This is a genomic window from Streptacidiphilus sp. PAMC 29251 (assembly GCF_054208735.2).
On sequence record NZ_CM135725.2, the window covers coordinates 2495231 to 2551041 of the forward strand.

General features: G+C 70.6%; 47 protein-coding genes, 2 rRNA genes and 3 pseudogenes (2 of these 52 running past the window's edge). 14 read left to right on the forward strand and 38 right to left on the reverse strand.

The features are described 5' to 3' along the window. From ACXKR8_RS11660 to ACXKR8_RS11685, 6 genes are all read right to left on the reverse strand, one after another. Positions 1-819 (reverse strand): 23S ribosomal RNA (locus ACXKR8_RS11660) (it extends 2306 nt beyond the left edge of the window). 292 nt (positions 820-1111) lie between these two features. Further along, positions 1112-2637, reverse strand: a 16S ribosomal RNA gene (locus ACXKR8_RS11665). The 16S and 23S rRNA genes sit together here, the layout of an rRNA operon. A 427-nt stretch (positions 2638-3064) precedes the next feature. Continuing rightward, positions 3065-3640, reverse strand: a complete 576-nt coding sequence (mug, locus tag ACXKR8_RS11670; RefSeq protein ID WP_458272830.1) for a G/U mismatch-specific DNA glycosylase — start codon at positions 3638-3640, stop codon at positions 3065-3067. 41 nt (positions 3641-3681) lie between these two features. Further along, entirely contained in the window at positions 3682-4776 is a 1095-nt protein-coding gene (locus tag ACXKR8_RS11675) for a threonine aldolase family protein (RefSeq protein ID WP_458274954.1), read from the reverse strand. Next, positions 4773-5516 (reverse strand): SDR family NAD(P)-dependent oxidoreductase, encoded by a 744-nt coding sequence (locus ACXKR8_RS11680; protein WP_458272831.1) that lies wholly within the window; start codon positions 5514-5516, stop codon positions 4773-4775. The genes ACXKR8_RS11675 and ACXKR8_RS11680 overlap by 4 nt, the downstream gene beginning before the upstream one ends. Continuing rightward, a complete protein-coding gene (locus ACXKR8_RS11685; protein ID WP_458272832.1) occupies positions 5513-6901 on the reverse strand; it encodes a DUF6421 family protein in 1389 nt (462 codons plus the stop codon). The genes ACXKR8_RS11680 and ACXKR8_RS11685 overlap by 4 nt, the downstream gene beginning before the upstream one ends. A 256-nt stretch (positions 6902-7157) precedes the next feature. Between ACXKR8_RS11685 and ACXKR8_RS11690 the strand changes: the two genes are divergently transcribed. The 3 genes from ACXKR8_RS11690 (at position 7158) to ACXKR8_RS11700 (ending at position 9774) form a co-directional block, all read left to right on the forward strand. Next, positions 7158-8057 carry an ABC transporter substrate-binding protein gene (locus tag ACXKR8_RS11690; protein WP_458272833.1) on the forward strand — a complete coding sequence of 300 codons (900 nt, stop codon included), beginning with the start codon at positions 7158-7160 and terminating at the stop codon, positions 8055-8057. A 77-nt stretch (positions 8058-8134) separates the two neighbouring features. Next, positions 8135-8995, forward strand: a complete 861-nt coding sequence (locus tag ACXKR8_RS11695; RefSeq protein WP_458274955.1) for an amino acid ABC transporter permease — start codon at positions 8135-8137, stop codon at positions 8993-8995. Continuing rightward, the gene (locus ACXKR8_RS11700) at positions 8992-9774 is read left to right on the forward strand and encodes an amino acid ABC transporter ATP-binding protein (RefSeq protein ID WP_458272834.1); all 783 of its coding nucleotides are present in this window, start codon (positions 8992-8994) and stop codon (positions 9772-9774) included. The genes ACXKR8_RS11695 and ACXKR8_RS11700 overlap by 4 nt, the downstream gene beginning before the upstream one ends. Positions 9775-9789: 15 nt before the next feature. On the opposite strand, the gene ACXKR8_RS11705 is transcribed toward ACXKR8_RS11700, so the two are convergent. From ACXKR8_RS11705 to ACXKR8_RS11715, 3 genes are read right to left on the reverse strand one after another with little or no spacing between them, the layout of a single operon-like run. Beyond that, positions 9790-10515, reverse strand: coding sequence for a polysaccharide deacetylase family protein (locus tag ACXKR8_RS11705; protein WP_458272835.1), 726 nt, complete (start codon positions 10513-10515; stop codon positions 9790-9792). Beyond that, a complete protein-coding gene (locus ACXKR8_RS11710; protein ID WP_462100462.1) occupies positions 10512-11072 on the reverse strand; it encodes a glycosyltransferase in 561 nt (186 codons plus the stop codon). Before ACXKR8_RS11710 ends, ACXKR8_RS11705 begins: the two co-directional genes overlap by 4 nt. Positions 11073-11080: 8 nt before the next feature. Then, complete coding sequence (locus tag ACXKR8_RS11715; RefSeq protein WP_462100463.1) at positions 11081-11827, reverse strand: MGDG synthase family glycosyltransferase; 747 nt, start codon at positions 11825-11827, stop codon at positions 11081-11083. A 378-nt stretch (positions 11828-12205) separates the two neighbouring features. Here ACXKR8_RS11715 and ACXKR8_RS11720 point away from each other — a divergent pair, with 378 nt between their 5' ends. The 3 genes from ACXKR8_RS11720 to ACXKR8_RS11730 all read left to right on the forward strand — a co-directional run bounded on the left by ACXKR8_RS11720 (position 12206) and on the right by ACXKR8_RS11730 (position 15035). Then, positions 12206-12802 (forward strand): DUF5134 domain-containing protein, encoded by a 597-nt coding sequence (locus ACXKR8_RS11720; RefSeq protein ID WP_458272837.1) that lies wholly within the window; start codon positions 12206-12208, stop codon positions 12800-12802. A gap of 155 nt (positions 12803-12957) precedes the next feature. Further along, a complete protein-coding gene (locus ACXKR8_RS11725) occupies positions 12958-13920 on the forward strand; it encodes a M56 family metallopeptidase (RefSeq protein WP_458272838.1) in 963 nt (320 codons plus the stop codon). A gap of 176 nt (positions 13921-14096) precedes the next feature. Further along, positions 14097-15035: a DMT family transporter gene (locus tag ACXKR8_RS11730; protein WP_458272839.1), complete on the forward strand. Its 939-nt coding sequence runs from the start codon at positions 14097-14099 to the stop codon at positions 15033-15035. 24 nt (positions 15036-15059) lie between these two features. Here ACXKR8_RS11730 and ACXKR8_RS11735 read toward each other — a convergent pair whose 3' ends face one another. Then, the gene (locus ACXKR8_RS11735; protein WP_458272840.1) at positions 15060-15470 is read right to left on the reverse strand and encodes a MarR family transcriptional regulator; all 411 of its coding nucleotides are present in this window, start codon (positions 15468-15470) and stop codon (positions 15060-15062) included. An 87-nt stretch (positions 15471-15557) separates the two neighbouring features. Between ACXKR8_RS11735 and ACXKR8_RS11740 the strand changes: the two genes are divergently transcribed. Both ACXKR8_RS11740 and ACXKR8_RS11745 read left to right on the forward strand, forming a co-directional pair. Next, complete coding sequence (locus tag ACXKR8_RS11740) at positions 15558-17066, forward strand: MFS transporter (RefSeq protein ID WP_458272841.1); 1509 nt, start codon at positions 15558-15560, stop codon at positions 17064-17066. Between the two features lie 181 nt (positions 17067-17247). Next, a complete protein-coding gene (locus tag ACXKR8_RS11745; protein WP_458272842.1) occupies positions 17248-17853 on the forward strand; it encodes a TetR/AcrR family transcriptional regulator in 606 nt (201 codons plus the stop codon). A gap of 1 nt (position 17854) precedes the next feature. Here ACXKR8_RS11745 and ACXKR8_RS11750 read toward each other — a convergent pair whose 3' ends face one another. After that, positions 17855-18721: a helix-turn-helix domain-containing protein gene (locus ACXKR8_RS11750; RefSeq protein ID WP_458272843.1), complete on the reverse strand. Its 867-nt coding sequence runs from the start codon at positions 18719-18721 to the stop codon at positions 17855-17857. A gap of 414 nt (positions 18722-19135) precedes the next feature. Here ACXKR8_RS11750 and ACXKR8_RS11755 point away from each other — a divergent pair, with 414 nt between their 5' ends. After that, positions 19136-19687, forward strand: coding sequence for an ATP-binding protein (locus tag ACXKR8_RS11755; RefSeq protein WP_458272844.1), 552 nt, complete (start codon positions 19136-19138; stop codon positions 19685-19687). A gap of 101 nt (positions 19688-19788) precedes the next feature. Here ACXKR8_RS11755 and ACXKR8_RS11760 read toward each other — a convergent pair whose 3' ends face one another. Then, positions 19789-20031 (reverse strand): DUF397 domain-containing protein, encoded by a 243-nt coding sequence (locus ACXKR8_RS11760; RefSeq protein ID WP_458272845.1) that lies wholly within the window; start codon positions 20029-20031, stop codon positions 19789-19791. Between the two features lie 505 nt (positions 20032-20536). On the opposite strand from ACXKR8_RS11760, the gene ACXKR8_RS11765 reads away from it, so the two are divergent. Continuing rightward, positions 20537-21394 (forward strand): sirohydrochlorin chelatase, encoded by an 858-nt coding sequence (locus tag ACXKR8_RS11765; protein ID WP_458272846.1) that lies wholly within the window; start codon positions 20537-20539, stop codon positions 21392-21394. A 60-nt stretch (positions 21395-21454) separates the two neighbouring features. Here ACXKR8_RS11765 and ACXKR8_RS11770 read toward each other — a convergent pair whose 3' ends face one another. From ACXKR8_RS11770 to ACXKR8_RS11795, 6 genes and pseudogenes are all read right to left on the reverse strand, one after another. After that, on the reverse strand, positions 21455-22480 hold the full coding sequence (locus ACXKR8_RS11770) for a LacI family DNA-binding transcriptional regulator (RefSeq protein ID WP_458272847.1): 1026 nt from the start codon (positions 22478-22480) through the stop codon (positions 21455-21457). A 225-nt stretch (positions 22481-22705) separates the two neighbouring features. Further along, positions 22706-23705: pseudogene (locus tag ACXKR8_RS11775) on the reverse strand (LacI family DNA-binding transcriptional regulator). A 140-nt stretch (positions 23706-23845) separates the two neighbouring features. After that, complete coding sequence (locus ACXKR8_RS11780) at positions 23846-25606, reverse strand: glycoside hydrolase family 13 protein (RefSeq protein WP_458272849.1); 1761 nt, start codon at positions 25604-25606, stop codon at positions 23846-23848. A gap of 49 nt (positions 25607-25655) precedes the next feature. Further along, positions 25656-26516, reverse strand: coding sequence for a sugar ABC transporter permease (locus tag ACXKR8_RS11785; protein ID WP_458272850.1), 861 nt, complete (start codon positions 26514-26516; stop codon positions 25656-25658). Next, a pseudogene (locus ACXKR8_RS11790) lies at positions 26513-27519 on the reverse strand (carbohydrate ABC transporter permease). The gene ACXKR8_RS11785 and the pseudogene ACXKR8_RS11790 overlap by 4 nt, the downstream one beginning before the upstream one ends. A 121-nt stretch (positions 27520-27640) precedes the next feature. Then, positions 27641-28930: an extracellular solute-binding protein gene (locus ACXKR8_RS11795; protein ID WP_458272852.1), complete on the reverse strand. Its 1290-nt coding sequence runs from the start codon at positions 28928-28930 to the stop codon at positions 27641-27643. A gap of 344 nt (positions 28931-29274) precedes the next feature. On the opposite strand from ACXKR8_RS11795, the gene ACXKR8_RS11800 reads away from it, so the two are divergent. Together ACXKR8_RS11800 and fahA are read left to right on the forward strand one after the other, a co-directional pair. Next, entirely contained in the window at positions 29275-30543 is a 1269-nt protein-coding gene (locus ACXKR8_RS11800) for a homogentisate 1,2-dioxygenase (protein WP_458272853.1), read from the forward strand. Further along, on the forward strand, positions 30540-31748 hold the full coding sequence (gene fahA, locus ACXKR8_RS11805) for a fumarylacetoacetase (RefSeq protein ID WP_458272854.1): 1209 nt from the start codon (positions 30540-30542) through the stop codon (positions 31746-31748). The genes ACXKR8_RS11800 and fahA overlap by 4 nt, the downstream gene beginning before the upstream one ends. Before the next feature lie 399 nt (positions 31749-32147). Here fahA and ACXKR8_RS11810 read toward each other — a convergent pair whose 3' ends face one another. The 8 genes from ACXKR8_RS11810 to ACXKR8_RS11845 form a co-directional block, all read right to left on the reverse strand. Continuing rightward, the gene (locus ACXKR8_RS11810) at positions 32148-33107 is read right to left on the reverse strand and encodes a carbohydrate kinase family protein (RefSeq protein ID WP_458272855.1); all 960 of its coding nucleotides are present in this window, start codon (positions 33105-33107) and stop codon (positions 32148-32150) included. Between the two features lie 111 nt (positions 33108-33218). Next, the gene (locus tag ACXKR8_RS11815; protein ID WP_462100464.1) at positions 33219-36116 is read right to left on the reverse strand and encodes a discoidin domain-containing protein; all 2898 of its coding nucleotides are present in this window, start codon (positions 36114-36116) and stop codon (positions 33219-33221) included. A gap of 146 nt (positions 36117-36262) precedes the next feature. Continuing rightward, complete coding sequence (locus ACXKR8_RS11820) at positions 36263-37939, reverse strand: glycoside hydrolase family 13 protein (RefSeq protein ID WP_458272857.1); 1677 nt, start codon at positions 37937-37939, stop codon at positions 36263-36265. Between the two features lie 67 nt (positions 37940-38006). Then, a complete protein-coding gene (locus ACXKR8_RS11825) occupies positions 38007-38882 on the reverse strand; it encodes a carbohydrate ABC transporter permease (protein ID WP_458274956.1) in 876 nt (291 codons plus the stop codon). Between the two features lie 25 nt (positions 38883-38907). After that, a complete protein-coding gene (locus ACXKR8_RS11830; RefSeq protein ID WP_458272858.1) occupies positions 38908-39864 on the reverse strand; it encodes a carbohydrate ABC transporter permease in 957 nt (318 codons plus the stop codon). An 80-nt stretch (positions 39865-39944) separates the two neighbouring features. After that, a complete protein-coding gene (locus tag ACXKR8_RS11835; protein ID WP_458272859.1) occupies positions 39945-41279 on the reverse strand; it encodes an extracellular solute-binding protein in 1335 nt (444 codons plus the stop codon). A gap of 276 nt (positions 41280-41555) precedes the next feature. Beyond that, on the reverse strand, positions 41556-42569 hold the full coding sequence (locus ACXKR8_RS11840) for a LacI family DNA-binding transcriptional regulator (RefSeq protein WP_458272860.1): 1014 nt from the start codon (positions 42567-42569) through the stop codon (positions 41556-41558). Positions 42570-42662: 93 nt separating this feature from the next. Continuing rightward, entirely contained in the window at positions 42663-43529 is an 867-nt protein-coding gene (locus tag ACXKR8_RS11845; protein ID WP_458272861.1) for a hypothetical protein, read from the reverse strand. A 119-nt stretch (positions 43530-43648) separates the two neighbouring features. On the opposite strand from ACXKR8_RS11845, the gene ACXKR8_RS11850 reads away from it, so the two are divergent. After that, positions 43649-44557, forward strand: a complete 909-nt coding sequence (locus tag ACXKR8_RS11850) for an SMP-30/gluconolactonase/LRE family protein (RefSeq protein WP_458272862.1) — start codon at positions 43649-43651, stop codon at positions 44555-44557. A gap of 22 nt (positions 44558-44579) precedes the next feature. Here ACXKR8_RS11850 and ACXKR8_RS11855 read toward each other — a convergent pair whose 3' ends face one another. The 7 genes and pseudogenes from ACXKR8_RS11855 to ACXKR8_RS11885 all read right to left on the reverse strand — a co-directional run bounded on the left by ACXKR8_RS11855 (position 44580) and on the right by ACXKR8_RS11885 (position 51580). Next, on the reverse strand, positions 44580-45164 hold the full coding sequence (locus ACXKR8_RS11855; protein WP_458274957.1) for a GTP-binding protein: 585 nt from the start codon (positions 45162-45164) through the stop codon (positions 44580-44582). Positions 45165-45226: 62 nt separating this feature from the next. Further along, positions 45227-45832: a bestrophin-like domain gene (locus ACXKR8_RS11860; protein WP_462100671.1), complete on the reverse strand. Its 606-nt coding sequence runs from the start codon at positions 45830-45832 to the stop codon at positions 45227-45229. Between the two features lie 118 nt (positions 45833-45950). Continuing rightward, positions 45951-46550: a hypothetical protein gene (locus ACXKR8_RS11865; RefSeq protein WP_458272864.1), complete on the reverse strand. Its 600-nt coding sequence runs from the start codon at positions 46548-46550 to the stop codon at positions 45951-45953. A 102-nt stretch (positions 46551-46652) separates the two neighbouring features. Further along, a pseudogene (locus tag ACXKR8_RS11870) lies at positions 46653-47011 on the reverse strand (DUF742 domain-containing protein). A 160-nt stretch (positions 47012-47171) separates the two neighbouring features. Continuing rightward, positions 47172-47588: a roadblock/LC7 domain-containing protein gene (locus ACXKR8_RS11875; protein WP_458272866.1), complete on the reverse strand. Its 417-nt coding sequence runs from the start codon at positions 47586-47588 to the stop codon at positions 47172-47174. Positions 47589-48636: 1048 nt separating this feature from the next. Next, a complete protein-coding gene (locus ACXKR8_RS11880) occupies positions 48637-50430 on the reverse strand; it encodes a sensor histidine kinase (RefSeq protein ID WP_462100465.1) in 1794 nt (597 codons plus the stop codon). Between the two features lie 211 nt (positions 50431-50641). After that, positions 50642-51580 carry an alpha/beta fold hydrolase gene (locus tag ACXKR8_RS11885; RefSeq protein WP_458272868.1) on the reverse strand — a complete coding sequence of 313 codons (939 nt, stop codon included), beginning with the start codon at positions 51578-51580 and terminating at the stop codon, positions 50642-50644. A 249-nt stretch (positions 51581-51829) separates the two neighbouring features. Between ACXKR8_RS11885 and ACXKR8_RS11890 the strand changes: the two genes are divergently transcribed. Beyond that, a complete protein-coding gene (locus tag ACXKR8_RS11890) occupies positions 51830-53689 on the forward strand; it encodes an AMP-dependent synthetase/ligase (RefSeq protein WP_458272869.1) in 1860 nt (619 codons plus the stop codon). A 12-nt stretch (positions 53690-53701) separates the two neighbouring features. Here ACXKR8_RS11890 and ACXKR8_RS11895 read toward each other — a convergent pair whose 3' ends face one another. The 5 genes from ACXKR8_RS11895 to ACXKR8_RS11915 all read right to left on the reverse strand — a co-directional run. Further along, on the reverse strand, positions 53702-54049 hold the full coding sequence (locus tag ACXKR8_RS11895) for a VOC family protein (RefSeq protein WP_462100466.1): 348 nt from the start codon (positions 54047-54049) through the stop codon (positions 53702-53704). A gap of 25 nt (positions 54050-54074) precedes the next feature. After that, the gene (locus ACXKR8_RS11900) at positions 54075-54674 is read right to left on the reverse strand and encodes an SGNH/GDSL hydrolase family protein (RefSeq protein WP_462100672.1); all 600 of its coding nucleotides are present in this window, start codon (positions 54672-54674) and stop codon (positions 54075-54077) included. Next, positions 54578-54898: a hypothetical protein gene (locus ACXKR8_RS11905; RefSeq protein ID WP_462100780.1), complete on the reverse strand. Its 321-nt coding sequence runs from the start codon at positions 54896-54898 to the stop codon at positions 54578-54580. Before ACXKR8_RS11905 ends, ACXKR8_RS11900 begins: the two co-directional genes overlap by 97 nt. 145 nt (positions 54899-55043) lie before the next feature. Further along, positions 55044-55460: a YjbQ family protein gene (locus ACXKR8_RS11910; protein WP_458272872.1), complete on the reverse strand. Its 417-nt coding sequence runs from the start codon at positions 55458-55460 to the stop codon at positions 55044-55046. 60 nt (positions 55461-55520) lie between these two features. Then, positions 55521-55811 carry the 3' portion of a M48 family metalloprotease gene (locus ACXKR8_RS11915; protein ID WP_462100673.1) on the reverse strand. It continues 225 nt past the right edge of the window, so the window shows 291 of its 516 coding nt (coding positions 226-516); its start codon lies off the right edge, out of view — the gene reads right to left on this strand; it ends in the stop codon at positions 55521-55523.

Sequence of the window (55811 nt, forward strand, 5' to 3'; positions counted from 1 at the left end):
CCCGCGCTTCAACCTGCCCATGGCTAGATCACTCCGCTTCGGGTCTTGGGCGCGCTACTCAATCGCCCTATTCGGACTCGCTTTCGCTACGGCTACCCCACACGGGTTAACCTCGCAACACACCGCAAACTCGCAGGCTCATTCTTCAAAAGGCACGCAGTCACGATCAGTAAGGGCAAGCCCTCCTGACGACGCTCCCACGGCTTGTAGGCACACGGTTTCAGGTACTATTTCACTCCGCTCCCGCGGTACTTTTCACCATTCCCTCACGGTACTGTCCGCTATCGGTCACTAGGGAATATTTAGGCTTAGCGGGTGGTCCCGCCAGATTCACACGGAATTTCTCGGGCTCCGTGCTACTTGGGAGTTGCACAAGCAAGCCGTACAGGTTTCGTCTACGGGGGTCTTACCCTCTACGCCGGACCTTTCGCATGTCCTTCGACTACCCATACGGTTTCTGACTCGCCCAGAAGTCGGCAGACAACTGAAGTGCAATCCCACGACCCCAACCACGCAACCCCTGCCGGGTATCACACGTGACTGGTTTAGCCTCATCCGATTTCGCTCGCCACTACTCTCGGAATCACGGTTGTTTTCTCTTCCTGCGGGTACTGAGATGTTTCACTTCCCCGCGTTCCCTCCACACCGCCTATGTGTTCAGCGGCGGGTGACAGCCCATGACGACTGCCGGGTTTCCCCATTCGGACACCCCCGGATCAAAGCTCGGTTGACAGCTCCCCGGGGCCTATCGTGGCCTCCCACGTCCTTCATCGGTTCCTAGTGCCAAGGCATCCACCGTGCGCCCTTAAAAACTTGGCCACAGATGCTCGCGTCCACTGTGCAGTTCTCAAGCAACGACCAACCACCCATCACCCCCACACACACGGTGCGAAGTTCACTGGGGCCGGCGTTCAAAGGACACAGACCTTCCGGCCGTACCCTCAGGACCCAACAGCGCGCCCGACACCACCCACCCCACCAGACCTCGTTCCACGCGCCGAAGCGCAGTACCAGAGACCCGAAGGACCGTGCGGTGCCGAATAGTCAACGTTCCACCCATGAGCTGGCCACCGTCAGACAGATGCTGACGCAGTGGCACTGTGCTCCTTAGAAAGGAGGTGATCCAGCCGCACCTTCCGGTACGGCTACCTTGTTACGACTTCGTCCCAATCGCTGGTCCCACCTTCGACAGCTCCTTCCCTTACGGGTTAGGCCACCGGCTTCGGGTGTTACCGACTTTCGTGACGTGACGGGCGGTGTGTACAAGGCCCGGGAACGTATTCACCGCAGCAATGCTGATCTGCGATTACTAGCAACTCCGACTTCATGGGGTCGAGTTGCAGACCCCAATCCGAACTGAGACCGGCTTTTTGAGATTCGCTCCACCTCGCGGTATCGCAGCTCATTGTACCGGCCATTGTAGCACGTGTGCAGCCCAAGACATAAGGGGCATGATGATTTGACGTCGTCCCCACCTTCCTCCGAGTTGACCCCGGCAGTCTCCTGTGAGTCCCCATCACCCCGAAAGGCATGCTGGCAACACAGAACGAGGGTTGCGCTCGTTGCGGGACTTAACCCAACATCTCACGACACGAGCTGACGACAACCATGCACCACCTGTATACCGACCACAAGGGGGCGTACATCTCTGCACGTTTCCGGTATATGTCAAGCCTTGGTAAGGTTCTTCGCGTTGCGTCGAATTAAGCCACATGCTCCGCTGCTTGTGCGGGCCCCCGTCAATTCCTTTGAGTTTTAGCCTTGCGGCCGTACTCCCCAGGCGGGGAACTTAATGCGTTAGCTGCGGCGCGGACCACGTGGAATGTGACCCACACCTAGTTCCCAACGTTTACGGCGTGGACTACCAGGGTATCTAATCCTGTTCGCTCCCCACGCTTTCGCTCCTCAGCGTCAGTAATGGCCCAGAGATCCGCCTTCGCCACCGGTGTTCCTCCTGATATCTGCGCATTTCACCGCTACACCAGGAATTCCGATCTCCCCTACCACACTCTAGCCTGCCCGTATCGAATGCAGACCCGGAGTTAAGCCCCGGGCTTTCACATCCGACGCGACAAGCCGCCTACGAGCTCTTTACGCCCAATAAATCCGGACAACGCTCGCACCCTACGTATTACCGCGGCTGCTGGCACGTAGTTAGCCGGTGCTTCTTCTGCAGGTACCGTCACTTGCGCTTCTTCCCTGCTGAAAGAGGTTTACAACCCGAAGGCCGTCATCCCTCACGCGGCGTCGCTGCATCAGGCTTTCGCCCATTGTGCAATATTCCCCACTGCTGCCTCCCGTAGGAGTCTGGGCCGTGTCTCAGTCCCAGTGTGGCCGGTCGCCCTCTCAGGCCGGCTACCCGTCGTCGCCTTGGTAGGCCATTACCCCACCAACAAGCTGATAGGCCGCGGGCTCATCCTGCATCGCCGGAGCTTTCCACGCACACCCCATGCGGAGATGCGTCGTATCCGGTATTAGACCTCGTTTCCAAGGCTTGTCCCAGAATGCAGGGCAGATTGCCCACGTGTTACTCACCCGTTCGCCACTGATCCACCCAGAAGGGCTTCACCGTTCGACTTGCATGTGTTAAGCACGCCGCCAGCGTTCGTCCTGAGCCAGGATCAAACTCTCCGTGAATGTCATCAGGTAATCCTGATAGCACCCGCGAAAGAGCGGCACGACGATCAGCGGAATAGCCGACCCCGTGCACTGCGTCCTCGCTAGTGTTTACTGCATTATCTTGCCAAATGAAACTTGGCGTTGACTTTTGGCACGCTGTTGAGTTCTCAAGGAACGGACACTTCCTTCAAGACCGTCTCACCGGTCTCTCCGGGCGCTTCGTTCGTACTGCTTACTTCGTTTCCCACCGTACCAGACCGTTTCCGGCCCGTTCCGACGAGTGAAACTCTAGCGGAATTTCTCGATGCAAGCCAATTCCGCGCTTTTCTGATAATCGGCACGCCAAAGAAGGCCATGCTATCTCATCAGGGGTTTTGTCGCCGCCGCTGTTCACAGGGCAACTCGAAGGACACTACGCGCCCGATCGACCAGGGTCAAACCGAGGTCAGAGCGGCCCGTCGTCGCCCTCGCCGGACACCGCCGCACGGAGCCGGCGGAATTCCGCGGCGATGCCGTCCAGCGTGTAGTGGGCGTTCAGTCCGCTCGGGTTGGGCAGGACCCATACCTCGGTGTCACCGATGCGCTCGGCCTGCGGGCCGACCGTCGTCCGGGGTCGTCCGAACGCGGTGCGGTAGGCGCCGATGCCGAGCACCGCCAGGGCCCGGGGGCGCAGCCGCTCCACCCGTGCGACCAGGGCTGCTCCGCCCTCGCGGTACTCCGCCGCGGTCAGTTCGTCGGCCTTGGCGGTGGTCCTGGCCACCACGTTGGTGATGCCCAGGCCGAGCGCGACCAGTTCGTCCTGTTCCTCCGGGGCGAACTGCCGGGGCGTGAACCCGGAGCGGTGGAGCGCGGGCCAGAACCGGTTGCCCGGCCGGGCGAAGTGCCGACCGGTCGCCCCGGACCAGAGGCCCGGGTTGATGCCGCAGAACAACACCCGCAGCCCGGGCCCGGCCACGTCCGGGATCGTCGCGCTCTTGGCCGCTTCCAACTGCGCCGCCGTGGGCGCCGTGCTCTTCCGCATCGGCCCAGTGTTCACCTCGGGAACAGCGACCGCACAATCGGCTACTGCTTGGCCATCTCCTCGGCGATCGCCGCCGCGAAGGCGTCGATGTCGGCCTCGGTCGTGTCGAAGGCGGCCATCCAGCGGACCTCGCCGGTGTGCTCGTTCCAGAAGTAGAAGCGGTAGCTCTTCTGCAGACGCTCGCTGACCTCCCGCGGCAGCAGCGCGAAGACCGCGTTCGCCTGCACCGGACGGACCAGGGTGACCCCGTCGATCCCGCGGACGGCCGCCTCGAGGCGCAGGGCCATGGCGTTGGCGTGGCCGGCGCTGCGGAGCCAGAGGTCCCCGCTGAGCAGGGCCTCGAACTGCACCGAGATGAAGCGCATCTTCGAGGCGAGCTGCATCGACATCTTGCGCAGGAAGAGGATGTTCCGCACCGCGTCCGGGTTGAGGACCACCACGGCCTCGCCGAACAGCAGGCCGTTCTTGGTGCCGCCGAAGGAGAGGACGTCCACGCCCACGTCGGTGGTGAAGGCCCGCAGCGGCAGGTCGAGCGACGCGGCGGCGTTGGCGATGCGCGAGCCGTCGACGTGCACCAGCATGCCGCGCTCATGGGCGTGGTCGCAGATCGCCCGGATCTCGTCGGCGGTGTAGAGGGTGCCCAGCTCGGTGCTCTGGGCGATGGACACCGCCAGCGGCTGGGCCCGGTGCTCGTCGCCCCAGCCCCAGGCCTGGCGGTCGATCAGCTCGGGGGTGAGCTTGCCGTCCGGGGTGGGGACGGTGAGCAGCTTGATCCCGGCGATCTTCTCCGGGGCCCCGCACTCGTCCACATTGATGTGAGCGGTCTCGGCGGCGATGACGGCGCCCCAGCGCGGCAGCAGGGCCTGCAGGGCGACCACGTTGGCGCCGGTGCCGTTGAACACCGGGAAGGCCTCGGCCCGCTCGCCGAAGTGGTGGCGGAAGACTTCCTGCAGGTGCGCGGTGTAGTCGTCCTCGCCGTAGGCGATCTGGTGGCCGCCGTTGGCGAGGGCCAACGCGGCCAGCACCTCCGGGTGAACCCCCGCGTAGTTGTCGCTGGCGAAGCCCCGTACAGAGGGGTCATGCCTGCGCACGGCGTCGGTCGTCGGCGCCTCGGTCGTCGTCGGGGCCTCGGTCATCGGGGCGTCAGCCACAGGTGCTGTCCGTTCAGGTCGGCTGCGGGTCGGTTCCACAGGTCGGTGATGGTGTCGGCCAGGTCGGCGACGTCGGTGAAGCCCGCGAACTTCGCCTGCGGCTTGGCCGCGCGCATCTCGAGCGTCACCAGGGCCTTGATGACCAGGATGGCAGCCGCCGCCCGCTCGGGGGCCTCCTCCGCGGCAGCCAGTGTGCGGAAGGAGTCGGCGAGGGAGAGGGTCCAGGTCTCGGCGGCGGCCTTGGCGGCGGCGTAGGCGGCGTTGCCCGCGGTGGGCTTGGCCGCACCCGCGGCGGAGACGATGGCGAAGCGCGCGCCGGGACTGCGCAGCAGCGCGTCGTGGAAGCCGAGGGTGGTGTGCTGCAGCGTGCGGACCAGCTGGTCGTGCAGGAAGTCCCAGTCCGACAGGTCGATATCGGTGAACTTCTTGCTGCCGCGCCAGCCGCCGACCAGGTGGATCAGGCCGTCGACGCTGCCGTGCTCGGCCTCGACGTGGTCGGACCAGTCGTGGGCGGCCTGCGGGTCGAGCAGGTCCAGCACCTGGCCGACCACGGCGGCGCCGGGGACGGCCCGGCGGGTGGCGTCGAGCAGGGTGTCCAGCCGGCGCGGGTCGGTGCCGGCGCAGGAGACGGTGGCGCCGGCGGCGGCGAGGGCGCGGACGGTGGCGTGTCCGGCCGGTCCGGTGGCGCCGGCGACGGCGACGACCCGGCCTTCCAGCGGCTTCACGCGGCGCTCCGCAGGTCGCTGCTGCTGCCGGTGATGCCGGCGGTGGCGGCGATGACGCCGGAGAGCTTCTTGGACAGGGCCTCGAAGAACATGCTGAGCGGGAACTCGTCCGGGAGGACGGCGTCGCACAGGGCCTTGTTGAGGGACTTGGCGTCGCTGTGCCCGGTCAGTGGCAGGGCCTCGGCGCCCTTGGCCCAGACCGAGGCCGGGTGGGGGGTGAGGTAGCGGGAGACCAACTCGTACGCGGCGATCCAGTGGGCGGTCTTGGGCCGGTCGATGCTGTCCCGGTAGAGCGTCTCGATCTCGGTGCAGAGGTCGGTGGTGACGGCGGCGACGCGGTCCCAGTCGATCCTCAGCCGGTTGTCGGTCCAGCGCAGCGCGTCGTGCTTGTGCAGGTAGGAGAAGAGCAACTGCCCGCCGAGGCCGTCGTAGTTGCGGACCCGGCCGCCGCTGACCGGGAAGCGGAACATCCGGTCGAACAGGATCGCGTACTGGACGTTGCGGCCCTGCTCGTGGCCCTCGGCCTCGAGCTGGACGGCGGCCTTGAAGGCGGTGAGGTCGCAGCGCAGCTCCTCGATGCCGTACATCCAGAACGGGCTGCGCTGTTTGATCATGAAGGGGTCGAACGGCAGGTCGCCGTGGCTGTGGGTGCGGTCGTGGACCAGGTCCCAGAGCACGAAGGTCTGCTCGGACAGCTTCTGGTCCTGGATCAGCGCCGCGGCGTCGTCCGGGACCTCCAGGCCGAGGGTCGCCACGGCGGCGGTGCTGACGGCGCGGAAGCGGGCGGCCTCGCGGTCGCAGAAGATGGCGCCCCAGGTGAAGCGCTCCGGGGCCTCCCGGACCGAGACGGTCTCCGGGAAGAGCACGGCGGAGTTGGTGTCGTAGCCGGAGGTGAAGTCGATGAAGGTGATCGGCACGAACATCGGGTTGTCGAAGCGGGTGCGCTCCAGCTCCGCGAGCCAGTCCGGCCAGACCACGGTCAGCAGCACAGCCTCCAGGTTGCGGTCCGGGTTGCCGTTCTGGGTGTACATCGGGAAGACCACCAGGTGCGGCAGGCCGTCCTCGCGCTGCGCGGCGGGCTGGAAGGCCAGCAGCGAGTCCAGGAAGTCGGGCACGGCGTAGCCGGAGGCGGCCCAGCGGCCCAGGTCGGCGACGACGGCGTCGAGGTAGGCGGCGTCGTGCTTGAAGTGGGGTGCGAGCTCCTCGACCGCGCCGGTGATCGTGGCGACCAGGGCGTCCGCCTGGTTCCGGGCGGCCGGGCCGCCGGTGTCGAGGTCGATGGAGCCGTCCTTGGACTGAAGCGGGCGCAGGGCCTCGACGGCCGCCTTGAGCTGCTTCCAGGCCGGGTCCGCTGCAATGGGGGGAGTGGGCGAGAGATTTTGCATATCAACCCTGCCTGTACCGAAGGAACTGTTGTTAAGACACCGTATATACAGAAGGTTCTTCTGTTCAAGGCGTGACCGGCCGACTGGATCACATCCCCTGGAATCCCAGCCTCTCCCGATTGCCCGCAGCCCGCTCGCTGCCCACGATGCGGGACAACGGCAGGGCGGCTGAACTGGGGCGCGTCCGCCCAGGTACGCTGCCGTCACCATGGCTCCGGGGCCCTCGCCGGAAGCCGTCGCCTCAGGAGCTGAACTGATGACCACCACCACCGGAAGAACTCGTTTCGCCGTCCTCTCGGCGGGTGCGGCGCTGCTCGCGCTGGCGGGTTGTGCTCCGCAGGCCACCAGCAGTAAGACGGAGCCCAGTGCCTCCGGCTCCAGCTCCGCGACGGCGGCGGCCTGTGCCAAGGGCGCCCTGCAGACCGCGACCGCCGGACGGCTGACGGTCGGCACCGACAACCCGGCCTACGACCCGTGGTTCCAGGACAACAAGCCCGCCAACGGCAAGGGCTTCGAGTCCGCCGTCGCCTATGCGGTCGCCGACCGTCTGGGCTACCCGCAGGCCAAGGTGTCCTGGGCGGTGGTGCCGTTCAACAACGCGGTCACCCCCGGAGTGAAGAAGTTCGACTTCGACATCAACCAGGTCTCGATCAGCGACGAGCGCAAGAAGGCCGTGGACTTCTCCTCGGGCTACTACGACGTGCGCCAGGCCGTGGTGACCCTCGCCAACTCCAAGTACGCGACCATCACCGACGCCGCCGGGCTCAAGGGCGCCAAGATCGGCGCCCAGGTCGGCACCACCGGCCTGACCGTCGCCACCGACGTGGTCAAGCCCAGCACCCACCCGGCCGTGTACGAGACCACCGACCTGGCCGTCGCCGCGCTGAAGAACCGCCAGGTCGACGCGATCATCGTGGACCTGCCCACCGCCTTCTACGTCACCTCGGTGCAGGTCACGACCGCCAAGGTGGTCGGGCAGTTCCCGGCCGACGCCGCCACCGGCAGCGCCGAGCAGTTCGGTCTGGTGCTCAGCAAGGGCAGCGCGCTGACCTCCTGCGTCTCCCAGGCGGTCGACTCGCTGCGGGCCGACGGCACCCTGGACAAGATCGCCAAGCAGTGGCTGCCCGCCGCCGACACGGCTCCGGTACTGAAGTGACCGCAGATTCCCCCAGCGCGGACTCCCCCGGCACCGACTCCACCACCGACTCCTCACCGGACTCCGCGGGCCCGGTCGTGGCGGACGCGGTCCCCTACGCCCCCTCGGCGCGGCGGATCGCGCGTGAGGAGTACCGCCGTTCGCGGGCCCGCCGCTCCTCGCTGATCGCCGGGACCAGCACCCTGGTCACGGCCGTGGTGCTGTACTTCGTGATCACCAGCTCCCCGGGCTGGCAGCGGACCAGGGAGACCTTCTTCTCCTGGAGCGACGCCAAGGCCTCGTTCCCCTCGATCATCCGCGGCCTGGTGCTCAACCTGGAGCTGCTGGCGGTCTGCAGCGTGTCGGTGCTGGTGCTCGGCCTGCTGATCGCCATGGCCAGGACGGTACGGGGCCCGGTGTTCCTGCCGCTGCGGCTGCTGGCCACCGCCTATGTCGACTTCTTCCGCGGCCTGCCGCTGATCATCCTGGTCCTGCTGACCATGTTCGGGGTGCCGGCCCTGCAGCTCACCGGGGTCACCATCGACCCGATCAAGCTCGGCGGCGCGGCCCTGGTGGTCAACTACTCGGCCTACGTGGCCGAGGTCTTCCGGGCCGGCATCGAGTCGGTGCACCCCAGCCAGCGCGCCGCCGCCCGCTCGATCGGGCTGACCAGCGGTCAGACCATGCGCTTCGTGGTGCTGCCGCAGGCGGTCCGGCGGGTGGTCCCGGCGCTGCTCAACGACATGGTGTCGCTGCAGAAGGACACCGGCCTGGTGTCGATCGGCGGGGCCATCGACGCGGTGGCCGCGTCCCGCGTCTACGAGGCGGAGACCTTCAACTTCACCTCCTACATCGTGGCCGGGCTGCTGTTCGTCGCCCTCACCATCCCGATGACCCGCTTCACCGACTGGGTCACCCGGCGGATGGACCGCCGCCGCAGCCAGGGAGGCCTCACATGAGCACGCCAGGGACCACCACCGGCGGCTCCGTCACCGGCCCCGTGCTGCGGCTGGAGTCGGTGCGCAAGTCCTTCGGCGAGAACGTCATCCTCCAGGACATCGATCTGGAGCTGCCGCAGCACACCGTCACCGCGCTGATCGGGGCGTCCGGATCGGGCAAGTCCACGCTGCTGCGCTGCGCCAACCTGCTGGAGCAGATCGACGACGGCGCGATCTTCCTGGACGGCGAGGAGATCACCGATCCCCGGGTCGACCCGGACACGGTGCGGCGCAGGATCGGCGTGGTGTTCCAGGCCTACAACCTGTTCCCGCACCTGACGGTGCTGCAGAACCTCACCCTGGCCCCGCGCCGGGTGCACGGGCTGAGCAAGGAGGCGGCGGACGCGCGGGCGATCGAACTGCTGGACCGGCTCGGACTGGCCGCCAAGGCCAAGGAGTACCCGGACCGGCTCTCCGGCGGCCAGCAGCAGCGGGTCGCCATCGTCCGGGCCATCGTCGGCGACCCCCGGCTGCTGCTGCTGGACGAGATCACCGCGGCGCTGGACCCGGAACTGGTGGCCGAGGTGCTGGAGGTCGTCCGCGACCTCAAGCAGCAGGGGCTGACCATGGTGCTGGCCACCCATGAGATGGCGTTCGCCCGGGACGTGGCCGACCACGTCTGCTTCCTCGCGGACGGCGTGATCCTGGAGCAGGGGCCGCCGGCCCAGGTGTTCGGCGACCCCCAGCACGAGCGCACCAAGCGCTTCCTCAGCCGGCTGCACGCCGCCGGCCGGATCTGACCCGAGCTCCGTCGGTCAGACCCCGTGCTCCGCGAGCGGGCCGACCTTCCAGCCCTGCTCCTCGCAGTGGTCCAGCAGCCGGGGCAGCGCGCTCAGGGTGGAGGTCCAGGAGGCCGGGGCCGCGGTGCAGTCGGAGTCGTGCAGCAGGATGGTGCCGCCTCCGCGCAGATTGCCGGTGACGGTGTCGAACACCGAGGTCCCGGTGGCGCCCGCGCGCCAGTCCTGGCCCCAGCTGGTCCACAGCACCGGCTGCATGCCGAGGGCGCGGGCGGTGCGCAGCGCCGAGGTGCTGGCGATGCCGTACGGGGGGCGGTACCAGCGCGGGGTGCTGCCGGTGGCGTCGGAGACCAGCCCGTGCGCCCGGCTCAGGTCGTCCCGGGTGGCCCGGGGGGTGCGCAGCGGCATCGGGCGGTGCAGATAGCCGTGGACCGCGACCTCGTGCCCGGCGGCGGTGATCTCCCGGCCGAGGCCGGGGTCGCGCTCCAGCATGAAGCCGAGCAGGAAGAAGGTGGCCCTGACCCCGCGGGCCTCCAGCAGCTTCAGGAAGCGCGGGGTGGAGAGCGGGTCCGGGCCGTCGTCGAAGGTCAGCGCGATGTGGCCGGGGTCGCCCAGGCCCGCGTAGCGGGGGAACAGCCGGGTGCGCAGCGGCTCCAGCGGCTGGATCGAGGTGACCGCGGGGGCGGCCTGGGCCAGGGCGAGGCCCCCGGCCAGGACGGCGGCGGCCTTGACGACGCGGCTCAACGGACGGACTCCATGACGGCGGGGGCGGGGGCGGGCGTGACCTGCGCCGGGATGCTCGCGGCAGCCACAGCGGGGGCCTGCGCCGGGACGGCGGCAGCGAGGTGGCCGAGGCCGGCGCCCTCCAGCAGCAGTCGGACCGGGTCCTTGGCCGGCAGCAGCAGCGGTGCCGCTTGCGCAGCATCAGACTGGGCGGTCGCACCCGGACCGGTACTGGAGGAGGCAGCCGGAGCCGTCGTAACCAGAGCCGCCGCGGCCGGGTCCGGCCGTACCGCCCCGGCGAGGGCCGCGGCCAGTTCGTTCGGGTGGCGGACCCAGCGGGCCACGCCGGCCTCGTCCAGGGCGGCGGCGTTGGTCAGGCCGTGCCCGGGGATGGACCGGTAGGTCACCACCGGCAGCCCGCTGGCGACGGCCTCCAGGACGGTGATCCCGCCCGCGTTCTGCACCAGCACGTCCGCGGCGTGCATCAGGCTGGGCATGTCCTCCACCCAGCCGAAGGCGTGCCTGACCCCGGCCGCGAGCAGCCGCTCGCGCAGCGGCTCATTGCGGCCGCAGACCACCAGGCAGGTCAGGTCGGGGTCGGCGGCCTCGATGTCGGCGACGGTGCGCCCGATCTCGCCGGCCCCCAGGAGCCGCCGACCAGCAGCGCCAGCCTGGCGTCCTGCGGCAGGCCCCAGCGGGCCCGCGCGGCATAGCGCAGCGAAGCGCTGACCGGGGTGAAGCGGCGGTCGACCAGCGGGGCTATCACCGACACCTGCTGGCAGCCGACGCCGCGGGCCTGCTCGGCCGGTATCTGATCCACCGCCAGGTGCGCGTCCACGTCGGGCGAGGCCCAGAGCCGGTGCACCGAGAAGTCGGTGAGGTAGGTGTGCACGGCCTTGGTGACCTTGCCGCGCCTGCGCAGCCGGCCGAGGACCTGGCTGGCGAGCGGGTAGGTGGAGACCACGATCCGGACGTCGTCGTCGGCGACGATCCGGCGCATCCGGCGTCCCGCGAGCGCGGTGAACAGGGTCGCCTGCATGCTCATCATCCGGTGGTTGTCCATACCGCCGTAGAGCAGCTTCCAGGTCCACGGGGCCCGGTCCAGCATCCGGTGGTACGAGCCGACCAGGATCCCCCCGGCCGGGCCCGGCAGCAGGTCGAGGAAGTCGTGCCGGTCCACCGCCACCCCGGCCTCCTCCAGCCGGGCGGCCAGCTCCGACGCCACGGCGTCGTGCCCCGCTCCCACACTGGCGGACACGATCACGGCGCGTGGCGGAGTCAGCGGCTCGGAGCCGGTGCGGCGCTGCGCCGGGAGGCGGATCAGTCGGCCCATGGTGAGGTCTCGTCCCTGCTGTGGTTGCTTGGTCGCCGGGGCAGGACGTTCACGGGCTCCCCCCTGGAGATTCGGGCCGCTCAAACGTAACGATCGCTTTCGGTCGGGAAGACAGACCCGGGGATGATTCAGCACCGCGAACCACGTAGTCCCGCAGGGGCACGCAAGCGGCGGCGTACTCCCCTGGGAGTACGCCGGGCCTCAGGGAACAGATCGACAACGACCCGGGGAAACCACCACCACGGGGTACGACCTGGGCGGATGCTGCCCTTGTGCGCCCCTGCTGCGCCCTGTGACAACCGGCCACCGGGAGTCATCGTGGTGCGCAGGCGTACCAGACGGCCCCGCCCCGGGTCCGACGCCGAAGGGAGCCCCCGGATGCATGGTCCCGCCGTGGTGGGATGGCTGCTGGCCGGCCTGATGGGGGCGACCGGGCTCTACTGCCTGGGGCGGACGCTGCGTCAGGGCGCGTCCCCGGCCGAACGGCAGCTCGACGGCTCGGAGACGCTCAAGGGGCTCGGGATGGCCGCGATGGCCCTCCCCTACGGGCTGGCCCGGGGGGTTCCCGTAGGGGTGTGGGCGGTGCTGTTCGGGGGCGCGGCGCTGTGGTCGCTGCGCGCCGGGGTACGGGAGGGCGCGGGGCACCGGGGGCACCACCTCTACCACGGGGTGGGGCACCTGGCCATGATCTACATGGCGGTGGGGACGGCCGGCGCGGTGGGCATGGAGGGGATGCCCGGCATGGCCGGCGGCGGCCTGGGGTCGCCGGCGCTGACCGGCGTGCTGCTGGTGTTCTTCGGCGGCTACGCGCTGCTGTCGGGGGTCCGCCTGATCACCGCGCCGGGGGCCGGATCGGTGCCGGGACCGGCGGTCAGCGGCTCGGTCGCGGTCCGGCTGCTCGGGGCGCCCGAGCTCCCGGACGCCTGCCGGATGGTGCTGGGTCTGGGCATGTTCACCATGCTGCTCGGCATGTAGGCCGACGGCAGTGCTTCGGCCGCGCACGTGGCGTCGGCCGCGCACGTGGCGTCGGTCACGCCGCCGCCGAAGCACTGCGGGCGGGCGCCGGCGCCGCATAGATTGGGGCGGTACGCAGTGTCGCGTATCCCTGCTCCTGTCAGCGGAGGGCCTTGTTGAACGCGCTTCCCGCACTGCTGCTGCTCGGTACGGTGCTGGCCACGGCCGGCCCGCGACTGCTGGCGCGGGCGCGTTGGACGGAGCGTGAACCGGTCCTCGCGCTGGCCGCGTGGCAGTGCCTGGTCCTCGCCGTGCTGCTCTGCTGCGGCCTCGCACTGGTGCTGACCGCCGCCGCGGCCTGGCCCGCCGCGCACCTGCTGCTCTTCTCCGGCGCGCCGCACGGCGTGGCCGCGGCCTACGGCTTCCCGCTCGGCCGCGCCTGGGCCGTCGCCGCCGCCTGCCTGTTCGCGGTGGGCGGCCTGCGCACGGCGCTGGCGCTGGCCAGCGAGATCCGCTCGGCCCGGGCGCTGCGCCGGCACCGCGGCCGCGAGCTGGCCCGGCAGGCGCCCGAGCTGCCGTACGGGCTGGTCCGCCGGAGCAGGCCCGGCCGCGGCTCCTCCGGCGAGCGGCTGGTGGTGCTGGAGAACACCCACCCCACCGCCTGGTCGCTGCCCGGGCACCGGTCCCGACTGGTGGTCACCACCGGGGCGCTGCACCGGCTCGGCCACCGCGAGCTGGCCGCCGTGCTGGCGCACGAACGGGGGCACGTCCGGGCCAGGCACCACTGGCTGCTGCAGTGCGCGGAGGCGCTGAGCAGCGGCTTCCCCGGGGCGGGGATCTTCCGGCTGTTCCGCGAACAGGTGGGCCGGCTGGTGGAACTGGCGGCGGACGACTCCGCGGCCCGGCAGCACGGACGGATGGCCACCGCGCTGGCCCTGGTCGAGCTGAACACGGCGGTGGGCCCGGACCCGGGCTGCCCGTCCCCCTTCGCCGAGGTGCCGGGACGGGTGGACCGGCTGCTCAACGGGGTCCCCCGGTTGCCCGTCATGCACCGCTTTCGGCTCACTGTGATGGCACTCACAGCACTGGGCGCTCCGCTGCTGCTGGCCTTTGTTCCAGGGCTTCGCGCGATCAGCTGATGCGCCCCGAAACCTATGGGTTTCGTCGGATTCTGGTTGACGCTCAGTCCTTTCTCAGTGGACCGCGCTACGCTTCCCCGGAGCGGGCCGAGCATGGAAAGGCCCGCTGAGGGCAGGCGGCACGCAGGCAGAATGCGTACGCATCCGGGCCGGTCGGGACATGGGGTGAACACTTCGTGACGGTATTTCTGCTCGGTGTGGGCGCGGCCTGTCTGCTGGGCCTGGGGTTCGTGCTCCAGCAGCACGCCGCCCAGCTCGCGCCCCGGTCGGAGATCCTGTCGTACCGGCTGCTGCTGACGCTGATGCGGCAGCGCGAATGGCTGCTCGGCATCCTCTTCATGATCGGCGGTCAGGTGCTGAGCGCGATGGCGCTCTCCGCCGGACGGATCTCGCTGGTCGAACCACTGCTGGCGACCAATCTGCTGTTCGCGATGGGCCTGGCCCGGCGGATCACCCGGCAGACGCTGGGACGCTCCGGCTGGGGCGGGGTGCTGCTGCTGGCCACCGGCGTGACCGTGTTCATCGTCAGCGGCGAACCGACCGGTGGCGGCACCGAGGCGGGGGCGCTGCGGCACTGGCTGGTGTTCGGCGTCGTGGCCGGGGCCGGTCTGCTGCTGGTCTCCATCGCCCGACGGCTCCCGCTGTTCGAGGAGGCCACCCTGCTGGCCCTCGCGGCCGGCCTGCTCTACGGCCTCCAGGACGCGCTGACCCGGACCACCGGACAGCGGTTCGAACGGGGTGGGATCGCCCTGGTGCTGCACAGCTGGCAGACCTATACGGTGATCGCCATCGGCGTGGTCGGCCTGATCCTGGTGCAGAGCGCGTTCGAGTCGGCCCCGCTGAAGATGTCGCTCCCCGCGCTGACCGCGGCCCAGCCGCTGGCCGGGATCGCCTGCGGCGTCGGCTTCCTCGGCGACCGGCTCCGGGTCACCCCGGGCGCGCTGGCCTGGGAGGCGGTGGCGATGGCCTGCATCGTGCTGGGCGTGATCGTGATCGGCCGCCATCCGGCGATGCCGGACGCCTGCCCCGACAGCGCCCGCTGCATAGAGGAGACCGTTCGCGCCGCCCAGCGGGCGGCAGCCCAGCAGCAGCGGGCCGGCGTCGGCCCGGCCTGAGCCCCCGAGCCCGCCTGAACCGCTCTAAGCCTTTTCGGTCAGCATCGAGGCCAGCACCGAGCGGTGCGTCGGCCGGGCGGCGGCATGGCGGTCGCGGCCGCCGGGGGTGAGCGAGACGCTGACGCCGCGGCGGTCCTCCGCGCACATGAAGCGCTCGACCAGGCCGCCCTTCTCCAGGCGGGCGATCAGCCGGGACAGCGCGCTCTGGCTGAGGTGCACCGAGTGGGCCAGCTCCTGGACCCGGAGCGAGGCGCTGCAGTCCCCCGCCGTGGCCTCGACCAGCCGCTCCAGTACCTCGAACTCGCTCATGCCCAGGCCGTGGTGCTCATTGAGCTCGCGGTCCAGCGCGCAGGCGGTATGGGCCTGGCGGGCGAGGAGCGCGCGCCAGGCGTCGACGAGCTCGGGCTCGCCTGCCGGTTCTGCTGGGACGGTCACGCCGCAAGAGTAGCAGATGCAGCAGAACTTTATGAGTTCACATTAAATTCACGCGCATTGAATGCACATGCATGTAGTGTCCCTCTCATGACCACAGCCACTCCCCCTGCCACCACGGACCATGCCCGCTGGAGCCCCCGTCTCTGGGGCACCCTCGTCGTCCTCTGCGCTGCCCTCTTCCTCGACGCCCTGGACGTGTCGATGGTCGGCGTGGCCCTCCCGTCCATCCGCACCGACCTGGACCTCAGCACCTCCGCCCTGCAGTGGGTGGTCAGCGGCTACGTGCTCGGCTACGGCGGGCTGCTGCTGCTCGGCGGCCGGGCCGCCGACCTGCTGGGACGCCGCCGGGTGTTCCTGGTCGCGCTGGCGGTCTTCGCGGTCGCCTCGCTGCTCGGCGGCCTGGTGGACGACGGCGGACTGCTGATCGCCACCCGCTTCGTCAAGGGCGTCGCCGCCGCCTTCACCGCGCCGGCCGGGCTCTCGATCATCACCACCACCTTCAAGGAGGGCCATGAGCGCAACCGGGCCCTCAGCATCTACACCACCTGCGGCGCCAGCGGCTTCTCGCTCGGCCTGGTGCTGAGCGGGCTGCTCACCGAGGCAGGATGGCGCTGGACCTTCCTGATGCCGTTCCCGCTGGCCCTGCTCGCCCTGTTCGCCGGCATCAAGCTGATCCCGCGCCAGCCCACCCCGCCCCGCGAGGGCCGCGGCTACGACCTGGCCGGCGCGATCACCGCCACCGGCGGACTGCTGCTGCTGGTCTTCACCGTCACCCAGGCCCAGAGCGTCGGCTGGGGCAGCCTGCGGACCGCGCTGTCCCTGATCGCGGTCGTCCTGCTGTTCACCGCGTTCATCCGGATCGAGCAGCGCACCGCGCACCCGCTGGTGCGGCTCGGCATCTTCCGCAACGGCCCGGTGGCCCGGGCCAACCTGGGCGGCGTGGCGCTGTTCGGCGCGTACGTCGGCTTCCAGTTCATCGCCACCCTCTACCTGCAGACCCTGCTGCACTGGTCCGCGCTGCACATGGCGATGGCCTTCCTGCCGGCCGGCGTGATCGTCGCGGCCTCGGCGACCAAGATGGGCGCCCTGGTGGACCGCTTCGGCACCACCAAGCTGATGCTGGTCGGCTTCCCGGCGGCGCTGCTCGCCTACGGCAACTTCCTCCGGATCGGCGAGCACAGCGACTACCTGACGGTGATCCTGCCGTCGATGATCCTGCTCGGGGTGCACTTCGCCCTGGTCTTCCCCTCGCTCAACATCCAGGCCACCTCCGGGGTGGCCGACGCCGAGCAGGGCCTGGCCTCCGGGCTGGTCAACACCTCGATCCAGATCGGCGGGGCGATCGTGCTCGCCGTCGTCACCGCCGTGGTGACCGCGGGGGCGGCCGGCAGCGGCAACGTCCACGCGCAGCTCGACGGCTACCGCAACGCGCTGGGCGTGGTGACCGGGGTGGCCCTGCTGGGCCTGCTGGTGACCGCGACCGGGGCGGTGCTGGACCGGCGCGGCAAGCGGGCCGTGGCCCATCCGGTGCCGGACTACGCGCTGCCGGGGGCGCAGACCGAGGCGGCGGAGCAGCCGGTCGGCGTCGAGCGGTAACCGCGTCGAGCGGTATCCACAGGGCAGCACAGCCCTCCCGCAGCAACCGCCCGTCCGGGCGGGGTTCGCCGACACCGGGGATCGGCGAACCCGGCCCGGACGGGCTCCGGCGTTCGGCGGTGGCCCTACGATGATGGGCCAGCGGCCCAGGAACGCGGCCGGTAAGCGCAGGAGAAGCACCATGTCACCCCGCCGCGCGGCAGTCAACGAGGCCATGCGGGCCCGTTCCAGGGTCCGCATCATGCAGGCCACCGTGGAGTTGGTGGACGAACGGGGCTTCGCCGGGACGACCCTCGGCGACATCGGGGAACGGGCCGGGCTGGCCCGGGGACTGGTGTCGTACTACTTCCCCGGCAAGCGCTACCTGCTGCAGTCCTCGGTGCACCACCTGATGCACCGCACCCTGGCCGCCGCGCTGGCCGGACTGGGGGACGCGGACGACCCGGACCGCCGGCTCGCGGTGTCCATCGACACGGTGCTCGGACTGGCCCTGGACCGGCGGACGCTGATGCGCACCCATCTGGCGCTGATCCTGGCCCCGAGCGCCGAGGGCTTCATCCAGGACGAGGAGCAGCGGCGCTTCGGAGCCCTGCTGCAGGACGTGCTGCGGCGGCGCGGGGCGGCCGACCCGGTATCGGAGCACGCGGTGCTCCGGAGCGCCCTGATGGGGGCCTGCATGGGCCTGCTGCTGCCGGGCGCGGAGGCGTCGCCCGCGCTGATCCGGGCGGACCTCTTCGCGCGCTACGGCCTCGACCCGGCCGACGGGCCGCCGGCTACATCTCCTTGACCTACATCTCCTTGAGCAGTGCCGACAGCAGCTCCACGCTGCTCTCCGGGGTGAGGCTGTCGACGCTGAGCCGCTCCATCACCTGGATGTACTGGTCCACGTCGTCCCGCTTGTCCAGGTAGAGCGCGCTGGTGAGCTGCTCCAGGTAGACGACGTCGGGGAGGTCCTGCTCCGGGAAGCGCAGGATGGTGAAGGCCCCGCTCTCGGCCGCGTGGCCGCCGAACCGGAACGGCATCACCTGGACCACCACATTGGGCATCTCGGCGGCGTCGATCAGCCGCTGGACCTGAGCCTTCATCACCGCGGGCCCGCCGACCGGACGGCGCAGCGCCGCCTCGTCCACGACCGCCCACAGCCGCGGCCCGTCGCCCTCGGCGAGCAGCTTCTGCCGGCGCGTCCTGACGTTGATCCGGCGGTCGACCTCGCCCGACTCCAGGTTGGGGCGGTTGAGCAGCATGATGGCGCGCGCGTAGTCCTCGGTCTGCAGCAGTCCTGGGATGAACTGCACCTGGTAGGTGCGGATCAGGGCAGCTGCCTCCTCCAAACCCACATAGGTCTGGAACCAGTTGGGCATGGCATCGCTGAAACTGTGCCACCAGCCCGCCTGGTTGGCCTCGCGGACCAGGCTCACCAGCGCGGCGCGCTCGGTCTCGTCATCTACTCCGTAGAGGCTGAGGAGGTCTGTCACGTCCCGCTCCTTGAAGCTGACGCGGCCGAGCTCCATGCGGCTGATCTTGGATTCTGAGGCCCGGATCGTGTACCCCGCGTCCTCACGGGTGATCGCCTTGGCCTCGCGGAGCCGGCGCAACTGGGAGCCGAGAAGGATCCGGCGCACCATTGAGCCGCTTCCCGGCTGAACTGTGGTCATTCCGTCGAACCTCCACCCGGTGAAATCAGCGCACAGTCTGCCACTGTCCGGTGGCGAAGGGTGCCGAAATGGACACCTGGATGTCAAGAACCTGATGGACAGGCCCCCGTTGCCTCCGGCGAGCAACCATGAGACTACTCCCTGCATATGAATCTGCACGTGCATATGCAGGTCTCGCACATGCACGTGAATCCACTCTTGCATCTGGCGTACGCGGAGAGGACCATGATGCACGTGCACATGCACACCCACTGGCAGTCCTGCGGGGACGACGCTCCCCCCTCACGCCACGTCGAGATTCCGTCTCCCGCACCACTCGCGGACGAGGCGGACCCCGGCATAGCGCGCGCGACCCCCACAGGGCCGACACCGGCAGCGATGCCTGTTGCAGCGCCCTTATGGGAGGAGCTCTTCATGGGCCTTGGCCCGGCCCTGGCCGCGGACCCCGATGTGGTCAACTGCGCCCTCGCACCCCGCCATGAATCCGTGCGCACCGCGCGCGAGTTCACCAAGCTGACGCTCAACCGGTGGGGCCTGGGCGGCCTGTTCGACGACATCGCCCTGGTGGCCAGCGAACTGGTGACCAACGCGCTGCGGCACGCACTGGCCTCGGCCCAGGTCCCGGAACAGCGCACCACCCCATGGGGACGACGCGGAGCGGCAATTGACGCAGCGTTCAATGACTGCTCGTCACCTCTTATACGTCTCAGCCTGGTTCGGCGGTCACCCCAGGTGGTGTGCGCGGTGACCGACCCGAGCAGCGAGGGGCCGGTGGCCCGCGAGGCCGACTGGGTCGCCGAGTCGGGACGCGGCCTGCACCTGGTGGACTCCTTCAGTCAGTCCTGGGGCTGGCACCCGGTCTCGGCCGGCAAGGTGGTCTGGGCCCTGTTCGAGCTTCCGGAACCCGGCCCGGCCGCGGATCCGTCCGAAAACGCCCCCTCGGAAAATGAGGAACGGCGGTACTGAGGGCGCCGAGCTGGCCCCAGTACCGCCGCATTTCGTCGCACCCCATCCCCGGGCGCGCCTCAAGGACCGCCAGCCCTCAGGGCTGCCGGACCTTCAGACTCTCAGAGCTGTTCGGCCAGGTGGTCGAACTCACCCTTCTTCACCCCGTCGAGCAGGGCTGCTATCTCAGCCCGCGTGTAGATGAGCGCAGGGCCTTCCGGGAACCGGGAGTTGCGGACAGCGACATCACCGTCGACGAGCGGGGCAAATTCGACGCAGTCGCCCTGGGAATTGCTCAGACGGCTCTTCTGCCAGACGGCTCCGTCGATCTCCGTGGCAGCCATGCCGTTGTACATGCGACGCATTGTGTCTCCCGGATGTGCGAGCTGTGCAGGGATGGGGCAGAGAGGCGCCTCACTGCACGTAATGATAACGCCAGTGCAGGTGCACGTGCAGGTGCTTATGCGTGTGCACGTGCGTTCACCACATGTGACAACTTGCCCTCCGGACTTGCTCCTTGACGGACCGAAACGGACATATCCAGCCCCTTTCGTCGCTCTGGGCTACCGATGCACCGCAGCGTGCCGCAGGTCGGGATCAAGATCAACGGCCCGCAGTGCCGCGGTGACGCACAGTCAGTAATCATGTGCCCTATTCAGCTATGTGACGCTGGTCACCGCCATCTGGTTGCATACCCGCCAGTACGGACCAAATGCCTGGGGCGGTTTGATGAATAGTCGCGGAATGTCGGGTTTGGCAATGAATTGTCAGCGAACATCCCCCCGACTTCGCCTCGGCTTCCCCCCGGCTTCCCCGCAAAGCGGGAGCCCGGCTTCAGCCGTCCGCACATATGACCTACGATCGTCCGACATGAGCACTGCCGCCTCCCCCAGCACCCCGCTGCCCGTCCGTACGCCCGGCACGCGGGCACGCGGCCGTCACCGTCGCCCCGAGCGCCACGAGCTGCCCAGTGGCGCACCCGCGCTGATCGTCGCCGTGCCCGCCGAGGCCACTCCCGCCGCCCAGCAGATCGCCAATGAGCTGGTCTCGCTGATCCGCGGTGAGCAGCCCGGCATCAATGTCACGGCCGGTTACCTGTCCACCGGCGGCGAGGAGTGCGCCACCCTGGCGACGCTGCTCGCCGACGCCGCGGCGGCGGAGCTGCCCCGGCCCGTGGTGGTGCCGCTGCTGCCCGGTCCCGACGACGGCCTGCGGGCCGCGCTGGCCGAGATCCAGGGAGACCTGGCGGCCGAGATCCGGCTCACCGACGCCCTCGGCCCGCACCCGCTGCTCGCCGAGGCCCTGCACGTACGGCTGTCCGAAGCCGGGCTCGCCCGCGCCGACCGGGCCCGGCTGTTCGCCATCAACACCTCCGCCGACGGCATCGTGCTCGGCACGGTCGGCGGCGCGGAGGCGCTGCAGCTCGCCGAGGTGACCGGGGTGCTGCTGGCCGCCCGGCTCGCCGTCCCGGTGGTCGCCGCGGCGCTGGACCAGCCCGGCGCGGTCGCCGCGGCGGCCGCGCACCTGCGCGAGACCGGCTGCGCCCAGCCGGCCCTCGCCCCCTACCTGTTCGGCCCCGAGGCCGGCGCCGAGCTGCTGAAGAACGAGGCCGCCGAGGCCGACTGCCAGGCGGCGGAGCCGCTCGGCGCCTACCCGACGGTGGCCCGGCTGGTGCTGGGCCTCTACCTGCGCGAGCTGGGCATGGAGCTGGAGCCCGAGCCGAGCTGACGGCGGACAAGCAGAAGGGGGGAGGCCGGTTCCTACCGGCCTCCCCCCTTCTGCTTGTCCCTAGGGCCGCGGGCGGGCCGCGCCGGTGGAGCCGCGGACCACCAGCTCCGGCTGGAACACGAACTCGCCGCGCTGCGCCGGGTTGCCGCCGATCTCCTCCAGCAGCACGTTCACCGCCGCCGCGCCCATCGCCTCGACCGGCTGACGGATCGTCGTCAGCGGCGGGTCGGCGAAGGCGATCAGCGGGGAGTCGTCGAAACCGACCACCGACACATCGCCGGGGACGGAGAGCCCGCGCGACCGCGCCCCGCGGATCGCGCCGAAGGCCATCAGGTCGCTGCCGCAGATGATCGCCGTGCAGCCGCGGTCCAGCAGCGCCCCGGCGGCGGCCTGGCCGCCCTCCACGCTGAACAGCGAGTGCTGGACCAGGGCCGCCGCCTCGGCGGCGCTCAGCCCCAGCTGGGACTGCATCGCCTCGGCGAAGCCCTCCAGCTTGCGCTCCACCGGGACGAACCGGGCCGGGCCGACGGCCAGTCCGATCCGCTGGTGGCCGAGCCCGGCCAGGTGCTGCACCGCCATGTGCATCGCGGCCCGGTCGTCCGGGGAGATGAAGGGGGCGGAGATCCGGGCGCTGTAGCCGTTGATCATGACAAAGGGGACGCCCTTGCCGGTGAGCTTGGCGTAGCGCTCGGTGTCGGCGGTGGTGTCCGCGTGCAGCCCGGAGATGAAGACGATGCCGGTCACCCCGCGCTCCACCAGCAGTTCCACCAACTCGTCCTCGGTGGAACCGCCGGGGGTCTGCGTGCAGAGCACCGGGGTGTAGCCGTAGCGGGTCAGCACCTGCTCGATGACCTGGGTGAACGCCGGGAAGATCGGGTTGCTCAACTCGGGGGTGATCAGCCCGATCAGCCCGGCGCTGCGCTGGCGCAGCCGGGTCGGGCGCTCGTACCCGAGCACGTCCAGAGCAGCCAGCACGGTCTGCCGGGTGGCGGCGGAGACGCCGGGCTTCCCGTTCAGGACCCGGGAGACGGTGGCTTCGCTCACCCCCGCCTGTGCTGCGATGTCGGACAGCCGCGCTGTGTTCAAGAAGACTTCCCCAGTCGTCGGTCTCCGGCCCCGGGGGCCGGTCCCCCCAGGAAACTGGTGTACAGCATCGCACCTTATTGCACGTGGGCGGCCTCGCCCGACGCTTCCTGAGGTTCCGTACCGCTCTTCCTGAGGTCCCTTGCTCCCTGGGGGCGCCGGACCCGGGCAGGCCGCAGACCCGGGCGGCGAGGCACCGCCGCCCGGGTCTGCGTGCCGAGGGGGCCCTCAGCGCGGGCGGGCCGCTCCGGTGGAGCCGCGGACCACCAGCTCCGGCTGGAACACGAACTCGGCCCGGTGCAGGGCGTTGCCGTTGATCTCCTCCAGCAGCGCGTCCACCGCCGCCGCGCCCATCGCCTCGACCGGCTGACGGATCGTCGTCAGCGGCGGGTCGGCGAAGGCGATCAGCGGGGAGTCGTCGAAACCGACCACCGACACGTCCCCGGGGACGGAGAGCCCGCGCTGCCGAACCGCGCGGATCACGCCGAAGGCCATCAGGTCGCTGCCGCAGACCACCGCGCTGCAACCGGCGTCCAGCAGCGCGGCGGCGGCCGCGTGGCCGCCCTCGACGCTGAAACAGGGTGTGCTGGATCCGGCTCGCGCTCTCCTGCTCGGACTGGCCCAGCAGCTCGGCGCAGGCCGCGGCGAAGCCCTCCAGCTTGCGCAGCACCGGGACGAAGCGGCGCTGCCCGAGCGCCAGGCCGATCCGCTCATGGCCCAGCTCGGCCAGGTGCTGCACCGCCATCCGCATCGCCGCGCGGTCGTCCGGGGAGACGAAGGGCGCCGAGATCCGCTCGCTGTAGCCGTTGATCAGCACGAACGGGACGCCGCGACCGGCCAGTCGGGCATAGCGCTCCATGTCGGCGGTGGTGTCCGCGTGCAGCCCGGAGACGAAGATGATGCCGGTGACCCCCCGTTCCACCAGCATCTCCACCAGCTCGTCCTCGGTGGAGCCGCCGGGGGTCTGGGTGCAGAGCAGCGGGGTGTAGCCGTAGCGGGTCAGCACCTGCTCGATGACCTGCGCCAGCGCCGGGAAGATCGGATTGTTGAGCTCGGGGGTGATCAGCCCGATCATGCCCGCGCTGCGCTGCCGCAGCCGGACCGGGCGGTCGTAGCCGAGTACGTCCAGGGCGGCCAGCACGCTCTGACGGGTCGTCGGCGAGACGCCCGCGCGCCCGTTGAACACCCGGGAGACGGTGGCCTCACTGACCCCCGCCTGGGCGGCGATGTCGGCGAGCCGGGCGGTGGGGACGGCGGGGGCGGGGCGGGAGGCGGTCGCTGGGCGGGGGGCGGTGGCGGGCCGCTGGGCGGTGGCGGGGCGGGGCACGGGGACTGGGGAGCTGAGGGCCTGGGCGTTGGCAGCCGCCATCAGCAGGCCCACCAGACGGTGGTGTCGGCGGGGAGCAGCAGCTCACCGTCGATCACGGTGACCGGGGTGGAGGCCAGCAGCAGCTGTCCGGGAGCGGTGATCCGCACCGGCTGGTCGGCGGTGTTGGCGGTGCAGACGAACACCTCACCGGCCGCGCCGGCCCCAACAGTCGCGCCGCCCGCGCCGGCCCCGCTTCGGCGGAAGCCGAGGACGCCGGTCGGGAGCCCGTCCAGCCACTGCACCGAGTCCCCCGCGCCCAGCGCCGGGTGCTCGCGGCGGATCGCGATGGCGCTGCGGTAGAGCTCCAGGGTGGAGTCACGGTCCCCGGTCTGCGCCTCGACGCTCAGCTTGGCCCAGTCGGCCGGCTGCGGCAGCCAGCTGGGCCCCCCGGCAGCGGGCCCGAAGCCGTACGGAGCCTGGGTTCCGGACCAGGGCAGCGGAACCCGGCAGCCGTCCCGCATCCCCTCCTGGCCCTCGGCGTCCGTGCCCTCGGCGTCCGTGCCCGCGGCGCCGCCGGCCCTGGCCCGGGTGAAGGCCGGGTCCTGGCGGGCCGAGTCGGGCAGGTCGAGCACCTCGGGCAGGCCCAGCTCCTCGCCCTGGTAGAGGTACGCCGAGCCGGGGAGGGCCAGCATCAGCAGGGTCGCGGCCCGGGCCCGGCGCAGGTCCTGCTCCCGGTCGACCCCGGCGCCGAGCCGGGTGAGGTGGCGGACCACGTCGTGGTTGGAGAGCACCCAGGTGGCCGGGGCGCCGACCGGGCGCATCGCGTCCAGGGTCAGCCCGACCACCGCGCGCAGCGCCTCGGCGTCCCAGGCGGTGCCCAGGTACTGGAAGTTGAAGGCCTGGTGCAGCTCGTCCGGGCGCAGGTAGTTGGCGGTGCGGGCGACGCTGGGGGTCCAGGCCTCGGCGACGGCGATCCGACGGGTGGCCGGGTCGGTCCCGTACTCATCCAAGATGCGCCGCCAGTCGCGGTAGATCTCGTGCACGCCGTCCTGGTCGAAGAAGGGGAGCACCGCGTTGCCGAGCAGCCGCAGCTGGTCGTGGACGCCGATGTCGGGCAGGCCCGCTGCCTTCACCAAGCCGTGGGCGACGTCGATCCGGAAGCCGTCGATGCCCAGGTCCAGCCAGAACCGCAGCACCGAGCGGAACTCGTCGGCGACGGCCCGGCTGTCCCAGTTGAAGTCGGGCTGCTCCGGGGCGAACAGGTGCAGGTACCACTCGCCGGGACTGCCGTCCGGGTCGGCGGTCCGGGTCCAGGCCGGGCCGCCGAAGATGGACTCCCAGTCATTGGGCGGCAGTTCGCCGCCGCCCTTGCCCGGACGGAAGTGGAAGCGGCTGCGGAGCGGGCTGCCCGGGCCCTCACGCAGCGCCTGCCGGAACCAGGTGTGCTGGTCGGAGCAGTGATTCGGAACGAGATCAGCGATCACGCGCAGGCCCAGGCCGTGGGCGTCGGCGATCAGCCGCTCCGCGTCGGCGATGTCGCCGAACATGGGGTCGATCACCCGGTAGTCGGAGACATCGTAGCCGGCGTCGGCCTGCGGGGAGGCGTAGTAGGGGGACAGCCAGACCGCGTCCACGCCCAGCTCCCGCAGATAGGGGAGCCGGCTGCGGACGCCCTCCAGATCGCCCATGCCGTCGCCGTCGGCGTCGGCGAAGCTGCGCGGGTAGACCTGGTAGATCACCGCGTCGCGCCACCAGCCGTCGGTTCTGCGGCCGGTGACGGCAGCGGAAGCGGTCGGGTCGGCGGGGTGCTGGGGGGTCATGGGATCCCTTGGATGCTGGTGGGGAGAGCGGTCGGTTGGTGCGGGGCGGTCAGCCCTTGGTGCCGCCGGCGGTGAGGCCGGTCACCAGGTGCTTCTGTACCAGGTAGAAGACGACACCGGCGGGAAGCGCGATCAGTACCGCGCTCGCGGCCATGAAGTTCCACTGCGAGTTGTACTGGCTGATGTAGGTCTGCAGGCCCACGGCCAGGGTGTACTTGTCCTCGGAGAGCATGAAGTGCGAGGCGAAGGCGACCTCGCCCCAGGCGGTGAGGAAGGTGTAGAACGCCGCCACCGAGAGCCCGGGCCGGGCCAGCGGGACGATCAGCCGCCAGAAGGTACCGAACGGGGACAGGCCGTCGATCCGCCCGGCCTCGTCGATCTCCACCGGGATGGTGTCGAAGTAGCCCTTGAGCAGCCAGGCGCAGTAGGGCACGGCGGTGGAGCAGTAGATCAGCACCAGGCCCTGGTAGGTGTCGAGCAGGCCCATCCCCGCCATGATCTTGTAGAGCGGGACCATCAGCACCGACACCGGGAACATCTGGGTCAGCAGGAAGGTGTACATCAGCTGGCGGTGGCCGGGGAAGCGCATCCGGGACACCGCGTAGCCGGCGCTGGCGGCGATCAGCACGCCCAGCAGCATGGTGCCGATCCCGACGATCAGCGAGTTCAGCAGCCAGGTGCCGAAGGCGGTGTGGTTGATGACGTGGTCGTAGTTGGAGAGCGTCATCCGGCCGAGGATCCGGCCCGGGTGCAGGTAGTCGTGCTCGTCCGCGCCCAGCGAGATGTAGAAGATCCAGAACACCGGGAAGGCGGCGACGAAGGCCGCGACCGAGAGCACCCCGTGCAGGCCGACCGAGGCCAGCGGACGGCGTTCGCCGCGCAACAGGGGACGGCGGGCACTGGTGCTCATGCGGTTGCCTCGTTCCGGGAGAGCCAGCGGCGGTAGAAGGCGGTGAACACCACGAGGATGGACAGGCAGATCACACCGACCGCGGCCGAGCCCGCGTAGTCCTGCGGCATCTGGCCGAAGAACAGCTGGTAGGCGTAGGTGACCAGGATCTGCACGCTGTCGTTGCCGCCGGCGCCGAAGAGCAGGTAGATGACGGTGAACTGGTTGAAGGTCCAGATGATGCCGAGCAGGGTCACCGTGCTGCTGACCGGGCGCAGGCCCGGCAGGGTGACCTGGGTGAAGCGCTGCCGGGGGTGGCGCCGTCCATCTCGGCCGCCTCGTACAGCTCGCTGGGGATGGACTGCAGCCCGCCGAGGAAGGACAGCATCATGAACGGGACCCCGCACCAGGTGTTGACCAGGATCGCGGCGGTCTTCATCCAGTACGGGCTGCTGAGCCAGCTGGGCGTGCCCAGGTGCAGCAGCCCGAGCAGCCCGTTGACCGCGCCGCCGTCGCTGAGCAGCAGCCGCCAGGAGAAGACGGTGACAAAGGTGGGCACCGCCCAGGGCAGGATCAGCAGCAGCCGGTAGAAGGTGCGGCCGCGCATCTTACGGTTCATCAGCACCGCCAGCCCGAGGCCGATGCTGACGGTCAGGGCGACGCAGACGAAGGTCCAGACGATGGTCCAGACGAAGTGCGGGATCAGCTGGTTGTCGGCGCCGGTGAGCAGGTCGACGTAGTTGCTGAAGCCGACCCAGGTGTAGCTGTCCGGGATGTGGTTGACCCCGATGGTGCGTCCGACATTGAGGCTGTTGGCATTGGTGAAGGTCAGCAGCACCCCCTGCACCAGCGGAAACCCGACCAGTGCGCCGAGCACCACGACGACCGGGGTGCACATCACCCAGGCGTACCAGTGCTGGTCGTACGAGCGCCGCAGCCGGGTGAACCGGCCGGCCCGCGGCCTGGGATCGGGCTCGGGGCCGCTGCGCTCCTTGCGGGCTCTGCCCTGGACGGCGACGGTCATCGCTCTGACACCTCTCGGCTCTGCTGACGGCTTCGTCGACGGGGTTGTCAACGGGGTTGGCGGACCACGGCCGGTGCCCGGCGGCCCGCCCCGGGAAGGGGACGGACCGCCGGGCCGGGGATCACTGGGTGGCGAAGGCCGGGATCAGCTTCTTGGTCGCGACCGAGACGTTGTTCAGGCCGGACTGGGTGCTCTCCTGGCCCGCCAGGATCTTCAGCAGATCGGTGTTGAAGAGGCCGTAGAGCGAGCTGTACTCGGCCAGCGGCGGACGCGGGACGCCGGCCGAGAGGATCGGCTGGAAGGCGGCGATGCCCGGGTTGGCGGTGACCGCGGCGGTGTACGCGTCGCTGCGGGTGGGCAGCGTGGCGTTCTTGGTGGCGATGGTGACCTGCGACGCGGCCGAGGTCATAAAGGCGATGAACTTCTCCGAGGCGGCCTGGTGGGCGCCGTCGGAACCGGCGTACGCGACCAGGTTGTGGCCGCCGATGGGGGCGCCGGACTTGCCGGCCGAACCGGCCGGAACCGCGGCCACGCCCAGGTTGGCGGTGTCGGTGAAGGCCGAGCCCTTGTAGACGTTGGTGGTCTCCCAGGGGCCCTGGATGATCATCGCGACCTTGCCGCTGTTGAACGAGTCCATCATGTTGGCGTAGGCGTTGGCGGTGGTGTCCAGCTTGCTCACGCCGGGGCTGGCGAGCAGGCCCTTGATGGTGTCAATGCCCTTGACCGCGGCGGCGGAGTTGACCGTGATCTTCTGCGAGCCGGCGTCGACCAGGTCGGTGCCCTCCCCGTAGAGGAACGGCATCGCGTAGTAGGCGGCGGCGTTGAGGTCGAAGCCGTCGACCCCGTCCTTCTGCTTGACCAGGGCGGCGTCGGCCTTCAGCTCGTCCCAGGTGGCGGGGGCCTTGGTGATGCCGGCCTTGGTGAACAGCGCCTTGTTGTACATCAGGCCGAGGGTGTCGGTGACCAGCGGCACGCCGTACAGCTTGCCGTCGAAGCTGGCCTGCTGGATCAGCTGCGGCTCGAACTTCGCGGAGTCGGCGGCGGCGGGGGTGCCGTCCAGCGGTACCAGGTAGCCGGCCTTGGCGAAGCCGGGCGTCCAGCCGACGTCGGAGCGCAGCACATCCGGGGCGCCCTTGCTGCCGGCGGCGGTCTGGAACTTGGTCTGCGCGTCGGCGAAGGGGACGTTGACGTACTTGACGGTGATCGTCGGATTGGCCTTCTCGAAGGCGGCGACCAGGGCCTTGTAGGTCGGCTCCTCGTTGGTGGCGTCCGAGGTGTCCCACCAGGTGATGGTGACCGGGCTTGCACTGGCCTTGCCGCCGGAGGTGCTGGTGGTGGTGCTACTCCCGCAAGCGCTTGCAGAAACCGCTATCGCCGCCGTCAGAACGGCTGCCGCAATGCCACGACGCATTGTGAACTCCTTGGAGGGTGGATGCCCGAGTGAAGGGGTCGGCACCTGCGAGGGAGCCTCCCCGGGCCGACGCACCGTTGCTGCCGTCGGGCTTGGGGAGGAACGTAACAGCGGGGTGACTGGCATGGAAAGACCTTGCAGCTTCTTTCTGCAAGAATTGGCGATCGTTACATTCACGAGTCCAGAGCGTTGCCGTCCGACTTCTTGACCGACGGCCGGAGGCTGCTTGACAGCGACGGACCCTGGCCATGGGATGGTCGGTGCATGCCCCACCGGGCATCACCCCTGGTCAATGTCGCCCAGGTCGGCGGCCAGACCGGCCCGAGGTCGCTCAGGAGGCGAAGGTGGCGTACTACCGCAGCGCGGGCGCGGTTCCCCCGAAGAGGCACACCCAGCATCGGGACGGGGACTCCGGCCGGCTCTACTACGAGGAACTGATGGGCGAGGAGGGCTTCTCCTCCGACTCCTCACTGCTCTACCACCGCGAGCTGCCCTCGGCGATGGTGGACAGCCGGGTCTGGCACCTCCCCGAGGACAAGCCGGAACCCAACCACCCGCTGAAGCCGTACCACTTCCGGCTGCACGAGCTCTTCCCCGGCGAGAGCTGGCGGCAGGCCGACCCGGTCCGCGACCGGCGGGTGGTCCTCGCCAACGCGGACGTCCGGATCGCCTATGTCGCGGCCGGCGTGCCCTCCCCGCTCTACCGCAACGGCACCGGCGACGAGTGCGTCTATGTGGAGTCCGGCGCGGGGGTGCTGGAGAGCGTCTTCGGCAGCATCGAGGTCGGCGAGGGCGACTATGTGATCATCCCCCGGGCCACCACCCACCGCTGGCTGCCCACCGGCGACGCCCCGCTGCGGCTCTACGCCATCGAGGGCAACAGCCACATCACCCCGGCGAAGCGCTACCTGTCGAAGTTCGGGCAGCTGCTGGAGCACGCGCCGTTCTGCGAACGCGACCTGCGCGGCCCGGTCGGCCCGCTGGTCTGCGAGGAGCAGGGCGACGTGGACGTCTACGTCAAGCACCGGGTCGCGGGCGGCGTCGGCGGCAGCGTGCTGACCGTCCCCACCCACCCGTTCGACGTGGTCGGCTGGGACGGCTGCCTCTACCCCTACGCCTTCAACATCGCCGACTACGAGCCGATCACCGGCCGGATCCACCAACCCCCGCCGGCCCACCAGGTCTTCGAGGGCAACGGCTTCGTGATCTGCAACTTCGTGCCCCGCAAGGTCGACTACCACCCGCTGTCGATCCCGGTGCCGTACTACCACTCCAACGTCGACAGCGACGAGGTGATGTTCTACGTCGGCGGCGACTACGAGGCCCGCAAAGGCTCCGGCATCGGCCAGGGCTCGGTCTCCCTGCACCCCGGCGGCCACACCCACGGGCCGCAGCCCGGCGCGTACGAACGCAGCATCGGCGCCGAGTTCTTCGACGAGTTGGCGGTGATGGTCGACACCTTCCGCCCGCTGGACCTCGCCGAGGGCGCCCGGGCCAGCGACGACGGCCGCTACGCCTGGAGCTGGAGCGGCCGCGGGCCGCAGGGGGCTGAACCTGGGCGGGGAGCCGAAGCCGGGCGGGGAGCCGAAGCCGGGCAGGGGGACGGGCAGTGAGCTGGGTGCCGGTCCCCGAGGGTTCCGACTTCACGCTGGACAACCTGCCCTACGGCGTCTTCACCCCGCGGTCGAGCCTGAGCAGCGGCGGGGCGCGGGTGGGCGTGGCCATCGGCGAGCACGTCCTCGACCTGGCCGCGATGTGGGCCGGGACGCCGCTGGGCGCGGACCTCGCCACCGGCTCGCTCAACCGCTTCCTGCGGCGCGGCCCGCGCGAGTGGGCGTACGTACGGACGGAGGTCCGGCGGATGCTGGCGACCGACGACCGCCGCCGCTTCTGCGAACGCAACCTGCACCGGATCGACGAGGTGACGCTGCACCTGCCGATCGAGGTCGCCGACTATGTCGACTTCTACGCCTCCGAGACGCATGCGAGCAACCTGGGACGGATCTTCCGCCCGGAGGTCGCGGAGCCGCTGCTCCCCAACTGGAAGCACCTGCCGGTCGGTTACCACGGCCGCGCCGGCACGGTGGTGCCGTCCGGCACCCCGATCCGGCGGCCCAACGGGCAGCGGGGGCCCGGCGACTTCGGCCCGAGCCTGAAGCTGGACATCGAGGCCGAGGTCGGCTTTGTCGTCGGCACCCCGTCCGTGCTCGGCGAGCCGGTCGGCACCGGGGCCTTCGCCGAGCATGTGTTCGGCGTCGTCCTGGTCAACGACTGGAGCGCGCGGGACCTCCAGCGCTGGGAGTACCAGCCGCTGGGGCCCTTCCTCGGCAAGTCCTTCGCCACGTCGGTGTCCCCCTGGGTGGTCCCGCTGGCCGCGCTCGAGGGAGCGCGGGTGCCGGGCCCGGCGCAGACCGACCCCGAGCCGCTGCCGTATCTGACGGAGAAGGAGCCCTGGGGGCTCGACCTGCAGCTTGAGGTGCTGCTCAACGGCCAGGTCGTCTCGCGGCCCCCGTTCCGCGACACCTACTGGTCCCCCGCCCAGATGCTCGCCCACCTGACGGTCAACGGCGCCTCGCTCCGCACCGGCGACCTCTACGCCTCCGGGACGGTCTCGGGCACGGCCGCCGACCAGCGCGGGTCGCTGATCGAGCTGAGCTGGAACGGCGCGGAGCCGCTGCGGCTGGCGGACGGGACGGTCCGGACCTTCCTGGAGGACGGCGACACGGTGACGCTTCGGGCGTCGGCCCCGGGGGTGGCAGGCGGTGGCCTTGGCGCGCGGATCGGGTTCGGGGAGGTCAGCGGGACGGTGATGGGGTAGGCGGGGGGGCGGTCGAGGTCTGCGGCTGAGCCCCCGTCCCGACGCCGTGCGGCCCGTGCGCGTTTGTGGACCGGGGCTCCGCCCCCGGTGCTCGCTGCCGCTCGCGGGCAACAGGCGGGCGGGGGCGGGCCCGGGGGCCCGTCGCTGACCTGCGGGGCGGTGGGGGCCGGGCTCCTGGGCCCCGGGGTGGCGGGGCTGGTTGCTAAAAGGGAAAAACAGGCGTAAATCTGCCCGCTATGCCCGATTTGCAACGCCACTTTCTCCCTTTCAGCGACGCAGACCGCCAACCCGGCGACGACGCCCGGGCCCCGCGCCCCACCGCCCGCGTAGTTGGCCGCTTTGCGGCGGAGCCGCGAGACGGCGCGGGGGCGTCACGCCAAGAAGGCCGACCCCACCAGGCTACGACCCGCCAGCCACCGAGGCCGCCACCGCCGCCACCAGCGTCGGGGCGTCGATGAAGGAGGTGTGGGTGCCGGCTGTGCCGCAGGCGTAGGTGCCGGAGATCTGGCCGGAGCGAACGCAGGTGTCCACGTCCGCCTCGGCGAACCAGGCGTGCAGGAAGCCGGTGACGAAGGCGTCGCCGGCGCCGCTGCTGTCGACGATCGAGCGGCCGGGAAGCGGTGCCACCGCCGGAAAGTGACGGACCGTCCGATCCTCGCGAGTGAGCAGATGGCAGCCGTTGGCGCCGTCGGTGGCGACCGCCAACCGGGCTCGGCCGGCGTCCAGGATGCCGTGCAGGACCGGGGCCAGGGCGCCGTCCGCCTGCAGGTGGGCCGCGCTCATGAAGACCAGGTCGGCCCGGTGCGCGAACGGAAAGCGGTGCGGGTCGACGCCGTCCCAGGCGTGCAGGTCAGTGGAGACGGTACGGCCCAGCCGCTCGATGCCGTCGAAGAGTTCCGGGTTCAGGTTGTAGTGACTGATCGACAGATGGACATGGCGACTGCGCTCCACGTACGGGAGGGCGAACTCGGCCGGCATCCGCAGGTCGGCCGGGTGCCGGCCGTCGTAGAAGGAGAAGCGGCGGCCCGCGTCGTCGACCAGGTTGACGCTGCGGGGCGTGCCGGCCGGGGCCGGGAGTGAGCTGAAGTCCAACCCTCGCGCGGCGTACTCCTTGAGGATCAGCGCGCCCTGGTCGTCCGCGCCCAGGTAGTCGATGAACTTGGTGCGCAGCCCCAGCAGATGCGCGCCCAGCGCCGCGCCGTTGCCGGTGTGCGCGACATAGTCGCGGATCGCCGGGACATGCACCGAGTCGCCCGGCGGGACGGCGAGTTCGGGCACCCGGACGATGGTGTCGACGCCGACGCCGCCGATGACCAGCACGTCATAGTCGAACAGAGGCGAAGATAGAGGCGGGGGCATGGTGGCTCCAGAACGGGGGCTGCAAGGCTTGCGCAAACTCTGTCATGGGTCGGGCCGGACAGGAAGTTCCTGTCCGGCCCGAGTGGATCTAACTGACGATGAGGCAGCGGCTCAGGAGGCGTAGGCCTCGATCTCGGAGAGCTGGCCGGCCGGCCAGCCGGTGTTGCCGGTGATGGTCAGTCGCAGGTAGCGGACGGTGGTGGCGGGGAAGGTGATGGTGACGGTGTTGCCGGTGGCCGGGTTGAAGACGCGACCGGCCGCGGCGGACAGGGTGGTGTAGCTGGAGTTGTCGAGGCTGCCCAGGACCGCGATGGTCTCGGTGCGGGTGGCCCAGGCGGTGGCCGGGGGCAGCTTGAGGACCACGCGGGAGACCGTACGGACGGCGCCGAGGTCCACGGTGATGCTCTGCGGGAAGGCGTTGTCCGAGCTCTCCCAGTAGGAGTTGGCGTCACCGTCGACGGTGTTGCCGGCCGTGTAGCTCTGGGTGTGGCCGGTGTCGGTCACCGCCGCGTGCAGCGCCAGGTTGGTGCCGGCCGGCGGTGCGGTGGTGGGCGGCGCCGTCGTCGGGGGCGCCGTGGTCGGCGGCGCGGTCGTGCCCGTACCCGTGCCCAGCACCTGCAGCTCGGAGAGCTGCGCGGCCGGCCAGCCGCTGTTGGCGGTGAAGGTCAGCTTCACGTACCGGGTCGAGGTCCCCGCCGGAAGCGGGACGGTGACCGTGTTGCCGCTGGCCGGGTCGAAGGTGTGGGCGGCGGAGCCGACCAGCGTGCTGAAGGTGCTGCCGTCGGTGCTGCCGAGGACCGAGAAGGTCTGCGAACGGGCCGCCCAGGCCGTGGCCGGGGGCAGCTTCACCACGACGCTGCCGACGGACGTGCTCGTGCCCAGGTCGACCTGGATCGACTGCGGGAAGGAGCTGCTGGCGCTCTCCCAGTAGGAGTTGGCGTCACCGTCCACCGCGTTGGCAGCCACATAAGGCGAGTTGGAGCTGGTCGCGGTGACCGGGCGGCCCTGCGCCAGGTTGCCGCCGGCCGGGGTGGTCGGCGGAGCCGTCGTGGGCGGGGCCGTCGTGGGCGGAGCCGTGGTCGGCGGCGTGGTGGTCGGCGGGGCCGAGGTGGGCGGAGTGGTGCCGCCACCGCTGTAGGTGTAGACCGGGGTCGGCCAGGGGCCGCAGTACTGCGCGGCGGTGTTCCAGCTGCTGTTGCCGCCGAGGTCGGTGATGGCGAAGGCGCTGGGGCCCTGGCAGTTGTAGACGTTGGCCACGCCGATGTGCGCGGTGGTCACGTTCTGGAACGTGGCCGCGCCGACGGACTGCTCCTGCAGGAAGAAGGTCCCCGCCCCGTCCACGTTGATGTTGCTGAAGTGGACGTTGCTGACGCCGCTTCCGATCACCTGCACGGCCTCGTACGAGGTGTCCAGGATGTTCAGCCCGCTGAGGTTGATCGTCCCGGTCATCGGTGAGTCGGAGGCCCAGAACCAGACCGCGCCGACGCCGAACTGCCAGTTGGGGTCGAGCACCCCGGTCCGGATCAGGTCGTTGTCCTCGATGGTGGTGGTGCCCGCCAGCGAGGTGGCGCTGAAGCGGTTGCCGACGTGGATGCCGCCGCCCTGGGTCAGCGTGTCGGCGACGACGTTGTCGGTCACCGTGTTGTTCTGGCCGCCGTAGACGGCGATGTTGTTCGCCAGGATCGGCAGCTCGACCGTGTTGTGGCTGATCACGTCGCCGGAGTCGGCGTTGTGCTCGGACCAGGTGGCGATGCCGTCGTCACCGGTGTTGCGGATGAAGTTGTTGCTGATGGTGGTGTTGGTGATGCCGTCGTGCAGGTTGATGCCGTCGGCGGTGGTGTCCTGGATCTGGGTGTTGGTGATGCTCAGCCCGTCGAAGGGGCCGTCCAGCCAGATCCCGACCTTGGTGTTCTGGATCAGCAGGTCGTCGATCGTCGAGCCGCCGCCGAGGGCGCCGCCAACGCCGTTGACCTGGGCGTTGTCATCGCGGTCATTGGTCTGCCCGAGGATCGCGAAGTCGGCGATGTGCACCGCACTGGACGGGTTGGGCGCGTAGTTGCCGTACACACCGACGTCCAGGCCGGCCAGCGCCGAGTACCAGGGTCCGGCGCCGTCCAGGGTGACCTTGTTGACGATGATGTGGCCGGTCACCTTGAAGGTGCCGGCCGGGATCCAGACGCCCTTGCCCTGGGCCTCGCCCGCGTTGACGGCGTTCTGGATCGCCGCGGTGGCGTCGGTCTGGCCGGTCGGGTCGGCTCCGTAGGCGGGGTCGGTGACGCTGATGAACCCGGCGGGCTCGGTCTTCGCCGCGGCGACGTTCTGGAAGTCGGCGGTGTCCACGGTGTAGGAGGGGGCGTTGTCGCCCGCGTCCACCTGGAGCCGGACCTTGGTGCCGGCCGGGAGCGTGGAGCCGAACTTGTAGCGGACGTCGTCGAAGTAGTGGTGGATCCCGCCCTGGCTGGGGATGTTGCTGAACGGGTACGAGCTGTACATGTAGCTGTACTTGGAGGTCAGCGACAGGTCCGCGGTCTTGCTCCCGTTGACGTACAGGCTCAGCGGGTCGGTGATGCCGGCGCCGTCGGCGGAGTCCGGGATGGAGTAGTGGAAGTCCACCGCGTTGGCCGCGCCGGTGAGCGTGAACTCCAGGTACTTGCCCTGCCCGACCAGCTGCACGGCGGTGCGCCCGGCGGCCTCGGAGGCCAGTGTCCCGAAGGTCCGGGAGGGGGCGAGGACGGTGCCGTTGGTGTCGGCCGCGACCGCCGCGTACTCGGTGAACGGGACGGCCGCGCCCCGGCCACTGGCGGCGGCGTCGGCGGTGGCCAGCATCGGCACGGTGGCGCCGGTCGCCGCGACGGCGGCGGAGCCGGGCAGCAGCAGCCCGGTCAGCGCGGTGGTGCCGGCCAGCGCGACGGCCAGCAGGCCCAGCGCACGGCGCGGCCTCGGCGCCTTGGCGCCAGGCACTTCAAGGCCTGGCGCTTGCGGGGACGCGCCATTTCTTTGCAGGATCATGACAACCGTTCTTCCTGGGTGGGGAAGTGACACCCGGCCGGGGGCCGGGCAAATCAAGGCAGTGCCAGGTGGTGTGGCTGCGCCGCACCGCGCGGGACCCTCAACCCGCGCGGGGCGACGCAACCTGCGGTGCGGCTGCGGACCTGTCAGGGGGTCCGCAGCCACACCGCCGTATCGGGGGGCAGTGCTCCGCCCGGAATGGGCCCGCAGGCCAGCAGCACATCGCTGTGCGCCGGCAGCGGCACGGGGGCGTCGGAGAGGTTGACCACGCAGACGAAGTGCGGACCGCGGCGGAAGGCCAGCACGTCCGACTGCGAATCCAGGGAATCCGGGAACTCCGGGGACTCCAGCCACTCCATCGGCCCGTCGCCGAGCGCGGGCTCGTTCCTGCGGACCCGGAGCGCCCTGCGGTACAGGGTCAGCATCGAGTCCGGGTCGCCGTCCTGTGCGGCCGCGGTGAGCGGGGCCCAGTCCAGCGGCTGCGGCAGCCAGGGCGCGGTCAGGGCCGTCGCCGGGCTGAAGGCGTACGGGGGCGCCTCCCCCTCCCACGGGATCGGCACCCGGCACCCGTCGCGGCCCGGGTCCTTGCCGCCGGTGCGGTGGTACATCGGGTCCTCGATCCGGTCCGCCGGGATGTCCTCGACCTCGGGCAGCGCCAGCTCCTCGCCCTGGTAGAGGTAGACCGAGCCGGGCAGCGCCAGCGACAGCAGAGCCGCGGCGCGGGCCCTGCGGGTGCCCAGCACCAGGTCGGTGGGGATCCCGTGGGCCTTGTCGGCGAAGTCGAAGCCGGTGTTCTCCCGGCCGTAGCGAGTGGCGGTACGGGTGATGTCGTGGTTCGCCAGGACCCAGGTGGCCGGGGCGCCGACCGGGGCGTGCTCGGCCAGCGTGGCGGTGATCACCGTACGCAGCGCCTCCGCGTCCCAGGGGCAGGCCAGGAAGCCGAAGTTGAAGGCGGTGTGCAGTTCGTCGGGCCGCAGGTACTGGGCGAAGCGCAGCGGGTCGGGCAGCCAGAGCTCGCCGATCAGGGCCCGCGGCTGCGGGTAGGAGTCGGCGATCACGCGCCAGGAGCGGTAGATGTCGTGCAGTTCGTCCCGGTCGACATAGGGGTGCGGCTCGCCCGCCGGGTGCGGGGTGTCGTAGTCGTAGTCGGGCAGGTCCGGGTCCTTGACCAGTTCCGCCGCCGAGTCGATCCGGACGCCGGCCGCGCCGCGGTCGAACCAGAACCGCAGGATGTCCTCGTGCTCCTGGCGGATCTCCGGGTGCGCCCAGTTGAGGTCGGGCTGCTCGGGGGCGAAGCGGTGCAGGTACCACTCCCCCGCCGTGCCGTCGGGCTCCGTGGTCCGGGTCCAGGCCGAGCCGCCGAACTGGGAGCGCCAGTTGTTGGGTGCGAACTCGCCGTCGGCGCCGCGCCCCGGACGGAACCAGAACCTGGCCCGCTCGGGCGATCCCGGGCCCGCCTCCAGTGCCTGCTGGAACCAGACATGGGCGCTGGAGACATGGTTGGGGACGATGTCGACGATGGTCCTGATGCCGAGGTCGAGGGCTTCCGCGATGAGCTTCTCGGCCTCGGCCAGGGTGCCGAACATCGGGTCGATCTCACGGTAGTCGGCGACGTCGTATCCACCGTCGGCCAGCGGCGAGGAGTACCAGGGTGTGAACCACAGGGCATCGACACCGAGGTCGGCGAGGTAGGGCAGTCTGCCGCGCACACCGGCGAGGTCGCCGACTCCGTCGCCGCCCGCGTCGGCGAAGCTTCGGACGTACACCTGGTAGATCGCGGCGCCGCGCCACCACTGGGGCTCGTGCACGGTAGGGGTCTCCATCTGTTGGGGCCTGACCTGTGGGTACAGATCTGAGAGGAATGGCCGGATGCGGGAGGGGTCCGACGGGTCAGCCCTTGAGGCTGCCCGCGGTCAGTCCGGCCATGATGTTCCGCTGGAAGAAGAGGAAGAAGATGATCGTCGGCACCGCGGAGATGGCCGCGGCGGCGATCAGGACGTTCTCCGGAACTCCTTGGGAGAGTGAGTAGATGCCCGCGTTGAGCGTCTGCTTGGTGGGGTCGGACTCGACCAGCAGCGGCCAGAGGAAGTCCTTCCACACCGCCACCAGGGCGAAGATGGACACCACCGAGACGATCGGCCGCGACATCGGCAGCACGATCGACCAGAGGATCCGCAGCGGCCCCGCGCCGTCGATGCCGGCCGCGTCCATCAGCTCCTGCGGGATCGAGTCGAAGAACCGCTTCAGCAGGAAGATGTTGAAGGCGGCGGCCACGCTCGGGATCCAGATCGCCCAGGGTGTGTTCAGCAGGTTGATGTGGACGAACGGCAGGCTGATCGCGGTGAGGTACTGCGGGACGATCAGCACCATCGCCGGGATCATCAGCGTGGCGAGCATCGCGCCCAGGATGGCGTTGCCGAGGATCGGCCGCAGCTTGGAGAAGGCGTACGCCGCGGAGATGCAGAACACCAGTTGGAAGGCCAGCGCCCCGAAGGCGTAGATCAGGGTGTTCAGCAGCAGTTTGGAGAGGTTCAGCTGGGTCCAGGCCGTGTGGTAGGTGCTGGCCTGGACGTGGTGCGGGTAGAGCGTGGGCGGGTCCTGGATCGCCTCCTGGGTCGACTTCAGACCGCCCGAGACCATCATGTAGAGCGGGCCCAGGAAGACCAGGGTGAAGAGGAGGATGGTCAGCCCCAGCACGGACCAGTAGATGATCCGGCCGCGCGGGCGGTTGAGCTGGACCCGGGAGACCAGGGTGCGGGTACCCATGTCGGATGCGGTAGCCATGCTGACCTCACTGCTCTTCGACGCGGCTCATGAGCCACCGGTAGACAAGGGCGAAGACCACCAGCACCACGAGCAGGAGCAGCCCCAGCGCGGAGGCCGCGCCGTAGTTCCCGAAGTTGAAGGCGTACTGGTAGATCAGGTAGACGACGGTGGTGGTGGAGTTGTCCACGCCCTGGCCGCCGTTGGTGAGGACGAAGGGCTCCACGAAGACCTGCATCGTGGCGACGATCTGCAGCATCAGCAGCATCGAGAGGATGAGCCTGGTCTGAGGGATCGTCACATGCCAGATCCGGCGCAGGATGCCGGCCCCGTCGATCTCCGCGGCCTCGTACAGCTCACCGGGGATGCCCTGCAGCGAAGCGAGGTAGATCAGGGTCGCCCCGCCCATGTTCATCCAGGTGGAGGCGATCACGACCGCGATCATGGACATCTTCGGCGACTGCAGCCACGAGGAGGTGGGCAGGTGCGCCGCGTGCAGCAGGTGGTTGAACAGCCCGTAGTCGGGGTTGTAGAAGTACTGGAACAGCACCAGCGAGGCGACCGGCGGAAGCATCACCGGCAGGTAGACCAGTACCCGGAGGTAGCCGCGGGCGTGCCGGAACTCGTTCATCACGATGGCGATGAAGAAGGGCACCACATAGCCGAGCAGCAGCGCGAGGCCGGTGAACTCGGCGGTGTTCACCCAGGCCTGGCCGAAGCTGGGATCGTGCCAGACCTGGTTGAAGTTGTGCCAGCCCACCCAGTGGGTCTGGCCGAGCTTCTCCTTCTGGAAGCTCATGATGAACTCCCGGACCATGGGGTACCAGGAGAACAGGGCGAAGACGAGGACCGCGCCGATCAGGAACGCGTGGGCGGTGAGGTTCCGCTTGAGCTCCCGCACGAACGAGTCACGCTGGTTGTTCTTGTCGCGCCGGGGCTTGGGATCCGGATCGGTGCTGCTCTCCAGTACGGCGATCGCCGCCATCAGGGCTCCTGACAATGCCTGGACGGGGGCGGGGCGGCCGGTGCTGCGGCCGCCCCGCTTCGGTCGGGACCGGTTGAGGACTACTTGTTGGCGAGGACCTGGTTGACCTGGGTCTCCGCGGTGCTGAGCAGCTTGTTGATGTCAGCGTTGGGGTTGGTCAGCACGGCACCCATCGCGGTGTCCATGACCTTGTAGATGTCCTGGGCGTTGCCGGGCTCGTTGATGCCCGGGATCGCGGCGTCGATGAACGGCTTGTAGTTGCCGACCGGCATGGTGGCGTTGGTGGCCTTGAGCGCGTTGTCCGCGGCCAGCGAGGCGCCGGTGTAGAACTCCGGCTCGGGCAGGCCGACGGCCTGGCCGGTGGACTTGGCCCGGGCGTAGTTGAACTGGCCCTGGCCGCTGGTGAGGTAGAGGAAGTTCACCAGCTTGATGCCGGCCTTGATCTGGTCCGGGGTGTCCTTGACGTTGAACATCATGTCGTCACCGCCGGCCAGCGTGCCCTTGGCCGCGCCGCCGGTGCCGGGCATCGGGCCCATGCCGAAGTCCGAGTACTGGGCCTGGAAGGTCTGCACCATGTAGGTGATGTCGTCGGGCGCGGCGAGGTACATGCCGAGCTTGCCCGCCGCCATCTGCTTCTGCAGGTCGCCCCACTTGTACAGCTGGGTCTTGCCCATGGCGTTGTCCTTGAAGCGCAGGTCGTGCAGGTTCTGCAGCACGGCCTTGCCGGCGTCGCTGTTGAACGCGGCCGTCTTGCCGTCCGTGGACACGACCGGGGCGCCCTGGGCGTCCATCTCGGCGACGAAGTGCCAGCCGCCCTGGTTGCCGGCGCTGTAGTCGCCGTAGCCGCTGACGCCGCCGCCGAGTGCCTGGATCTTGGCGGCGTCGGTGGCGACGTCGGCCCAGGTGGTCGGCGGCTGGTCCGGGTTCAGGCCGGCCTGGGTGAACAGCTTGCGGTTGATGATGAGGCCCATCGCGTAGTTGGTACGCGGGATGCCGTACAGCTTGCCGTCCGACTTCTGGCCGTCGAGCACCGCCGGGGAGATGTCGTTGAGCGAGGGGACGGTGGTGGTGTTGACGTACTGGGTGATGTCCGCGGCCTGGCCCGAGTCCAGGACCTCCTGCTTGTCCGTGAAGTAGGTGTAGAAGACGTTCGGCTCGGTGTGGCCCTTGAGCGCGGCGGTGAACAGCGCCGGGGTCTCACAGGGGGACGTGTCGATGCTCTTCACGTTGATGTTCGGGTTGAGCTTCTCGAACGCGGCGATGTCGTCGAACCACTGCTTGCGCGGGATCGGCTTACTGGTGGGCGGCGCACAGTCGATGCTGATCGTGATCTTGCTGTCCGCCTTCGGCGCGGCGGTCTTGCTGGAGCTGCCGCAGGCGGCGGCGGTCAGGCCGACGGAGGCCGCGAGGAGCATCGCAGCGGTTCTACGGACGCGAGGACTGGTCAGCCGCTCACTGGTCATTGTGAGGACCCTTCTGGGTGGCAGGACTATCGGGAGGAAGTTCTGACTTGGTGTGGCGCGTGCCACTTAACCACTACGAGCAGATGACCACAATATGTCGACGGGAATTTGCAAGATTTCGACATGGTAACGAGAGGGCATGACAAAGGGGCCGGACGATTACCGTCCGACCCCTTGACATCGCACTGCGTACCGCGCTCGGCGGTCCAGGTTACATCTGACGCATCGTCAGTCCCGCGGGTTGACCGGCCCGGTCGACCCGCGGACCACCAGCTCCGGCTCGAAGAGCAGCTCGTCGTGGGTGACCCTGGCGCCGGCGATCTCGCTGGCCAGCAGGTCCACAGCGGCCCGGCCCATGGCCTCGATCGGCTGCCGGATCGTGGTCAGCGGCGGGTCGGTGCAGGTCATGAAGGACGAGTCGTCGTAGCCCACCACCGAGACGTCGCCCGGCACCGACAGGCCGGCCCGGCGCACCGCGCGGACCGCGCCCAGGGCGATCGGGTCGCTGGCGCAGATGATCCCGGTGACCCCGCGCTGCACCAGCCGTCCGGCCGCCACCTGGCCGCCCTCGAGCGAGAACAGCGCGTGCTCGATGTGCGCGTCCGGCAGTTCCACACCGGCCCTGGCCGCGGCCACCCGGGCGGCGGCCAGCTTGCGCCGGGACGGCACGTGGTCCGGCGTCGCCAGCACCAGGCCGATCTTCCGGTGGCCCAGCGAGACCAGGTGGCCCATCGCCTGCTCCACCGCCACCGCGTCGTCGCAGGAGACCTGGGGGAAGCCGAGGCCGTCTATGGCGGCGTTCAGCAGCACCGTGGGCAGCCCGCGCTGGGCAAGCCGCTCGTAGTGCTCGTGCGGGGAGTCGGCCTGGGCGTAGAGGCCGCCGAAGAAGACCACCCCGGACACGTGCTGCTGCAGCAGCAGCTCCACGTAGTCGGCCTCGGAGACCCCGCCCGCGGTCTGGGTGCACAGCACCGGGGTGAACCCCTGCTGGGCCAGGGCTCCGCCGACCACCTCGGCGAAGGCCGGGAAGATCGGGTTCTGCAGCTCCGGCAGGACCAGCCCGACCAGCCGCGAGCGCTCGCCGCGCAGTTGGGTCGGGCGCTCGTAGCCGAGCACGTCCAGCGCGGTCAGGACAGCGGTCCGGGTGTTCTCGGAGACGCCGGGCTTGTCATTGAGGACGCGGCTGACCGTCGCCTCGCTGACCCCGACTTTCTTCGCCACTTCAGCAAGTCGTCGTGTCATGCCCGCAAGTGTAAGTCACCAAGCGCAAACTGCTTACGGTCTTTTGCAAAGTTTCGACGGATTTTACCGAACCGGTGGTCCGAACCGGTGGTTTCAGGAGGGGCCCGCCAGCACGGCCTGCTCCGCCCGCTGCGCCGTGCACGGCGCGAGCAGCGGCGCGGTCCAGGCCGTGAGCACCCCCGCGTGGATACCCGCGAACAAGCACCCCGCCGAACCGCCGGAACCGATCGCCAGCACGATATCCCCTAATCCGCCGGACCGCTGCGGATAGCTCGCAGTCCACGGGGTTCCGTCCACCATCCTTGCCTCGGACATGAGTTGGCGTACGCCGTCGTCCCCGGCCGGTACGTTCCGCTGGGCCGGGGAGAGGCCGGTCAACCGCATCCCGAGACTGAGCAGCGCCGCCCGGCTGCTGTCGTCGTTCGACGTGCCGGTCGGGTTGCGGATCGCGGGCGCCTCGGCCGCACCGGGGCAGGCGACCTGCTGGTGCACCATGGCGCCCGGCACGGGCCCCAGGCTGTAGTGGTAGCAGCGCTGCACCGTGGTCAGGTGGTGGCCGCTCAGCACCCCGCTGGTGGCGCTCCCGTCCAGCCGCACGGTGAGCCCGGTCGGCGGGCTGTCCGGTGTCGCCGGGTACGCCACGTCGAGCAGGACCCCCTGCTCCGCGCGCACCGCGTTGGCGTAGAAGGCCTCCGGCACGTCGCCACCGCCCGGCGCGGGCAGCGTCCACAGCGCCGCCTGGAGCTGTGAGGCGCGGAAGTCGGCCATGGTGCCGGCCTGGGTGGAACGGTGCGGATCCTGGATCCAGCCGGCGATCTGACCCACCAGCACCAGCGAGAGGATGCTGGCCAGGAGCACCACGAAGCCCATGCCGTAGCGCCAGTGCACCCCTCCGCGCCGGGGCGTCCGCCCCTGCTCGTGCGTCTGTGTCGACAGGTCAGCCACGGCCTCGGTCACCATCTCCCCTCCACCCCCGGATGTGCCAATGCGGTGAAGAACTATTGTGAGCCCCACGCAGCAGGTTTATCGGCGATCGGACGAGACAATCTGCGTTCTTTCTCCGGAACAAGGGGTGCACCATGCCGCTGGAACTCGTCGACGACTGCCGCCTCGCCCTCGGCGAGGGCGTGGTGTGGGACGACCGCGCCGGCCGACTGTACTGGATCGGCATCGAGGACCGGCAGGTCAGGGTGCTCGATCCCGGTGGCAGCGCCGGTGGGGGCGAAGGTGGCGGCGGCAAGCCCGAGGTGCTGCCGCTGGACACCCGTCCGGGAACGATCGCACCCTACCGCGACGGCCTGATGCTGCTCGCCGTCGAGGCCGGGTTCGCCCTGCTCGACACCGCCACCGGGGTGCTGGAGCCCGTGGCGCCGGTGGAGGCGGACCGGCCCGGACGCCGGATGAACGACGGGAAGTGCGATCCCTACGGCCGGATGGTCGCCGGGACGATGACCCTGGACGAACCGCGCGCGGGCGGCCCGCTCTACCGGTTGGAGTACGACTCCGAGGGGAGGGCGCGGGTGGTCGTCCTGCGGGAGGGAATGCTGATCCCCAACGGCCTGGACTGGCCCGAGCCGGACCTGCTGTGGCACATCGACACCCCCACCCGCAGCATCCGGCTGTTCGACTACCCCGAGCACGGCCCGCTCGCGGATCCGGTGCGCAGCCTGGACGTCTCCGCACTCGGCGGCGACCCCGACGGGATGACCCTGGACGCCGAGGGGAACCTCTGGGTGGCGTTCTGGGGCGGCTCGGCGGTCCGCTGCCTCTCCCCCGAGGGCAGGCTGCTGGAGACCGTGGAGCTGCCCACCGGCAAGGTCACCAGTTGCGCCTTCGGCGGCCCGGCGTTGGACGTCCTCTACATCACCACCGCGGGCGGCGGCGCGGCGGACGCGGACCCGGGCGCGGGTTCGCTCTACCGCTATCCCGGGCTGGCCACGGGCCGCCCGGCCCGGGCCTGGGCCGGGCCCAGCGCGGGCCGAGAATAGCTGAAACAGCGTCAGGAGGACCTCAGGCGGGGCTGGTTGCCTCGAAGTCGGCCTGGCGCTCCTCCTCCTCGGCGACGGAGAGGGCCAGCTCCACCACCTCGACCAGGACGTCCCTGACCGAGCCGGTGGAGCGGGCGTCGCACTGGAGCAGCGGGATCCCCAGATCCAGGTCCAGCGCCGTGCGGACCTGGTCCAGCGGATAGGGGCGGGTGCCCTCGAAGCAGTTGACGGCGACCACGAAGGGGATCCCGCGCCGCTCGAAGTAGTCCACCGAGGGGAAGCACTCGTCCAGCCGCCGGGTGTCGGCGAGCACCACCGCACCCAGCGCGCCGACCGCCAACTCGTCCCAGATGAACCAGAACCGGTCCTGTCCGGGGGTTCCGAACAGGTACACCGCGAGGTCGCTGCGGATGTCGATCCGACCGAAGTCCATCGCCACGGTGGTGGTGGTCTTCGCCTCCACCCCCTCGGTCCGGTCCACCGGGCGTCCGACCTCGCTGAGCACCTCCTCGGTGCGCAGCGGCCGGATCTCGCTCACCGCCCCGACCAGCGTGGTCTTGCCCACCCCGAAACCGCCGGCGACCAGGATCTTCAGCGCGACGGGCATGTCGGGAGCGGGGCTCACCGGAGCTATGGATTCCACGCGCGGATCCTAGCCTGCGCGGATGGTCACCCAGAAGAGAGTTGGGCGAAGCGGGCCAGACTCTGGGTGTAGGCGACCGGGGTGACATGGATCGGCCCCACATAGGGGTGGGTCATGTGGAGCACCATGTAGATCCCGAATCCGACCACCGCGCCGACCAGGCCGAGGGCGATGGACTCCCGCAGATGGAAGGTGAGTCCGGCGATGGGGGCGTAGAGCAGCACCAGCAGCCCGGTGGCGATCAGGGCCGGGTAGAGCGGGGCCGGCAGCGAGGCCTGGGTGTCGGCCAGCCGGACCTGACGGGTGGTGTAGACGGTGTTGAGGTCGCTCAACTCCTGTGCCTTGACCGCGGGATCGGTCAGCGTCTCGACATGGGCCCGGACCGTGTCCAGGTCGTTCCAGGTGCTGGGGCTGGCGCTGCCGTGCTCCATGGTGGACCACTCGGTGCCGATCACCGAGGTCACATAGTCGCGCAGCAGCGGCCGGGTGGTCGGATCGGCGTCGGTGTAGGCCGCGTTGAGGGCGCGGGACTCGTCGAAGGTGTGCCCCCTGGCGGTGTTGAGGTTGGTCCAGGAGCCGGCGATCAGAAAGGCCGCGACCAGGATGAACGAGGAGAGTGAGGCGGACCCCAGGAAGCCGAGCGCACCCCTGAGAAGGTGCCCTCGCGGGAGCGGTGGGTACGGCCGAAGGCGGCCAGGATGCCGACCGCGGCGGCGGTTCCCAGCAGCGCGAAGAGAACGAACCCGAGGATCAACGGTGCCTCCCGAAAGCTTGGTTGACGATGCTCGCGCCCGCGCAGATCAGGGCGGGCAGGGTGATGGCGACAAAGACGAAACTGGCCTCGGGCGCACCGGTGGGCGTGGCCACGGCGGTGTCCACGATGACCTTGGGCGGCGCGGTGGTGGCGTGCACGGCGGCCGGCGGCGGCGGGCTGGGCAGCACCGCCCGCGGATGCGGCGCGGGGGGCGGTGGCGGGGGCGTCCGGTGCGGCACCAGGTGGACCACCTGCGGCGCGGGATGCGGATGCGGGGTGGGGTGGGGGGTCGGGTGCGGGGTGGGATGCGGTTTCGGGGTGGGGTGCGGCTTCGGGGCCGGCGCGGGCGGCGGCGTGGGCTGCGGCACCGGCTTGGTGACGGTGCAGTGCGGGAACGGCGGGAACGGCGGGAACGAGGGGAACCAGGTGGGCGGCGGACCCCCGTGCGGCAGCGGTGGCGGGGGCGGGACGGGCGGGGGCGGCGGGATGTGACAGTGCCCCCAGTGGTGCGGGGGCCAGTGGTGGTGGGCCCAGAGCTGGGGGGCCGGGGCCAGGTCGGATGCCGACGCCCATGGGGCCCCTGTGATTCGTGCCATGTGCTGGTGAGTGCCCTGACCAGTGCGTCGCCAACGCACAGGAAGGCAAACTCACCCGACTGAGTGGTAATCAGTCGAACACTCACTCGTTTTGACGGATCATCAGAGCGCGCGGAGGCCCCGGATCACTTCCCGGAGCACAGTGGTGTCAGGGAGCAGCGCGGTCGGCACCGGACGGCTGACCCGGATCAGCTCCGCCTCCATCAGATCCCGAGCAGGATCCGCACCACACCGAGCGGCAGGTCCGTGCCGGCGGCGACCTCGGCGACCGAGAGCGGCCGCTCCCGGACCAGGCCGAGGATCGCCTGGTGCTCCGGGTCGTCCGCGCCCTCGGCGCCGTCCGGGTCGGCCAGTCCGGTGCGGTCGACCGCGACGATCTGGGCGATCACGTCGAAGACGGCGCCCTCGGCGTGCCGGGTCCGGCCCCGGGTCAGCGTGTACGGACGGACCAGCTGGGACAGCTCGGCGTCCTCGGCCGCCCACTCGTCCGCCGCCCGGTCCCCGTCGCGGTCCGGGCCGTGGGCGTAGGCGTCGGCCCGTGGGTGCGGCGTTCCGACGTGGCCCAGTCCTGTGTGCCGTCATAGATCCCGTCCGGCCCGGACGGGTCCCCCGTGGCGGCGTTCACCGGGCCGTGGGCAGGCCCGCCCGGGGCTCACTGCCCAGGTGCTCACCGACGCGCTTGACCAGCAGCGCCATCTCGTACGCGACCAGGCCGACATCGGCCTCCGCCTCGCTCAGCACCGCCATGCAGCTGCCGTCGCCGGCGGCGGTGACAAAGAGGAAGGCCAGGTCGAGCTCGATCATGGTCTGCCGCACCCCGCCGGCCTTGAAGTGCCGGCTCGCGCCCTTGGCCAGGCTGTGGAAGCCGGACGCGACCGCGGCCAGGTGCTCCGCGTCCTCGCGGGTCAGCCCGGCGGAGGCGCCGGTGGCCAGGCCGTCGCTGGACAGCACCACCGCGTGCCGCACCTCCGGAACCCGGCGGACCAGGTCGTCCAGCAGCCAGTTGAGATCTCCGGTGGGCTTGGTCGCCAGGGTCATCGGACGTTTCCTTTCGCTGAGGGATCCGCGCCGCCGCCCGGGCGGGCGGCGGGTACAGCGTCGACGGGCGCCGCGGGGGCGGCCGGGGCAGAGGTTGTGGCAGCGCCGGGTGCCGTCGGGAGCGGGGTGGCCCGGCCGCGGCTCAGTCCGCGCTGGAACGAGGAGAAGGTGGCCCGCACCTCCTCGGGCGAGCGCTCCCGAGGGGCCTGCTCGTCCGCCACCGGGTGCCCGCTGTGGTCCTCGGCACCCGGCTCCGGCTCGGCGGCGGCCCGGAGCTGCGGGGCGAGGTTCGCCTGCCGCACCCGTCGCGGCAGCAGCGGCGCCGGGGCCTGCGACGCGAGCGACTGCGACGTGGCGGGCGGCGTCGCCGCGAACGGCCCGGTCGGCACCGGCACCGCGCGGGCGCCCGGCGCGGGCGGCGGGGCGGGCACCGCGCGGGCACCCGGCACCGGCGGGGCAGCCACAGCGCCTCGCGCCGGGTTGGCGCTCCGCGCGGGGGCGGAGGCCGTGGCCGGAGCGGGCCTGGGCTCGGGGTCGGCGCCCGGAGCGAGACCCGGGGTGGGCGTCGCCGCAGGCGGGTTGCGGCGGATCTGCAGTTCCCGGGTCGTCTCCATCCCGACCTCGCGACCCGCGACCTCGCGACCCGCGACCTCGCGACCCCCGCCCTCGCGCGCCGCCAAGTAGCTGTCGGCCCGTGAGGTCAGCACCGGCGGCCGACGGCGGGGCAGCGCGGCAACGCCCTGTTCCCCGTCCTCCCCGTCCAGTACGACCTCCAGCGGCGGGATCGGCGCGGCATGGCGCGGCCCCCGGCCCTGTCCGGGCCCGAGGCCGGACCCGCCGGACCCGCCGGAGGTGAGCTCGCGTCCGGCCCGCTGCCGGTTGACCGGCAGCCCCTGCTCGGCGGGGTCGCCGGCCCCGGCCGCGTCGCCGGGACGCGCGGTGACCGCCGCCAGCAGCTCGCGCGGCAGCAGCACCACCGCGGTGGTCCCGCCGTACGGGGAGCGCCGCAGCGACACCTGGACGCCGTGCCGGGCGCTCAGCCTGCTGATCACGAACAGGCCCAGCCGGTCGGTGTCGGCGAGGTCGAAGTCGCCGCCGGTCGCCAGCCGGGTGTTCGCGGCCGCCATCGCCTCCTCGCCCATGCCGAGGCCGCGGTCGTCGATCTCCAGCACGAAGCCGTTGGCCACCTCCTCGCCCTGACCCTGACCTGGGTGTGCGGCGGGGAGAACACCGCCGCGTTCTCCACCAGTTCGGCCACCAGGTGGACGATGTCGGACACCGCGCCGCCGATCACCGCGACCGGCGGCATCCGGTGCACCCTGACCCTGGCGTAGTCCTCGACCTCGCCGACCGCTGCCCTGACCACGTCCAGGATCCGCACGGGCCGGCGCCAGTTCCGGCCCGGGGCCGAACCGGAGAGGATGATCAGGCCCTCGGCGTGACGCCGCATCCGGGTGGTGAGGTGGTCGAGCCGGAACAGGTCCTCCAGCTCGTCCGGGTCGTCCGCGCGGCGCTCCATCTCGTCCAGCAGGGTCAACTGCCGGTGCAGCAGCGCCTGGCTGCGGCGGGCCAGGTTGACGAAGACGGCGGCGATGCCGCGGCGCAGCTCGGCCTGTTCCACCGCCGCCTCCAGGGCGGACCGTTGGACGGCGTTGAAGGCCCGGCTGACCTGGGCGATCTCGTCCCGGTCGGCGGCGCTCACGGCGACCTCCCGCACCTCGGCGGTGAGGTCCACCCGTTCGCCCTCGCGCAGCCGCCGCATCACGTCCGGCAGCCCCACCCCGGCCAGGTCGAAGGCGGAGTCGCGCAGCCCGGTCAGCTCGCGGACCAGGCGGCGGCCGATGCTCAGCGACAGCAGCACCGAGAACAGCACCGCGAGCAGGCCGGCCACACCGGCCCAGACGTCCCGCCAGATGACGCCCATGGCATAGGACTTGGCGCGGGCGCCGGCCAGCGTGGCGGCCTGGAAGGAGATGGCGCTGAGCTGGGTGAGGGTGGTGTTGAAGGTGGTCTGCCACTTGGCGCCGTCGATCCGCTGGGCGGCGTGCGCCTGGCCGAGGCCGCCGGCCGACGTCTCCAGGCTGGCGAGGTCGCCGTACACCGGGCCGTTGAGGAAGTCCGCGTAGAGCTTGGCCTCCGGCGCGGGCAGCTGGGACTGGTGCGTCTGGAACAGCAACTGCTCGCCCTTGCTGCTGGCCAGGAAGGTCTGGTAGTCCATCTGCGAGAAGCCGCCGGCCGAGCGCGCCCCGTACATCAGGGCGTCCTCGCGGGAGATGTACTCGCGGGCCCGGGTCAGCTCGATCAGGTTCCCGGCCTCACGGGTGAGGTCCCCGGCCTGGACGTCGCTCAGCTGCACCCGGAGGTCGAAGAACGGCGTCTGGGCGTCGGTGTAGTCCTGGTAGGTGTTGAGCCAGCCGATCCGGGGGTCGGCGGCCTCGCTCCGCAGCGCGGGCAGCCGGCCGATCTGCGCGACGACGGCCTTGACCGCGGTCTGCTGATTCGTGCTCAGCCCGTTGAACTTGCCGTTGTCGGCGGCATGGGCGCGAATCACCACAGCCGCCTTGTCGGTGGCGACCTCGGCCGCGTGCAGGGTGTCGAGATTGCCCTTGCCGACCGGGGAGGCGGCATAGGTGACCGCGGCGAGGCGCTCGTCCTGGAGCGCGCGGGCGAGGTCGTCGGAGGGATTGCCGAACCAGCGGTAGTCGGTGCTGACCTGGATCAGGCCCCAGACCTGGTTCACGCTGGTGGCCGTGTTGTAGCCCCACAGGCCGGTCAGTGAGGCCAGCGGTACCAGGAGCAGCGCGATGATCCTCGCGCGAACTGACCTGCTGCGAAAGCGCATGGGCTCCTCCGGGCCGACCGCAAGGGGTGCACGCGGGGGCGGACGCGATTGTCTGGCGGGGACGGCAGGAGCAGGTTCAGGGTGGACCCTGCCGAGAGTTGGGCGAGAGCCTACTACCTGTGGGCGTGCCAGTTCGAGCCTCGGCGGATCGTACGTAAATGGCCGGACTGCACACCTTTTACTCCGCCTTCTACTCCGCCACGGCCTCCCCTTACTCCGCCACAGCCTCCTCCGACACTGCCTGCGCGCAGAGTTCGCGCAGCGGCGAGAGCACCGCCTCGGGGCGCTCCAGCAGCAGCATGTGGCCGCAGCCCGGCTCCACCCGGAGCCGCGCGTCCGGCAGTTCCTGGACCAGGCGGCGGCTGTGCGCCACCGGCGTGAGCCGGTCCAGGGTGCCGACCACGACCTCGACCGGCAGCGGCCGAAGCGCGTCCAGCGCACCGGCCTTGTCGTGCAGCATCAGCGCCGGGAACCAGTCGGCGACGGCCGCCATCGGGCAGCCGTGGATCATCCGCGCCCCGGCCAGGACCGCCTCGCTGCTCGCGCCCGGGCCGTAGAGGTAGCGCTTGACCAGGTACGGGTTGAGCCGCCCTGACGGTCCCGGCAGCCGGGTGCGGATCCGCTCCGAGCGCTCGACCGTCCGCGAGCAGTAGCCGAAGAACGCCGACTCGACGTGCCCGAGGGCGCGCGCCCGCAGCGGGACGTCCTTGCGTCCGCGCGGGTCCAGGCGGCCGGCCGAGGTGCTGGTGAGCAGCACCCCGCGGACCCGCTCGGCGACCAGCCCGGGGCGGCCCGCGGCCAGCGCCATGATCGTCATCCCGCCCATCGAGTGCCCGCCGAGGACCAGCGGACCGGTGGGTGCGAGCTGCCCGATGACCGCGGCGAGATCCTCGCCGAGCAGGTCGATGCTCCACGGACGGGTGCTGCCGCCGGTCGAACGGCCGTGGCCGCGCTGGTCGTAGCGCACCACCCGCACTCCCCCGTCGGCGGCCAGCGCCCGCGCGTGCTGCTCCCAGGCGCTCGCGTCCAGGGTCCAGCCATGGGCCAGGACCAGGGTGACCGGGGCGTCGTCGGGCCCGTCGACATACGCGGCGAGTGCCGCTCCGTCAACGGCGGTGACAGTGGCGGTGACAGCGGCGGTGTCGGCCATGGGCTGCTTCCTTGCCTGGGCGGGGTGAACCTTACCGAACAGTAAGTTATGGTGGCCCGGAGGCTCCGTCAACACCCCCGTCAACACCGTTGACCGCACCTCTGACCACATCCGTCCATCCGTGGCCAACCTGTACCTTTTCGTGCGGATCGGGTGGAGATCGGCAGACACCCTGGTCGCCTGGTTAACCGTCCGGTAACTTGCGGAGTCCGGCCGCGACGAGGCGGCCGCACCGAGAGGAGCCTGACCGTGCGGGAGTTCTCGGTACCGGCGCTGGCAGCGCCGGTGACCAGCGGCGGGCTGGCGGACTCGGTGTTCGACATCGCCGAGGCCACACCCGAACTGGTGCAGCTCTCCCGCCGCACCGAGGACGGCGGCTGGCGCGAGGTCAGCGCACTGGAATTCCGGGACGAGGTGCTGGCCACCGCCAAGGGCCTGCTGCACCAGGGAGTCCGCTACGGCGACCGGGTCGGACTGATGTCCCGCACCCGCTACGAGTGGACCGTGCTGGACTACGCGCTGTGGACCATCGGCGCGCAACCCGTCCCGATCTACCCCACCTCGTCCGCCGAGCAGGTCCGCTGGATCCTGGCCGACTCACGCGCCGTGGCCTGCGTCGTCGAGCACGAGGACCATGTGATGACGGTCGGCTCGGTCTGCGACGCCCTGCCGCAACTGCGCAGCATCTGGCAGCTGGACGCGGGCGCGCTGCGGATGCTGGCGCTGGCCGGCCGCGGCGTCCCGGACGAGCTGGTGCAGCGGCACCGGCAGGCGGTGTCGCCCGAATCGGTGGCCACCATCGTCTACACCTCGGGCACCACCGGACGCCCCAAGGGCTGCGTGCTCTCGCACGGCAACTTCACCGCCGAGACCGACAATCTGGTGGCGCGCTACAGCCATGTCTTCCGCAACAACGAGAGCGAGCAGCCCAGCACCCTGCTGTTCCTGCCGCTCGCCCATGTCTTCGGCCGGATGGTGCAGGTCGCCGCGCTGCGCGCCGGGGTGCGATTGGCGCACGAGCCGAGCCTGGCCCCGTCCGAGCTGATGCCCGCCCTCGCCGCCGTGCAGCCCACCTTCATCCTGGCCGTGCCGTACATCTTCGAGAAGCTGATGCAGCGGGCCCGCGAGTCGGCCGAGGAGTCCGGGAAGCTGGGCCCGTTCGAGAAGGCGGTGGAGGCGGCCGTCCGCTACGCCGCCGCGCAGGAGCGGCAGGCGTTCGGCGACGGGCCCGGGCCCAGCGCGGCCCAGCGGATCCAGCACCAGGTCTACGACCGGCTGGTCTACAGCAAGGTCCGCGCCGCCCTCGGCGGCCGGGTCCGGCACGCCATGTCCGGCGGCTCGGCGATGAACCGCGACCTCGGGCTGTTCTTCGCCGGCGCCGGGATCACCGTGTACGAGGGCTACGGCCTGACCGAGAGCACCGCCGCCGCCACCGCCAACCCGCCGGACCGCCCGCGCTTCGGCACGGTCGGCCACCCGGTCCCCGGCACCACCGTGGCGCTGGGCGAGGACGGCGAGGTCTGGATCAGGGGCGGCCAGGTGTTCCAGGGCTACCTGGACGACCCGGAGGCAACCGGGTTGACGGTGCGTCAAGGCTGGCTGGCCACTGGGGATCTGGGCCATCTGGACGCCGACGGCTACCTGACCATCACCGGTCGCAAGAAGGAGATCATCGTCACCAGCAGCGGCAAGAGCATCGCCCCCGCCGTGCTGGAGGACCGGATCCGGGCGCACCCACTGGTCGCCCACTGCATGCTGGTCGGCGACAACCGCCCGTTCGTCGGCGCGCTGCTGGCGCTGGACACCCAGGCACTGGCCTACTGGCAGCAGCGCCGGGGCAAACCCCTCACCAGCGACGGCGACCTGCGGTCCGACCCGGATCTGCGGGCGGAGCTCCAGCGCGCCATCGTCGCCGCCAACACCGCGGTCTCCCGGGCCGAGTCGATCCGCGCCTTCCGGATCCTCCCGGGCGAGTTCACCGAGGCCAGGGGCCTGCTGACACCCTCGCTCAAACTCCGCCGGCGCGCCGTCGCCAGCACCTACGCCGACGACATCGACAGCCTCTACACCGAGGCGGCGGCAGCCTCCTCGTCCTCGTCGGCCCTGTAGACCACCTCCAGCTCAAAGCCCTGACTGTCCGTCAGATGCAGCGCCTGCCCGGTGTCCGTCCGCTCGGCCCAGCCGGCCGCGAGCGCCGCCGTCCGCACCGGCTCGCGCGGGCCGCGCACCGCGAAGATGGTTGATCCCGGCCCGCAACCGGTCATGGCCGCCGTCCCGCAGCGCGGGCGACTGCTCGATCACCACATAGCTGCCGTCGCGCCGCCAGCTGCGGCCGTTCGCCCAGCTCTGGTACAGCTCGCAACCGAGGGCGAGCAGCACCGGGGACCACTGCCGCTCAGCGGTGGCCAGGTCGTCCATCCATAGTTCGACGTGGTGGATGAACGCCTGGCCCCGCTGCTGGTCCGTCATGCAGGCCAGGCTAGCCGCGGAGCGGTCAGCCCGCCGCCGAGGTGAAGCCGGGCAGGTAGCCGCCGGACTGGCCGGCCGCCGTGGGGTGGTAGGACTCGTCGATCGGCAGGGTGGTGCTGTGCAGCCAGGGGCTGCTGGAGCAGATCTCGTGCCCGGTGAAGGCCCCGCGCACGTCCACGAAGCTGAAGCCGGCGTTGGCCGCGCGCTTGGCGATCACACCGTCCAGCTGGTCGGCCGCGCCGTTGACCGCGTTGCGGGAGGTGTCGCTGATTGCCGAACAGGCAGCTCCCCGGCACCTGGTAGAGGTGCGGGTAGTCGAGCACCACCACATGCGCGTTGGGGCGTGCGCGCGGATGGCGGCGTAGGTGGAGTCGAGCTTGGCCGCCAACGGCCCGTTGATGTAGGTCTCGGCCGTGGCCACCGCGCTCTGGCAGGCGCTGGTGCCTTCGAGCACACAGGTCTCCATGGTGTTGGTGAACCCGGCGTCGTTGCCGCCGATGCTGATGCTGACCAGCCCGGTGGAGCTGTTCAGCCCGGCCAGCTGCCCGCTGAGCACGTCCGCCGTGGTGGCGCCCGAGCAGGCCGCGAAGGTGAACGAGGACGGGCTGTGCGCCGCCTGCCACAGGTAGGGTACGACTTGGTGCTGCGGTCGCAGTCGCCGCCGGAGCTGAGATAGCTCCCGGCGCCGACCCCGGAGGAGTACGAGTCCCCCAGGGCGGCGTAGCCGGGCTCGGACGCGCCGACCGGTGCGGCGGCTGCGACACCGGCCAGGGTGAGGCCGGCTGCGGCGACGATCGTGCCGAGGGTACGGGTGGTCCTGCGGAGCGGGCGCGCGCTGGGTGGGCGCATGATGCCTCCACGGCTCGTGAGTGACGCGCGGTGTGATGCGCGCCACTAGATGTATACCGGTCAGTAACCACCGCCGACAGTGTTCATGCCATGAAATCTCAACGACTTCGCCCAGCAGAAGTCACTGTGTGTCAGCTGAGTCGTGTCAGCTGAGGAACGACAGCCGCACGGTCCGCCGCGGGTTGTCCCGGTTGGTGTCGATCAGCACCACCGACTGCCAGGTGCCCAGCGCCAGTTGACCCCCGATCACCGGAAGGGTCGCATGCGGCGCGACCAGCCCGGGCAGCACGTGGTCCCGCCCGTGCCCGGGGCTGCCGTGCCGGTGCTGCCAGCGGTCGTCCCCCGGCAGCAGTTCGCGCAGCGCGGCCAGCAGGTCGTCGTCGCTGCCCGCGCCGGTCTCGATCACGGCGATCCCCGCCGTGGCGTGCGGGACGAACACATTGAGCAGCCCGTCCCGTCCGGGGGCGACGTCGCGCAGAAAGGCGTCGCAGCGCTCGGTGATGTCCAGCGCCGATTCCCTGGCGCCGGTGGTGAGGTCGAAAGTCAGCGTCTCAAAGGCCATGCCCCCATCCTCACCCGTCCCGCGCCCGCTACCCCTGCGGCTGGCCGTGCCCCCCTACTCCTACCCCTGGCCCTGGCCCTGCCCCTGTTGGGCCACCTCGACCTGGGCGTGCAGATCCGTCGCCGCGTCCAGCGCCGTGCCCAGCGACAGCGCCAGCACCCCGACCAGCAGCGCCGCCGTCAGCGCGGAACGCCCCCTGGCCCGGCCCGGCGCCGCGCCCAGCAGCGCGGCCACCCGGCGCGGCACCGGGCCCGCGGCCATCCGCAGCGGCGTACTGCCGCCGCCGGCCAGCGCCGCCCGGCCGATCGCGCGGGCGACCAGCCGCCGGTCCGCGACCGAGGCCGCGGCCGC

What these genes read in the sequence shown, in the direction of transcription:
- ACXKR8_RS11740 (WP_458272841.1), top strand. Translation starts at nt 15,558, where the DNA reads ATGACCACAGCCACTCCCCCTGCCACCACGGACCATGCCCGCTGGAGC.
- ACXKR8_RS11875 (WP_458272866.1), bottom strand. Translation starts at nt 47,588, where the DNA reads ATGACCCTGGCGACCAAGCCCACCGGAGATCTCAACTGGCTGCTGGAC.
- ACXKR8_RS11835 (WP_458272859.1), bottom strand. Translation starts at nt 41,279, where the DNA reads ATGCTCCTCGCGGCCTCCGTCGGCCTGACCGCCGCCGCCTGCGGCAGC.
- ACXKR8_RS11905 (WP_462100780.1), bottom strand. Translation starts at nt 54,898, where the DNA reads ATGCGCCCACCCAGCGCGCGCCCGCTCCGCAGGACCACCCGTACCCTC.
- ACXKR8_RS11690 (WP_458272833.1), top strand. Translation starts at nt 7,158, where the DNA reads ATGACCACCACCACCGGAAGAACTCGTTTCGCCGTCCTCTCGGCGGGT.
- ACXKR8_RS11895 (WP_462100466.1), bottom strand. Translation starts at nt 54,049, where the DNA reads ATGACGGACCAGCAGCGGGGCCAGGCGTTCATCCACCACGTCGAACTA.
- ACXKR8_RS11715 (WP_462100463.1), bottom strand. Translation starts at nt 11,827, where the DNA reads ATGGGCCGACTGATCCGCCTCCCGGCGCAGCGCCGCACCGGCTCCGAG.
- ACXKR8_RS11685 (WP_458272832.1), bottom strand. Translation starts at nt 6,901, where the DNA reads ATGCAAAATCTCTCGCCCACTCCCCCCATTGCAGCGGACCCGGCCTGG.
- ACXKR8_RS11720 (WP_458272837.1), top strand. Translation starts at nt 12,206, where the DNA reads ATGCATGGTCCCGCCGTGGTGGGATGGCTGCTGGCCGGCCTGATGGGG.
- ACXKR8_RS11785 (WP_458272850.1), bottom strand. Translation starts at nt 26,516, where the DNA reads ATGAGCACCAGTGCCCGCCGTCCCCTGTTGCGCGGCGAACGCCGTCCG.
- ACXKR8_RS11745 (WP_458272842.1), top strand. Translation starts at nt 17,248, where the DNA reads ATGTCACCCCGCCGCGCGGCAGTCAACGAGGCCATGCGGGCCCGTTCC.
- ACXKR8_RS11760 (WP_458272845.1), bottom strand. Translation starts at nt 20,031, where the DNA reads ATGCGTCGCATGTACAACGGCATGGCTGCCACGGAGATCGACGGAGCC.
- ACXKR8_RS11750 (WP_458272843.1), bottom strand. Translation starts at nt 18,721, where the DNA reads ATGACCACAGTTCAGCCGGGAAGCGGCTCAATGGTGCGCCGGATCCTT.
- ACXKR8_RS11825 (WP_458274956.1), bottom strand. Translation starts at nt 38,882, where the DNA reads ATGGGTACCCGCACCCTGGTCTCCCGGGTCCAGCTCAACCGCCCGCGC.
- ACXKR8_RS11780 (WP_458272849.1), bottom strand. Translation starts at nt 25,606, where the DNA reads ATGACCCCCCAGCACCCCGCCGACCCGACCGCTTCCGCTGCCGTCACC.
- ACXKR8_RS11840 (WP_458272860.1), bottom strand. Translation starts at nt 42,569, where the DNA reads ATGACACGACGACTTGCTGAAGTGGCGAAGAAAGTCGGGGTCAGCGAG.
- ACXKR8_RS11845 (WP_458272861.1), bottom strand. Translation starts at nt 43,529, where the DNA reads ATGGTGACCGAGGCCGTGGCTGACCTGTCGACACAGACGCACGAGCAG.
- ACXKR8_RS11885 (WP_458272868.1), bottom strand. Translation starts at nt 51,580, where the DNA reads ATGGCCGACACCGCCGCTGTCACCGCCACTGTCACCGCCGTTGACGGA.
- ACXKR8_RS11700 (WP_458272834.1), top strand. Translation starts at nt 8,992, where the DNA reads ATGAGCACGCCAGGGACCACCACCGGCGGCTCCGTCACCGGCCCCGTG.
- ACXKR8_RS11675 (WP_458274954.1), bottom strand. Translation starts at nt 4,776, where the DNA reads ATGACCGAGGCCCCGACGACGACCGAGGCGCCGACGACCGACGCCGTG.
- ACXKR8_RS11765 (WP_458272846.1), top strand. Translation starts at nt 20,537, where the DNA reads ATGAGCACTGCCGCCTCCCCCAGCACCCCGCTGCCCGTCCGTACGCCC.
- ACXKR8_RS11865 (WP_458272864.1), bottom strand. Translation starts at nt 46,550, where the DNA reads ATGGCACGAATCACAGGGGCCCCATGGGCGTCGGCATCCGACCTGGCC.
- ACXKR8_RS11910 (WP_458272872.1), bottom strand. Translation starts at nt 55,460, where the DNA reads ATGGCCTTTGAGACGCTGACTTTCGACCTCACCACCGGCGCCAGGGAA.
- ACXKR8_RS11815 (WP_462100464.1), bottom strand. Translation starts at nt 36,116, where the DNA reads ATGATCCTGCAAAGAAATGGCGCGTCCCCGCAAGCGCCAGGCCTTGAA.
- ACXKR8_RS11880 (WP_462100465.1), bottom strand. Translation starts at nt 50,430, where the DNA reads ATGCGCTTTCGCAGCAGGTCAGTTCGCGCGAGGATCATCGCGCTGCTC.
- mug (WP_458272830.1), bottom strand. Translation starts at nt 3,640, where the DNA reads ATGCGGAAGAGCACGGCGCCCACGGCGGCGCAGTTGGAAGCGGCCAAG.
- ACXKR8_RS11830 (WP_458272858.1), bottom strand. Translation starts at nt 39,864, where the DNA reads ATGGCGGCGATCGCCGTACTGGAGAGCAGCACCGATCCGGATCCCAAG.
- ACXKR8_RS11820 (WP_458272857.1), bottom strand. Translation starts at nt 37,939, where the DNA reads ATGGAGACCCCTACCGTGCACGAGCCCCAGTGGTGGCGCGGCGCCGCG.
- ACXKR8_RS11850 (WP_458272862.1), top strand. Translation starts at nt 43,649, where the DNA reads ATGCCGCTGGAACTCGTCGACGACTGCCGCCTCGCCCTCGGCGAGGGC.
- ACXKR8_RS11810 (WP_458272855.1), bottom strand. Translation starts at nt 33,107, where the DNA reads ATGCCCCCGCCTCTATCTTCGCCTCTGTTCGACTATGACGTGCTGGTC.
- ACXKR8_RS11755 (WP_458272844.1), top strand. Translation starts at nt 19,136, where the DNA reads ATGGGCCTTGGCCCGGCCCTGGCCGCGGACCCCGATGTGGTCAACTGC.
- ACXKR8_RS11795 (WP_458272852.1), bottom strand. Translation starts at nt 28,930, where the DNA reads ATGCGTCGTGGCATTGCGGCAGCCGTTCTGACGGCGGCGATAGCGGTT.
- ACXKR8_RS11855 (WP_458274957.1), bottom strand. Translation starts at nt 45,164, where the DNA reads ATGCCCGTCGCGCTGAAGATCCTGGTCGCCGGCGGTTTCGGGGTGGGC.